A 51,203-nucleotide genomic window follows, 5' to 3' on the forward strand; every position below is an offset into this window, starting at 1 on the left:
ATTATCCAATGGATATATACAAAAATTTTTTTTAAAAAGAAATTCAATCTTAAAAAAATTAAGTATCGAAAATGATTCTGATTTTCTTCGCGAAGACGAAATAAAAAAATATTTATCCAGAAATGACTTGTGGATTATTTTTAAAATTCAAACTAATGATATCAAAATGATTCTTATAAGTCTTATTGGTTTTATTAGAAAATTAAAACAATTGCTATTAATGAATAGAAGAAAACATTTTTTGGAATTGAATTTTATTTCTAAATTAGAAATTTATATACAAAAATTCAGAATCATAGTTAGAAAAACTAAAAATTTATCTTTAGAAATTAATGATGTATTTAACATATATGAACAGTTTACTCATACAGAAAATATACGATATATACGTAAAAATAGAAGAGGATTGTATGTAACAGGTTTTATAGATATTTTTTTAGAAAATTTTGATGTAGTGATCATTACATCCTTTAATGAAGGAGTGATTCCTCCAAATTATAATAATCAAAACAGTTCTCTTATTCCATTTGATATGGAAAAAAAATTACAGATTAATAATACTAATGAAATTTTTTATTTTCATCATTTAACAAGAATTATTCAATTTTCAAAACAAGCATATTTAATATATAAAGATCAACCAGATGAAATTAATTCTGGAGAAAAAAGTCGTTTTATTCATAGAATAGAAATAAATTCTAAAATTTCAACCGAAAAAATAAAAAAACCATTTTTTCCTATAAAGTCCAAAAAACATCCTATTGTAATTGATAAAACAAAATCTATAATTCGGTGTTTGCATGAATTAATCAATAAAGGATTATCTCCTTCTTCTATTCATTTATATAATTATAATCCTCTTCTATTCTATTATAAAAAAATCCTTAAGTTAAGGGATCCAGAAAAAATATCTTACAAAAAAAAAATAGGAAAAATTATTCATAAAATATTAAAAATTTTATATGAACCCATAAAAGAAAATTTGATAACAATTGATTGTATACATGAAATGAAAAAAAATTATGAACCTATTGTAAAAAAAGTTCTTTTAGAAAAAAAAGAAATCATTGAAGGAAATAACATGTTTTTTTATTGTATAATCAAAAATTATGTAGAAAAATTCATTTCATGGGATGAAAAATTTGTTAAACGCGGACATAAAATTTTTCTAAAGGAAATAGAAAAAAAAGTATCTTCTATATTAAATATAGGATCAAAAAAAATAAAATTACATGGTATTATAGATCGTATAGATGAGTATGATGGAACAACTCGTATTCTTGATTACAAAATAGGATTTTCAAAAGTTAAAGAAATTAATGTTTCTTTAAAAAATATTGAAAATATTTTTTATGATATCAATTATGTAAATACCATGCAATTGCTGATTTATGTTTATTTATGGTTTCAATCTTCCATATTGAAAGAAAATAAAAAGAAATCTCCCATCATAGGAATTATTTCTCACAAAATGAATGGAAATATATTACAAATTCCCATAAATATTTTTCGTGTTCTAAAAACAAACATCACATATGAAAATTATAAAATAAACGTTCTTCCATTTTTGATTCAAAGAATTTCTGATATACTAGATCCTAGTATACCCATTATAGAAAAAATTTATTAATTTATAATATAATTTTTTCTATAATTCCCTATTTCTTCATCAGTAGTAGAATATGATTTTGAATCAATAATAAGATCTGGTGTACAGATTTTTTATCAATAGAATTTTTCACCGCTTCATCTAAAAATTTTTTCTTTTTTTTAATTCTAAAAAAGCTTGAGAACTCATCATTTCATGATGATAATGTATATCTATATAAAGAACATATATTTGTATCAACAAACATTATATGGAAGGAAGTTTTTCGGAAGGAGTGAAAAAAAGTAATTCCATTATTGTTTATAGAACTTAACAAACGATCTAATCGTTTGGATGATCATTATATTATGATTCTTTATTATAAAATTTCTTGTCTTTGGTAGTGTAGATAATGAGAATACTATTCTATATTTATCAAAAATTATAGAAAATAAAAAAAAACTTACGAAAAAATTTACAATGTTTTTCCAGACTTTTATAATATTTAATTGCGTGTTATGAAAGTGGATTAGATGAAAATATGGATCGAAAAATTCGATCTACATATAAATTTTTTATTCAAATGGATGATGGATGAGTCTGTTGTACAGAAACAAATTATTCATTATCAAATTAAAAATCATTTTAAAAAATTAAGAGATCAATTAGTTAAATATTATGAACACCCTTATGAAAAAAACTTTTTTGTATTTATATATTATTTTTTGGCTCTATTCAAAAATAAAAAACAAATCTATAGAATTAATTATCAAGGATAAACTTTAAAAAAAAGAATCACAAATAATTGAAATCAAAGAAAATTATTTAATTAAAAATAAGACTTTAAAAAAAAGAATCACAAAATATAAAAAAATAAAATGAATGAAGGCTTTCAATAATAAAAATAAATTTGAATTCCCATAACAATCAATGATTGAATAAAAAAAAACAAAAATACTGAAAAATAATTTCATTGTGCTACATAATATATAAAGAAGAGTGTATTTAGATTTATTTCTTGTAAACAAAGAAAAAATAAAAAAAAAACTGTTTACAGGAAACAAAAAAACATATATTTTAAATACAAAAGGAAGATATGTTTTAAAAAAAATCGTACTGGAAATAATGTGAGCTAAACTAAAACAAAAAGTCAATAAATTGTATACTACAATTTTTTTTATCATAATTAAATAATTTAAAATTACTATTATTTTTCTATGCAAAATATTATTGATGAACTCTCATGGAGAGGTTTGATTAAAAATAAAGTTCCTGGTATAGAAAATCAATTAAAAAAACCTACTACCATGTACATAGGTTTTGATCCTACATCTGACTCTTTGCACCTGGGGAGTCTCTTACCTATTATTATGTTAATTCATTTCCAAAGAAAGGGACACAAATCTTTAGCATTAATTGGTGGAGCAACTGGTTTTATAGGAGATCCTTCCGAAAGAAAGGATCAAAGAATTTTTTTAAGTCAAAAAATTTTGGAAAAAAATACGGAATCTATAAAAAATCAAATATTAAACCTTTTGAAGGTTTATTCAAAAAAAATAGAATTATTAAATAATTTTGATTGGATTCGAAACATTTCTTTTCTAGATTTTATTCGTGAAATAGGAAAATATTTTACTGTAAATCAAATGATATCTAAAGATTCTGTAAAAAAAAGAATGCAGAATAAAAACAATGGAATATCTTTTACTGAATTTTCTTATTCTCTTATACAAGGATATGATTTTTTGTATTTAAACCAAATTTTAAATTGTAAATTGCAAGTTGGAGGATCTGATCAATGGGGAAATATTACGACAGGTATAGAATTAATTCGAAAAAAAACAGGAAAAAAAGCATATGGAATTACTTTTCCTTTAATCATTCAACCCAATGGAATTAAATTTGGAAAAAGTGAAAAAGGAGAGAATATATGGTTAGATGAAACAAAAACATCTCCATACAAATTTTATCAGTTTTGGATGAATCTATCTGATTTTGAAATTGAAAAATACATCAAAATATATACTTTTTTATCTAAAGAAAAAATTGAAAATTTAATTTTCAGACATAAAAAACATCCAAATAAAAGATTGTTGCAAAGAAAACTAGCTAATGAAATCACTGAATGGGTTCATGGAAATAAAATTTCCAAAAAAATAATAGAAATCACGAATATATTATTTGAAAAAAAAAATGAACCTTTTCAATTCTTGGATGATAAAACTTTCGTCTCTATATATAATCATATTCCACATATGTTTATATCTTGTGAGGAATTTGAACAAGGAATTTTTTTATTAGATCTTCTAAAAAAAAGTGGATTTTTTTCTTCTAAAAGTGAAGCAAATCGTGCTTTAAAAGCAAATTCAATTCACTTAAATCAAATTCTTGTAAAAGAAAATTTTTTGATAAAAAAAGAAAACATAATAGGAAAAAAATATATTTTATTTCAATTTGGAAAAAAGGAATTTTTTATTATAAAAATTGAATAAATTTAATATCCAAAATTTTTTAATTTTTTGTAATCATATCGCCAATTTTTACAAATTTTTACATCCAGTTTTAATTGGATCTTTTTTTTGAAAAAAATTTCTATACTTTTTATAGAAAAAAATTTCAATTTTTTAATAGCTTTTCCTTTTTCTCCTATTAATATTCCTTTTTGAGAAGATCGTTCTACATATATATATGAGGATATATATATAAAAGTATTTTTATTTTTAAAAAGTTTTGTATAAATTTCTACGGAGTAAGGAATTTCTTTTTTATAGAAAAAAAATATTTTTTCTCTAATAATTTCATTAACAAAAAAACGTTCAGATCTATTACTTAAATAATATTCGGGATAGTAAGGTGGATGTACAGACAATAAAGATATTATCTTATTCATTAATAAATCTTGATTCATTTTTTTCAATGCAGATATTGGTAATATTTCTGAATCAGGAACTAATTTATGCCAATGATTAATGGTATTATATAATATGTTTTTTCCACATTGTGTTCCAATTTTATCTATTTTATTAATCAATATAATAATGGGAATCTTTGTATTTTTTTTTTTAATAATGTGATTAAATATTGAAATATCTTCAAATTTTCCTATTTCTGTAGTGAGCAAAATAATATCTGCATCTTCTAATGATTTTTCTACATATTGCATCATAATTTTTTGCATAGGGTAAATAGGATCCATGATACCCGGAGTATCCGAAAATATAATCTGAAAATCAGACTTATTGATAATTCCTAATATTCTATGACGAGTAGTTTGTGGTTTTTTTGTAATGATAGAAAGTTTTTTTCCGACAAGGGAATTCATTAAGGTAGATTTTCCTACATTAGGAAATCCTATAATATTAACAAAACCGGATCTATGAATCATTTATTAGAATGATTTTAAATATTAATATTTTCAACTTTTTCTGATTGTCGAAAAACAATTCCTTGTTCCTGAAAAAAATCTATTAAAATTTTATGATGTTTTTGGATTTTTCCTTTTATGATTTCTTTGGAAAGATGATTTAAAATATCATGTTGAATCACTCTTTTTAAAGGTCTGGCTCCAAAATGGGGATCATATCCTTTTTCCGATAAATATTCTATAGTTTCATTAGTAGATTCTATAGAAATATTTTTTTTATTATATAGCAATTCTCCTAATTTTTTCATTTGTAGTTTAACAATATCTCTTATTTCTTTTCTAGAAAGAGGTTTAAACAAAATGATTTCATCTATCCGATTAATAAATTCAGGTCTTACAATATTTTTTAATAAATCTATTAAAGCTTTTTTTGTCGCTTCTATTCTATTAAAAGAAATTTCTTGTCCCAAATTTTCCTGAATAATATCTGATCCTATATTGGAAGTCATAATAATAATAGTATTTGTAAAATTAACCGTTCTTCCTTTATTATCAGTTAATCTTCCATCATCCAAAATTTGCAAGAGAATGTTAAAAACATCTGAATGAGCTTTCTCTATTTCATCTAACAAAATAACACTATAAGGACGTCTACGTATAGCTTCTGTTAGTTGTCCACTTTCATCATAACCAACATACCCAGGAGGAGCTCCTATGAATCTACTCACAGAATGACGCTCTTGATATTCACTCATATCTATACGAACCATATTATTTTCATCATCAAACAAATATTCTGCTAAAGTTTTAGCTAGTTCCGTCTTTCCTACTCCTGTACTACCCATAAAAAGAAAAGATCCTATAGGTTTTTTTTCATCTTGTAATCCAGCTCTAGAACGTCGGATAGCATCCGCTATAGATTGAATTGCATCAATTTGTCCTATCACTCTTCTGTGTAATTCTTTTTCCAAAAATAATAATTTTTCTCTTTCGCTTTGCAACATTTTAGTAACTGGAATTCCAGTCCATTTAGATACTACTTGAGCTATATTTTCTCTATAAACTTCTTCTTGTATCATTTTGTTACCTTTATATTCTTGTTTTTTTAATTCATTTTCTAGCGCTTTGACTTTGTTTTCTTTTTCTTTTATTTTTCCATATCTTAATTCTGCTACTTTTCCATAATCCCCTGATCTTTCTGCTTGTTCTGCTTCAAATTTATAACTCTCTATTTTATCTTTAGCTTTTTGTATTCCTTCAACTAAATCCTTTTCATTTTGCCACTGAGTTTGCAATTGCATTTTATCTTTATTTAATTTATATAATTCTTTTTTTAAAGGAATTAATTGTTTCTCATCATTTTCTCTTTTTAAAGCTTCTATTTGTATTTCCATATGCATAATTTTTCTATGTAATACATCTAATTCTTCTGGTTTTGAATTTATCTCCATTCTTAATTTGGAAGCCGCTTCATCTATAAGATCAATGGCTTTATCTGGTAAAAAACGTTCATTAATATAACGTTTAGACAATTCTACGGCAGCTATAATAGATTCATCTTTTATTCTGACTTTATGATGACTTTCATATTTTTCTTTAATTCCACGTAATATAGATATTGCATCAGAAATAGAAGGTTCATCTACGTATACTTGTTGAAATCTTCTTTCTAAAGCTTTATCTATTCTGAAATATTTTTGATATTCATTTAAAGTCGTAGCTCCTATAGCCCTGAGTTCTCCTCTAGCTAATGCTGGTTTTAAAATATTAGCGGCATCCATAGCACCTTCCCCTCCTCCTGCACCAACTAAAGTATGAATTTCATCAATAAACAAAATAATTTCTCCATCTGAATATATTACTTCTTTTACTACGGCTTTTAGCCGTTCTTCAAAATCCCCTTTATATTTAGCTCCTGCAATAATAGAAGCCATATCTAAAGAAAATACTTGTTTATTTTTTAAATTATCTGGAATATCTCCACTAATAATACGATGAGCTAAACCTTCAGCAATAGCTGTTTTTCCTACTCCTGCTTCTCCTATCAAAATGGGATTGTTTTTTGTTCTTCTAGATAATATTTGTAAAACCCTACGGATTTCTTCATCACGTCCAATAACAGGATCTAATTTTCCTTCATAAGCCCATTCATTAAGATTTTTGGCATATTTATCCAAAGCATTATAAATATTTTCTGCTGTAGGAGAAATGACTTTTCCGTTTTTTTTTCTTATATTTTCAATAATTTCTTTTATCTTTTTCTCTGTGATTCCTTCATTTTTCAATAATTGCGAAGTAAAATCAAAATTCATAAAAATTCCATAAAAAATATGTTCTATAGAAATAAATTCATCTGTTAATGTATGAGCATAATTTTCTGCAATACTCAACATTTTTGTTACATGTGAACTGAAATGTAAAGTCAAAGGTCCACTACTAAGGATTTTTGGATAAGAAGAAATTATACGATCTAATCCAATAATTATTGATTGAGAATTTACTTTTAATTTTTTGAAAAGAAAAGGAATTATATTTTCTTCAATCTCTAACATTGATTTTAAAATGTGTGCATTTTCTATAGATGGTTGACTATTTTTTAACGCAAGATATTGCGCCTTTTGTATTACTTCCTGTGATTTGATCGTAAACTTATTATAATCCATTGTAAAAAATGAAATTTTTGTTTTTATAATATAAAACAATTTGTAATCAGATTTGTTATCAAAACGAATTATTTCAAAATATTTATTTTCGCATCATGATAAAAAAAGAAGAAATTCAATCTATTTCAGAACGAATTCATAGAATTTATGACATTCTCAAAATAGATCAGATAAAAAAACATCTAAATAAAGAACAAGAAAAAATGTCCAATCCTAATTTTTGGAAAGATCATAATAAAAAATCTAAAAATTTTATAAAGGAGATACATGAGATGAAAGCATGCATAAGAGGTTTTACAGAATTAAAAAATGCTTTTGAAGAATTAAAAATAATATTTTCTATTTCCAAAGAACAAAATTTAGAAAAAGAATTTGAAATTCAATTATATAAAACAAAAAAATTACTTTCCAATATAGAATTCAAAAATATTTTTTCAGAAAAAGAAGATTCTTTGAATGCAATATTGCAAATCTCTTCTGGAGCTGGAGGAACTGAAAGCTGTGATTGGACTTTCATGTTAATGAGAATGTATTCCATGTGGGCAGAAAAAAAAAATTTTTTGGTGAAAAAAATTCATCATGTTTCTGGAGATATTACTGGAGTTAAATCTGTGACTTTAGAAATAAATGGTGTTTATGCTTTTGGATATTTGAAAGGAGAAAATGGAGTACATAGATTAATCCGAATATCTCCGTTTGATAGTAATTCAAAACGTCATACTTCTTTTTCTTCTGTATATGTTTATCCCATGATCAATGAGGATATTGATATAGATATTAAAATATCAGATATACAATGGAAAACTTTCCGTTCTAGTGGAGCAGGAGGTCAGAATGTAAATAAAGTAGAAACAGGAGTAAGATTACGTCATAATCCTACAGGAATTACTATAGTAAATACAGAATCCAGATCTCAAATACAAAACCGACAAAAAGCTTTTCAAATATTGAAATCCAGATTATATGAAATGGAAATCATTAAAAAAAATGAAAAAAAAGAAAGAATAGAATCCCAAAAAAAAAAAATAGAATGGGGTTCTCAAATTCGAAATTATATTATGCATCCTTACAAATTAGTAAAAGATTTAAGAACCGGTTATGAAACGAAAAAAATACAATCTGTAATGGATGGAGAAATAGACATTTTTTTAAAAAAATTCTTATATAAAATGGAAAATAAAAATACAAGTTAATTATTTATATTCAATTTCAATGAAAATTCGTTATGTTGATCTTATATATCAAACTTTTGATTTTCCCACTGAGGAATTTTCTATAAAAAATTATTTTTTAGAATTTCACGGAATTCCATTAATGGATCTCATTAAAAAATATGGAACTCCATTAAAATTTACATATTTACCAAAAATATCTCAAAATATACGAAAAGCCAGAACATGGTTTGAAAAAGCTATTCATTCCAATCAATATAAGAATCAATATACCTATTGTTATTGTACAAAAAGCTCTCATTTTTCTTTTGTATTAGAAGAAGCTTTAAAAAACAATATTAGTATTGAAACTTCATATGCTTATGATATAGAAATTGTGAAAAATCTTTATCGAAAAGGAAAAACTACTAAAAATATTGAAATTATATGTAATGGATTTAAAACAAAAAATTATATTGAAAATATATCAGAACTTATTAATAACGGATTTTGTAATACCATACCAATATTAGACAATTCCGATGAATTAGAAAAACTAAGTTTAGTAATTCATTATCCTTTTAAATTAGGAATACGTATCGCTTCTGAAGAAGAACCTAAATTTGAATTTTATACTTCTAGATTAGGAATTGGATATAAAGATATTATTGTTTTTTATTTAAACAAAATAAAAAATAATCCTCAAGTAAAATTAAAAATGTTACACTTTTTTATAAATACAGGAATAAAAGATACTGCTTATTATTGGAATGAACTTTTCAAGTGTTTGCATATTTATGCTAAATTGAAAAAAATAGCACCGGAATTAGAAATTTTAAATATAGGAGGAGGTTTCCCCATCAAAACATCCATGTCTTTTAAGTACGATTATGAATACATGACCAATGAAATTGTTTATCAAATAAAAAAATTTTGTAAAAAAGAAAATATTTCGGAACCCCATATTTATACAGAATTTGGAGCTTATACAGTAGGAGAAAGTGGAGGAATTTTATATAAAATTCTTAATCAAAAACGTCAAAATGATAGAGAAAAATGGAATATGATAGATAGTTCTTTCATGACTACACTTCCTGATACTTGGGCAATAAGTCGTAGATTTATTATGATGGCAATTAATCGTTGGAATGATTGTTATGAAAGAGTTTTTTTAGGAGGATTAACATGTGATAGTGATGATTATTATAATTCAGAACAACATATGAATGCAATATATCTTCCTTGTTTTCATCAAAACATTCCGCTTTATATTGGATTTTTCAATACTGGAGCTTATCAAGATACAATTAGTGGATATGGTGGAGTACATCATTGTTTAATTCCTCAACCAATTCATATATTGATAGACCATGACAAAGAAAAAAATTTTGTATATAAAATATTTCGTCCATCACAAAGTCCAGAAGAAATTTTAAAAATATTGGGTTATTGAAATTAAATCAAAAAAAAACTTTTGCAGGTATTTCTAAAAAGTATACAACACTTGATAAATCTGAAACGGTTCTTATTCCAGTCCCATATGATTATACTCAAACATGGAAAAAGGGATCTAAAAAAGGACCTAAAGCTTTTTTATCTGCAGCAGAACACATGGAATTATATGATATTGAAACCAATTCAGAAGTATATAAAAAAGGAATTTTTCTTGTTCCTTCTGTTGTTAATTCTTCAATTTCTATAACAAAAATGATTGAAAAAGTATATAATACTACAAAAAAATATATTTCTAAAGAAAAATTCATTACCCTTATAGGAGGAGATCATTCTATATCAATAGGGAGTATTCGAGCTTTTGGAGAAAAATATACGAATTTAAGTATTCTTCATATGGACGCACATACAGATCTTCGTCCTATATACAAAGGAAGTCCTTATAATCATGCTTGTTCCATGTATGAAGCCTCTCAAAAACATCCTTTAATCCAAATAGGAATTCGTAGCATGGATATAGTAGAGAAAAAATTCCTTCAAAAAGGAAACGTATTTTATATGCACGATATTTATAAAAATGATTTATGGATGCAAAATGCTATTCATAAATTGTCTAAAAACGTATTTATTAGTATAGATATAGATGTTTTTGATCCGAGCATTGCCCCTTCTACAGGAACTCCAGAACCAGGAGGTTTATCTTGGTATACAACTTTAAAATTTTTTAAAAAAGTTTTTAGAAATAAAAATGTAATAGGATTTGATATAGTTGAGCTTTTACCTAATCAAAAAGAATCTTCTACAGATTTTTTAGCAGCCAAACTTTATTATAAATTACTATCATATAAGTATACAAAAATGTCAATTTTTTCATAAATAATATGAATCAAAAAATTATTATAGCTATAGATGGATATTCTTCATCCGGAAAAAGTACTTTAGCAAAAGCTATTTCTAAAAAACTAAAATATAAATATATAGATAGTGGAGCAATGTATAGAAGCATAGCTTTATTTGCTATTCGAAAAAAGATTTTTGATAGTAGTGATTTGTGGAATATACGAAATTTTATCCCTCTTTTGAAAGAAGTCAATTTAAAATTTAAATGGAATCACAAATATAATCGAACAGATATTTTTTTAAATGAGGAAAATATTCAATCTAAGATTAGGTCAGAACAGGTTGAATCTAAAGTCAGTTTTATTTCTCAATTTCCAGAAATTAGAGAAAAGTTAACTCTTATGCAAAGAAATTTTGGAAAAAACAAAGGAATCGTTGTAGATGGAAGAGACACAGGATATTATGTGTTTCCTAAATCAGAATTAAAAATATTTATGAAAGGATCTATAGAAATTCGTTCTTACAGGAGGTATAAAGATTTAAAAAATAGAGGAAAAAAAGTCTCTTATGAAGAAGTCAAAAAAAATCTAATTCATAGAGATATAATGGATACTTCAAGAAATATTTCTCCACTCAAAAAATCTATAGATTCTATAGAAATAGATAACACATTTTTAAGTATAGAAAAACAATTAAATCTCATTTTTCAATTAATAAAAAAAATAACCTATCATACATATGAAACTATTAAATGAAAAAATAGCTGTAGTTACAGGAGGTTCAGGAGATATAGGTCAATCTATAGTCAAAACTTTTGTACAACATGGAGCTCATGTTATTTTTACATTTTTTTCCTCAATAAAGGAAGCAAAAAAAATAGAATTTGAATTTCAAGATGTAGTTGAAGCATATAAAATAGATATTTCAGATTTCAATTCATCAGAAAATTTAGTAAAAAAAGTAATAAAAAAATATGGGAGGCTAGATATATTAGTGAACAATGCAGGAATTATAAAAGATAATTTTTTGCTTAAAATATCCAAAAAAGATTGGGATGATGTTATTAAAACTAATCTATACTCTGTATTTAATTTAACGAAACATGCTATTCATCCTATGATGAAACAAAAAAAAGGAAGCATTATTAATATGAGTTCCGTCGTAGGATTAACGGGAAACATTGGCCAATCTAATTATGTAGCATCTAAAGCAGGAATTATTGGATTCACAAAATCAATAGCCAGAGAATTAGGAAAAAAAAATATTCGTTGTAATGCCATAGCACCTGGATATATAATAACAAAAATGAATTCTCACTTTAGATCTAAAATCAAAGAAAATTGGATAAAAAACATTCCCTTAAAAAGACCAGGAACCCCTCAAGATGTTGCGAACTCTACTTTGTTTCTTGCTTCAGATCTATCAAATTATATTACCGGTACTGTGTTAAATGTAAATGGAGGATTAATTTAAATAATCATAATAATGTATTCAAATAAAAAAGTTGTACAAAGTTTAGGTGTTATTTTAAAAGCAAAATCTATCTTCAATATCATTATCTCTCCAGGATCTAGAAATGCTCCAATCATTATACATTTTACGCAACAGAAACAATTTACTACTTATAGTATTGTAGATGAACGATGTGCAGGTTTTTTTGCTTTAGGAATAGCTCAACAAATAAGAAAACCTGTAGTTATTAGTTGTACTTCTGGTTCTGCCGTTGTAAATTATTATCCTGCCATTACAGAGGCTTTTTATCAAAATATTCCACTTATTTTAGTAACTGCAGATAGACCCCAAAAAATTATATATATATTTGAAGGACAATCCATTCATCAGAAAAATATATTTCAAAAACATGTAGAAACTTCTGTTCAATTAACAGAAGATGAATCTGAATCAGGAATATGGTATAATGATCTATTGATGAATGAATCTATAAACAAATGTATTTCTACAAGTAAACCTATCCATATTAATATCCCATTTTCAGAACCACTTTATGGTACCACAAGTCATTTAAAAGTAAAACCTAAGATTATAAAAACCATACCTGTTAAAAATTATGTTGAAATATATGGTTATAAAAAAGAACAGTATATATGGAAAAAATATGAAAAAAAAATGATCCTGTTAGGATTGTATTATACAGAAAAAAATACGGAAAAAATTTTAAGAAAATTAAGCTTAGATCCTTCCATTGTCATTTTTACAGAAACAACATCTCATGTATATGGAAAAAAATTTTTTTCAAGTATTGATCTACTTATTTATAATATGAATCCTAGAGAATGGATGAATTTTAAACCTCACATTTTATTAACCATTGGTATCAATATTATATCCAAAAAAATAAAATTTCTTTTAAGAAAATATCCTCCAATATATCATTGGCATATAGGAGAAAATTATGACAATTATCCGGATACCTATTATAAATTAACGACTTATTGGCCTATTCATCCAGAATCATTTTTAAAAATTTTTCATAATTCTAATAATAGATCTATTCTTTCTTCAAATTACAGGAAAAAATGGGAAAAATTGAAAAAAGAAAAAATCAAAAAACATAAATGTTTTTTCAAAAAAGAAAAAAGTTTTTCAGATTTAAACGTTTTATTCTTCGTATTCAAATCTATACCCAATCATACCATTCTACAATTAGGAAATAGTATGATTATAAGATACTATCAACTTTTTTATGAAAAAAAACATTCTATTAAATCTTATTGTAATCGTGGGACTTCAGGAATAGATGGATGTGTTTCAACTGCTGTAGGTTCTGCTACAATAAGAAAAAAAACTGTAACATTAATTGTTGGAGACATAAGTTTTTTTTATGATAGTAATGCTTTATGGAATAATTATATTCCAAAAAACTTTCGTATTATACTTATTAATAATGGAGGAGGAAATATTTTTAGATTTATTTCGGAAGAAAAAATTCCTGAAAATATATTTCATTTTTTTGAAACAAAACATATTTTTTCTGCAAAAAAAATATGCGAAATGTATCATTGGAAATACGAAGTAGCATCCGATCCGGATACTTTAAAAAATAGTTTATCATGTTTTTGGAAAAAAACAAATCAACCTTGTTTATTGGAAATAAATACTAAAAAATCTAATAATGATAAGATTTTGAAAAAATATTTATCTTATCTATCCTGATTTTATATAGAAATAACAAGAAACATCCCATAAGGCTTTAATTCTTGCAAAAACTTCTCTAAGTTCTATTTTTCTATCAAAAGAAATCATACTTTTAGCATTAAATCCAATTACATCGAGGCCCAAACAATTTCCAATAAAAATAGCTCTTTCATTATGAAATTTTTGAGATATAATCGTAAATTTTTTTTGATGAAAAACTTTATGAACTCTTAAAACAGAATGTAATGTACTAATTCCATAAAAATCTTCATATATAAAATGAGAAGGAATCCCTTTTTTAATTAATTCTTTTTTCATCATTTTTGGTTCATTATAATTTTTTTCTCTGTTATCTCCACTTACAATGATATAACGTACTTTTTTATGACGGAAAAGAAAATAAGCGGCATCTATTCTATACTTAAAATAAGCGTTAATTCCTCCTCCATGCAAATATTTAGAAGTCCCTAAAACTACACCAAATGTATTATATGGAATACAATCAATAAAATCATAATTTTTTCTTATTGACCAAAAACTTATTCCAAGATAACAGAATACAATAAATGAAATAATAAGGAAAAATATACGTTTGATTTCTAATTAACACAACTAAAAAGGATCATCCTCTATGACCCATTCTCCTTTTTCTAAAAAAGAATCTATATGTTTAAATTTAATATTTTTAGTTTCTCCCGTAATTAAATGACGAATATTAATTCTATTGTTTCTTCCGAATTTTTTTCCATTTTTTTCTTTCATAAAAAAATTGTTGTTAAAATGATTTTTATTTTTTGGAAAACAAAAAATATCTCCTATTAAAATAGTGGATTTAAGTAAAAAAGAAATAATTCTTTTATTTATATCATAAACCCTTTCTTGAAACAAATTAAAAGCATTTTGTTTATAAACAATAAGAGGATCTTTTTGTTCAAAAACAGCATTTTGTACAGAATATCGCAAACCATCCATTTCACGTAAATGTTCTTTCCATTTTTCATCCATAAAACATAATATAGTCTTTTTTTCAAATATGAATAATAAAGATTTTCCTTTCGTATCATGAAACTCTTTCAAATCTGAAACGAAAACTATATTTTGATATCCATCTGTTAAAACAACCCGAATTTGATAAAATTCATGATTTTTATTTATTACCATATTATTATATATAATAGGTTTTATATCATGATCAATCATTTTTTCCTTCTTTTTTTCATAACAATTAATAATTATATCATGAAGTTTGTTTACACAATCACGTTCTTTATAAGATAAAAATTCATCTTCTTGTATAGGAAATTGAATACCAAAAGTTTGAATAAATTCATATTCCAAATTTTTGAAATCATTTATAGATTGATTGACCGTCATCATAATATCTAGTAATAGATAGACCATATTAGAAATATCTAAACTTAATTCATTTCCACATAATGCATTCTTTCGTTTTTTGTATATAAACTCTCTTTGTTGATTAATAACATCATCATAGTCTAATAACCGTTTTCGTATACTGAAGTTGTTTTCCTCTATTTTTTTTTGTGCTTTTTCAATAGATTTGGTTAACAAAGGATGTTGTATTATGTCTCCTTCTTTATGTCCAAATCGATCCATTAGTTTAGAAAGTCTTTCCGAATCAATAAATAAACGAATTAAATTGTCTTCTAAAGACACATAAAACTGAGAACTACCTGGATCTCCTTGACGACCTGATCTTCCTCTTAATTGATTATCAACTCTTCTAGAATCATGTCTTTCCGTACCTAAAACGGCTAATCCTCCATTTTTAATAACTTCTTTTGATAGTTTAATATCAGTTCCACGACCGGCCATATTAGTTGCTATAGTAACAGAACTAGGAAATCCTGCTTTTGCTATGATTTCCGCTTCTTTTTCATGTAATTTTGCATTTAAAACATTATGTGGAATTTTCATAAATTTTAAAGCTCTACTTAGAAATTCTGAAACTTCAACAGAAGTCGTTCCAACAAGAACAGGACGTTTTTCATTTTTAGATAAAAAAATAATTTTTTCTATAATAGCATTATACTTTTCTCTTTGAGTTTTAAAAACAAGATCTTGCAAATCTTTTCTTTGTATTTTTTTATGTGTCGGAATGACGACTACATCTAATTTATAAATATGCCAAAATTCTCCAGATTCTGTTTCTGCTGTTCCTGTCATTCCAGATATTTTCCGATACATTCTAAAATAATTTTGTAAAGTTATTGTAGCAAGAGTCTGACTGGAAGATTCTATTTGAACATTTTCTTTTGCTTCTATAGCTTGATGTAAGCCATCAGAATAACGTCTTCCTTCCATTATACGACCAGTTTGTTCATCTACTATTTTTACTTTTCCTCCTAAAACAACATAATCCACATCTTTTTCAAATAAAGTAAAAGCTTTAAGTAATTGATTAATAGTATGAATTCTTTGTGATTTTAGAGAAAAATTTTTTAATAGTGCCTCTTTCTCTTTTGTTTCTTTTTCTTTTGAAAAATTTTTTTTTTCTACTTCAGTCAGTTCCAGATTCACATCTGGTAAAACAAAAAAACCTATATCTTCCACATTTTTGGATAAAAATTCAATTCCTTTATCTGTTAATTCTACCGTATTATTTTTTTCATCAATAACAAAATAAAGATCTTTATCCACTTTATATATTTCTCTTCCATAATCTTGCAAATATTGACTTTCCGTTTTTTGTAGAATTAAACGAATATTATCTTCACTCAAAAATTTTATTAAAGATTTTTTTTTAGGTAAACCACGATACGCTTGAAATAATTTAAATCCACCTAATTTTTTTTCTCCATTTTTGATTAAATTCTTTGCTTCATGTAAAAAATTATTAACTATCACGTTTTGTTGATTGACTAGAGTTTTTACTTTTTCTTTAAATAATTCAAATTCTTCTTTATTATCTTTTTTAGGATCAACAGGACCAGATATAATCAAAGGAGTACGTGCTTCATCTATCAATACAGAATCGATTTCATCTATAATTGCATAATTCAATTCTCTCTGAACTAACTCTTCTTTAGAAGAAGCCATATTATCGCGTAAATAATCGAACCCAAATTCATTGTTTGTTCCATAAGTAATATCTGCTTGATAAGCTTTTTTACGCATATCGACATCAGAAGATGAATAGTTATCAATACAATCAACTTTTAATCCATGAAATTCCATTAAAGGAGCCATCCAATTTGTATCTCTTCTAGATAAATAATTGTTTACTGTAACAATATGCACTCCTCTTCCAGATAAAGCATTTAAATAAGCCGATAAAGTGGCTACAAAAGTTTTTCCTTCACCCGTCGCCATTTCAGCAATTTTTCCCTGGTGTAAAACCAAACCTCCCATAATCTGAACATCATAATGAACCATATCCCAAATTATGCTTTTTCCATATGCATCCCATTCATTTTTCCAAATTGCTTGACTTCCGTTCAAATGAACATAAGACTTTGTTTTTGACAATTCTTCGTCAAAAGAAGTAGATGTCACGATCAGTTGTTTTTTTTCTTTTAAACGCTTAGCTGTTTCTTTAATGATAGAGAAAGCTGTAGGCAAAATATCTATTAATACTTTTTGCTCAATTTTGTAACATTCTTCTTTAATATTTTCTATACTTGAGTATATTTTCTCTAAAATATTAATAGAACAAAATTTTTCTTGTATTTTACTTAGTAATTTTTTTTCTTTTTCATAAAACGTTTTTGTAGATTTTTGTATTAAATTTTTAAAATATTGAGTTTTATTTCTTAATTCATCATCAGATAATAAAAATATTTTTTTCTCTTCTTTTTTGATTTCAACCAAAAATTTTCTAATCCCTTTCAGGTCTCTATCATTTTTATTTACTAATAATTTATTTAATATTTTTCTGATAAAACTCATTCAATTAAAATAAAAAAATAAGATACTTAAAGTTCATATTCATCTCTATTCCAATAAAAATCTTCATCATCACGTGGATAATCCGCCCATATATCTTCTATAGTTTCAAAAACTTCTCCATCTCCATTTTCTAATTGTTGAAGATTTTCAACTACTTCTAAAGGAGCTCCAGTTCGAATAGCAAAATCAATCAATTCATCCTTTGTTGCAGGCCAAGGAGCATCTTCTAAATGAGAAGCTAATTCTAAAGTCCAATACATATATTGATATTTTTATTATTAAAAAATCAAAAAAATGATATTTTATTTTATATATTTGATTTTCAAAAATCAATGAACTTTTTCATAAAAATCACAAGATAAAATTAGTGAATTTAAATTACAAATAAATTATATGAAAAAGTTTCCAAAAATTGTATTTATAGGTTCAACCCATTTTTCTCTTTATACATTAAAAGAATTATATATTAAACAATACAACATTGTAGGAATAATCACAAGCCCTGATAATCCATTTTTTAAACAAAATAAAAAAGCATTCCCTCCTGTAAAAATATACGCATTAGAAAATAAAATTCCTTTTTTACAACCTGTAAATCTTTTACATTCTTCTTTTTTAGAAAAGATAAAAATATGGAATGCAGATATACAAATTGTTGTCTCTTTTCGAGTTCTTCCCAAAAAAGTATGGAATTTACCTAAAATGGGTTCTTTCAATTTACATGCATCTCTTTTACCCCAATATAAAGGAGCAGCTCCGATTAACTGGGCCATTATTAATGGAGAAAATAAAACGGGATTGACTACTTTTTTCATAGAAGAACAAATAGATTCTGGAAAAATTCTTTTTCAAAAAGAAATTCAAATAAGAAAAGAAGAAACTGCAGGAGAATTAGAAAAAAAATTAACAAAAATTAGTGGTTTTATGGTTATTCAAACTTTAGAAAATATTCTAAAAAAGAAAATTAAACCTATTTCTCAAAAAAATATTGATTCTTCTTTATTAAAATATGCTCCTAAAATATCCACTAAAGATTGTAGAATACAATGGGAAAATTCTAATATAGAATCAATTTACAATAAAATAAGAGGATTAAGTCCTTATCCTACAGCATGGACATTGTTATTTTTTAATAACAACAAATTTGTGAGATTTAAAATTTTTCTTGTTAAAAAAATACGAAAAACACATACTTTAGCAATTGGTAGGATACTTATTTCATCGCATGAAATGAAAATATCCGTTAAAAACGGTTTTATATCTATTATGGAAGGACAAATAGAAGGAAAAAAAAGAATGCATGTTAAAAATTTAATTAATGGATTGAAAATCAGAAAAAACCTTTTTGTTCGATAAAATTTTAGTTATTTATCTATATTTGTTTTTGTTTTAGTTATAATATTATTTTATAGTAAAATAAAATTAAATTTATCATTCATGAATAAAACAGAATTGGTTAATTCAATAGCTGAAAAAACTGGAATAACAAAAATAAAAGCTAAAAACGTTACAGATGCATTTATTGAAACAGTGATAGAATCTTTAAAAAAAGGAAATAAGGTTACTCTTGTCGGATTCGGTACTTTTTCTGTAGTAGAAAGACATCCTAGAAATGGAGTCAATCCTAGAACAGGAAAAAAAATACATATTCCAGGAAAAAAAGTAGCTAAATTTAAAATAGGAGCAGAATTAACAAAATTGTGATTTCTAATTTTGTTCTAACTAATAAAAAAAGATAAAGTTTCGTTGTTTACAAACTTTATCTTTTTCATTGTCTATCATTTAGGGATAGAATCTATGCAAGATCCATTTTTCTTTTAAGAAATAAACCAATCTATCATGGAGTCTGTTAGGTTGTCCCTGCCAAAATTCCATTTTATATGGTTTTACAATATATCCTCCCCAATCAAAAGGACGTTTTATTGTTTTTTTATCAAAAAAGTTCTTCCATTTATTATATTGTTTTAATAAATATTCTTTAGATGAAAGAATCATACTTTGTCTAGAAGCCCAACTTCCAATTTGATTTTCTCTAGGTCTATTATGAAAATATTCATCTGATTTTTTTCTTGGAATTTTATATGTTCTTCCTTTAATAAGGATTTGTCTTTCCATATTTTTCCAATAAAAAGAAATACATACTTTTGGTCTGTTTTGAATTGCTTTTCCTTTCAAACTATAATAATTTGTATAAAAAATAAATCCGTTTTCTGAATATTCTTTTAATAAAACAATTCTAGTTTCTGGGCCTCCATCTTCTCCTATGGTAGAAATAGACATAGCATTAATTTCTTCATTATCTTTTCTTTCTTGATGAAAGGATTTTTCCTGTTGAAACCAGTCATCAAACAATTGAAAAGGTTTTTTTGGAACATCAGATTCTAATAATGAATTTTTTTCATAATTTTTTCTGAACTTACTCAAGTCAACAGTCATAATAATATTATTTAAACAAAAATATACTAACTTTATTAATTGTTACCACCCCATAATAATGGCGTGATAGCTCAGTTGGTTAGAGCGTTGGATTCATAACCCAGAGGTCGGGGGTTCAAATCCCCCTCACGCTACTACTACAACTAAGGAATCAATTTTTTCAAACAATACTACAGAATATGTATTTTTCTGTTTTGAGTTACTTTCTGTTAAGAAAATTACATACTTTATATAAAATTATAAATATTAATAATTTATCGAATTCAATAACTTTTGAAATTTCGAAAAAAAATCAATTAAAAATTATATGGGGATTAGATTCAAAAAATCTAATTTATACATATATAAAAATCAATGTTCAGAAATATACCAAAGAAAAAGCAACTCTATCTATCAAATTTATGATAAATGTTTTAACTACATTTTCAAATGAAGAACTTTTTTTAAAAAAGAAAAAAAATACACTTAATATTTATTCTAAACAGGGAGTTTATAAAATTCCTACTTATTATGATTTGAATCATAATAAAAATATCCTTATACTATGTAAGTCTTCTTTTGTTCATAGAATATCTTTGTTTTCCAAACTATTTTTAAAAATTTTAAACAAAACTTTATTTTCTATTACTAGAAACGAGGAATTGCCTCCTATATTAAATGGAGTTTTTTTTCAATTTTTTACCCATGAAGCAAATTTTGTATCAACGGATACTTATAGACTGATCAAATATACTATAAATAATTTTAAAACAGATCAAAGGATCCAATTTACTATATCTAGTATAGATCTTAATATAGTTAGGGAAATATTAAAAAATGAAAAAAAAAATAATATTATTATTGAATATTATGAAAAAAAAAAATGTAATCTTTTATTTTAAGAATCATATTTTTTCATGTCAACTAATAAATGAAAACTATCCAGACTATCGTTCTGTAATACCTCATAATAATCAATGTCATGTTTCTTTGATTATTAATAAATTTTTATTGTTAAATACTATTAAAAGAGTTTCTATTTTTTCTAAGAATAGAAAGAATTTTATTGATTTTTATTTTAATCATAATAAATTAAAAATTTATGATCAAAATACGATTGATGCTCATAATTCTATTTCAGAAATAAAGTGTAAAGTTCTTTCTAAAAAAATGAAAAATATGAAAATAGGTTTTAATTCTCAATTTTTAATTGAAATTTTATCTTCTTTAAATGAAGATTTTGTTTATTTTGAATTATATCATAAAATGGGAATTTTAAGGCCTTTATATAATAAACAAAAAGAAGAATCAATTTTTATATTGATTATGTCTATAATAAAAGTATGAAAATATCATTGAATTGGATTAAAAAATATGTATTTCCTCTTAATATGGACGAAAACAAAATCTCCAATATATTAACTGATATTGGACTCACAGTAAAAGGGATTCATAATGAAAACCAAGATTTTGTTTTAGATGTGGAAATAACACCTAATCGTACAGATGCTATGAGTCATTACGGAATTGCACGTGATTTATATGCCGTATTAAAATTTCGTGGATATAAAGTTCATTTGGTAAAACCAATAATAAATGAAGAGATTCATTGTAATAATAGTAATAATAAATCTAATCTTTCAATTCTTGTAAAAATACATGATACATGTATAAGGTATTCCGGAATATTTATTTCGAAAATAAAAATCGAAACATCTCCATGTTGGTTAATTTCTAGATTAAGATCTATAGGCATAAAATCTATAAATAATATGATAGATATAATCCATTTTGTTATGTATGAATTAGGACAACCTATTCATATTTTTGATATGGATCAAATAGAGGATAAAAAAATTATAATAAAAAATGCGGACAATGATACAAAATTTCAATCTTCAGATAAGATTATAAGAAAACTTGATGAAGAAGATTTAGTTATTTATGATACTGTTAAACCATTATCTATAGCTGGAATGATCAATCATATTAAATCAAATATACATGTTAGAACCAAAAATATATTTATTGGAAGTGCTTGTTTTAATCCCATCATAATCCGGAATCTTATAAAAAAACATTCTATAAAAACAGAAACACAACATTTTTTTGAAAAAGATACAGATCCAAATCAGACTGTTTACGCTTTACAAAGAAGTGCTTTTCTTATCAAGAAGATCATAAAAAATAAGATAATATGTTCTGACATCATAGATTGTTATCCTAATCCTATATCTATTTCAAAAATCAGACTTCGTTATAAAAACATTATCAATATTATAGGAAAAAAAATATCGAAAAAAAAAATTAAAAAAATTTTATCATTGTTGGAAATGATGATTGATTCTGAAAATGATCAATATTTATTGATTCGTATTCCTTTCTATAGAACAGATGTTCAAAGAGAAATAGATGTAATTGAAGAAATATTTAGAATTTATGGAATTCATAAGATTCCAATACATAATCAAATAAAAATTCCTACATTTCCTAAAATTTTTTTTAAAACAGAATATGAAATTCAAAAAATACTTTTTGAACAATTAGTTTGTTTTGGTTTTCAAGAAATTATTTCTTATACCATTAGAAAAAATGAAGAAAAATTTTCTTCTTTACTAAATTCTTTTTTGAAAAGACAAGAAATTAAGATTCTTAATCCTGTGAACTACAATTATCAATTCATGAGATCCAGTTTGATATTCAGTATGATAGAATGTATTGAATATAATATTAAGAACAATAGAATCAAATCCAATATAAAATTTTTTGAATTAGGAAACATATATTATAAAATAAATAATAAATTTTTAGAAAAAACCTATCTCGGAATAGCGATATATCAAAAAAAAAAAACAGAATCTAAAAATTATCCTTTTTTTTATTTGAAAGGAATTATTGAACAAATTTTTCAAAAAAGTGGAATATTGAATTATACTCAAATACTTTCCAAACATCCATTATTAGAAAATGGAATTTCCATATTATACAATCATAAAAATTTAGTTGAACTAGGAAAGTTTAAAAATCATATTTTCAAAAAAAATGAAATCTTTTATGCAGAAATTGATTGGAAATATTTAGTATCTATTATTCAGGAAAAAAAAATAATTTATATTCCATTTTCAAGATATCCTACTTCAAGGAGAGATTTATCTTTATTAGTAGACAAGACTATTTCATTCGAAAAAATCAATCAATTAATCAAGAAAAAAGAAAATCATATTATTAAAAAAATTCAAATATATGATTTATATGAGGGAAAAAATTTTCCTATATCAAAAAAATCTTACACAGTAAGTTTCTTTTTTGAAAGTCAAAAAGAGACACTGACTGATAAAATTATTAATAATTCAATGAAAGAAATTGAATTATTTTTGAAAAAAAAATTAAAAGCGGAAATAAGAGAAAAATAAAATTATATAATAATAGACAATTTTTTTAAAATTTTTTCGAATCCAGTTTCTTGTTTTATAATTTTTGATATTTCTTTTATGTGAATTCTTTTTTGTTCCATGCTATCTCTGTTTCTCATAGTTACTGTATCTGTCTTGATCGTATCGTAATCTACAGTAAAACAAAATGGAGTTCCTATAGCATCTTGTCTTCTATATAATTTTCCAATGGATTCTTTTTCATCGTAAACCAATCTATGACGAATTTTTATATCATGAAATATTCTTTTCGCGATTTCTTGTAATCCATCTTTTCTAACCAATGGAAAGATGGCCGCTTTAATTGGGGATAAAAAGTAGGGGAGTTTTAATACTATACGTACTTTTCCATTTTTTAATTTTTCCTTTTTTAAGGAAGAAGAAAATATAGCTAAAAAAAGACGATCTAATCCTAAAGATGTTTCTATAACATAAGGGATATAATTTTTTTTCCATTCAACTATTCGAATTTTTTTTTTTGAAAACAATTCATGATTCTTTAAATCAAAATCTCTACGAGAATGAATTCCTTCTATTTCTTGAAATCCAAAAGGAAAATGAAATTCTATATCTGATCCCGCACTTTCATAATGAGACAAATGATCATGATCACATAACTGATAATAATATGTTTTATCATCTCCTAAATTTAATTCTAAATGCCATTTTAATCGGTTTTTTTTCCAATACTCATACCATTTTATTTCTTCTTCTGGAAGAACAAAAAATTGCATTTCCATTTGTTCAAATTCCCGCATTCTAAATAAAAATTTTCTTGCAACAATTTCATTTCTAAATGATTTTCCTATTTGAGCAATTCCAAATGGGATTTTCATCCTACTAGATTTTACAATATTATGAAAATTTAAAAATACACCTTGAGCTGTTTCAGGACGAAGAAATAAATCTTTTTCATTTCTAATTTTAAACATCATATTGAAATGTCGAATTTCTGTCCAATTTTTTGTTTTAAAAACGGGATCACAAATGCACAATTCATCAATTAAAACTTTTATATCTATTAAATCCTTTTTTTCCAAAGATTTAGATAAACGAGATAATATTTTTTCTTTTTTTTTAGGATCATTTAAAAAATTTTTTTTTACATATTCTTGAATTAAAATTTCAGGACGATATCTTTTTTTAGAATCTTTATGATCAATTAATAATTCGTTAAATTTATCAACATGACCGGATGCATGCCAAACATCAGAATGCATAAGAATAGAAGAATCCACTCCTACTATATTTTCATGAAGTCGAGTCATAGATTTCCACCACAATTCTTTGATATTATTTTTTAACTCCACTCCGTGTGGTCCATAATCATAAATCGCATTTAATCCTCCATAAATTTCGCTAGAAGGAAAAATAAAACCATAAACTTTTGCGTGAGAAATTAAAAAATCAAAAAAATAACTACATTTTTTCATATTATTTATTCTACACATACATATAAATACTTTTCCAAATCTAATGCAGCCATACATCCAGTTCCAGCAGAAGTAATCGCTTGACGATAATCAGGATCTTGCACATCTCCTGCAGCAAATACTCCAGGTTTACTGGTTATGGTTTTTCCTTTTTGTACAATAATATATCCTTTTTCATCCAAATCTAATTCATTTTTAAAAATCTCTGTATTAGGAACATGACCAATCGCAATAAATAAACCACTAATTAAAACAGTTCTACTAGTTTTATTTTTATGATTAAAAATTTTAATACCTTCCAAAAAATTATCTCCAATAATTTCTGTTACATTAGAACAAAATAATATGTTAATATTATTATTTTTCAAAATACGATTTTGCAAAATTTTGGATGCTTTCAAGTTTTCTTTTCTAACTATCAAATATACTTTTTTACAAATTTTTGCTAAAAAAATTGCTTCTTCTAAAGCTGTATCTCCACCTCCTATCACTGCTACATTTTTTTCTTTATGAAAAAAACCATCGCAAGTAGCACAAAAAGAAATTCCTAATCCTACAAATTGTTTTTCTTTATCAATTCCTAAAAATTTAGGACGAGAACCTGTAGCTACAATGATACCTCTACTTTCTATACATTTTTTTGTAGAGAAAAAAATACGATGAATTCCTCCTTTTTTACTGGATAAAATAACATGATTCACAGATTGATTAATTATTTTTGTATTAAAACGTTCTGCTTGTTTTTTACAATTTTTCATCAGATCGTTTCCATTAACTCCTTCTGGGAATCCCATATAATTATCCACACTAGTTGTTGTGGTCAATTGTCCTCCTGGTTGAAATCCCGTAAAAAGAATAGGATTCATATCAGCTCTAGACGCATATATAGCAGCAGAATAACCAGCAGGTCCAGATCCAATAATTACACAATTATGTATTTTTTTTTTAAATAACATAAAATAATTTTATACAAATATTTTTAATTTTTGTCATTTAATCATTGAATAAATTATGCATGATTTAAATTTTTTTATAGAAGAACATTTATATCTGAAAAAAATGAAAAATAGAATTCATATATTTTGCGTAATCAGAAAAAAATTTTATCTTTTTACTCAAGAAGAAGTGATACGTCAATATATAATTTTTTTATTAAAAAAAATAAAAAATTATAAAAACTCCAACATATGGGTAGAATATCCTTTCAAAATAAATAAATTAAATAAAAGGATAGATATTCTTGTTCAATTTCAAAGAAAACCACACATTCTTATAGAATGTAAAAACCCAAAAATTCCTATTACGCAAAAAACTTTTGATCAAATTTCCATATATAATAAAACGATCAAAGCTCCATTTTTAATGATCAGTAATGGAATAAAAAACTTTATTTTTCAAGTTGATACATACAAAAAAAAGTTTTCATTTTTAAAACAGATTCCATAAATACACTAACATCATTCATCAATTTTTTTGATTTAACAAAGAATGCATATAATCAATAAGATCTAACAATTTTGTGGAATAACCAACTTCATTATCGTACCAAGAAACAATTTTGAAAAAATTGGAATTTAACATCATACTCGAATTTGCATCAAAAATAGAAATTCTTTTATCTCCTATAAAATCAGATGAAACAACAGTATCTTCTGTATATCCTAATATGTTTTTTAATGTGGTTTGAGAAGCATGTTTCATGCAAAATTTAATTTTATCAAAATTTGTACTAGTTTTTAAACTAACCGTAAAATCCAAAACAGAAACATTTGCTACAGGTACTCTAAAAGCCATTCCTGTTAATTTTCCGTTCAAACTGGGAATAATTCTACCTACGGCATTAGCCGCACCTGTTGATGATGGTATTATATTAACCAATGAAGATCTCCCTCCTCTCCAATCTCTAGCGGAAATAGAATCAACAACTTTTTGAGTTGCAGTAGAAGCATGTATAGTTGTCATAAATCCTTCAGATATTCCAAAATTATCATTTAAAACTTTAACAATTGGAGAAAGACAATTTGTAGTACAAGAAGCATTAGATACAATATTTTGATCTTTTCTCATATTTTCATGATTGACTCCCATAACAAACATAGGAATATCATCTTTAGGTGGAGCGGATAAAATCACTTTTTTAGCACCTGATTCTAAATGAGCATTAGCTAAATCTTTTGTTAAAAAAAGTCCAGTAGATTCCACAACATATTCTACATTCAAATTTCCCCAATTGAGTTTTTTAGGATCTTTTTCATTAGTAACCTTAACCCGTTTTTCATTCAAAATGAGAGAATCTGTATCTTCAATACGAATCTTTCCTTTAAAAGAACCATGAATAGAATCATATTTTAACATATAAGCTAAATATTCTATAGATACTAAATCATTTATAGATACTACTTGAACGTTATTTCTATTTAAAGCAGATAATAAAACGAACTTTCCTATTCTTCCAATTCCATTAATTCCTATTTTGATAGACATATTTAAATAATTTTTTTTGTTATAAATTAATTTTTAACTTTCAAAAAAGTCATAAAAGCAGATGATGGAATTTTAATTTTTCCTATCTGACGCATTTTTTTCTTTCCTTTTTTTTGTTTTTCCAAAAGTTTTCTTTTTCTAGAAATATCCCCTCCATAACATTTATCTGTGACATTTTTTCTGAAAGCTTTAATGGTTTCTCTTGCTATAATTTTTCCAGATACAGAAACTTGAATAGGAATACTAAATTGATGTTTTGGAATTAATACAGATAATTCTTGACATATTTTTTTGGATAAAAACAAAGCTTTCGTTTTATGAACTAAAAGAGATAAAGGTTCTATTTTTTCGTGATTAATCCATACAGTAATTTTTTTTAAATCCGAATTTCTATAACCAATAAAATTATAATCAAAAGAAGCATATCCATTAGAAATACTTTTTAACTTATCATAAAAATCAAATACAATTTCCGATAAAGGCATTTCAAACATAATTTTGATTCTTTTTGAAGTCATATAATTATGATTTGAAATCATAATTCCTCGTTTTTCAATACATAATGACATTACATTTCCTATATAGATATCTTTAGTAAAAATAGAAACTAAAACATATGGTTCTTCTATCCTTTTGAATTTTTCCGTTTCTGGAAAATCTGAAGGATTATTAATAATTAAAATCTTTTGATTTTTTTTCATATAAACTCTGTAAGAAACATTAGGAATAGTAAGTATAACAGAAATATCATATTCACGTTCTAAACGATCTTTCACAATTTCCATATGAAGAAACCCTAAAAATCCACAATGAAACCCAAATCCTAATGCAGGAGAAGACTCAGGACTAAAAGAAAGTGCAGCATCATTTAATTGCAATTTTTCTATAGAAGAACGTAAATCTTCATATTTATCAGAATCAACGGGATAAATACTAGCGAAAACCATAGGTTTAAATTCTTTAAATTTTTGTATCGCTTTTGTAGCTGGTTTTTGAGCATCTGTTATAGTGTCTCCTACTTTTACTTCACTTGCATTTTTTATACCAGATACAACATACCCAACATCTCCTGTATTAATTTGATTTTTTGAAATATGTTTTAATTTCAAAGTTCCTATCTCATAAGCAGAATAAATTTTTCCTGTAGACATAAATTGTAATTTTTGTCCTTTTCGGATACAACCATTTTTTATTCTAAATAATATTTCAATTCCTCTAAATGGATTGTATAAAGAATCAAAAACAATAGCTTGTAAAGGAGCTTTTGAATCTCCTTTTGGATAAGGAATACGTGTTACTATTTGATTTAAAACATGATTAATTCCTAATCCATTTTTTGCACTAATAGGAATAATATCTTTTTTTTTACATCCCACTAATTCCATAATTTCTTTCATTACGTCTTCAGAAATGGAATCAGACAAATCAATTTTGTTTAAAACTGGAATAATGATTAGGTGATTTTTTAATGCCAAAGAAAGATGGGATATTGTTTGTGCTTGCACACTTTTCGTACAATCAACAACAAGTATAGCTCCTTCACAAGCTGCAATCGAACGCGATACTTCATATGAAAAATCAACATGTCCAGGTGTATCTATTAGATTTAAAATGTATATTTTATTATCATATTTATATTCCATCTGAACAGCGTGACTCTTGATCGTTATTCCACGTTCTCTTTCTAAATCCATATCATCCAATAACTGATTCCGGTTTTTTTTTGACACTGTTTTTGTAAATTCTAACAAACGATCAGCTAACGTACTTTTTCCGTGATCTATATGTGCGATAATACAAAAATTTCGAATATCATGAATCATGATTGATTGAGTTTAAAAATCTTCAAATAACCTTGAAGGGAATCGAACCCATACCATAGGAATCGGAATCCTATATTCTATCCTATTAAACTACAAGGCTAAGACCATATATAATAATGATTTAATATAAAGAAATAATATTTTAAAGGATGACAGTCAGTTGAATAGATTCATAGTTTTTTTGAGTCCGTTTATTACAAATGAAAATATTATCTTTATACCTATATCTAATTTTGAAAATAAATCATCTATTTCTTCATTTTTCCAATTTTCTAATACATAAGAATCTATTTTTTGATCAAAATAATTTTTTTTAATTCCAAAACGAAGACGTGCATAATGAGTTGTTCCTATTGTTATTTCTATATTTTTTAATCCATTATGTCCTCCACTTCCACCTTTTCCTCTTAAACGAAAACTACCAAAGTTTAAATAAATATCATCAGATATTATCAAAATATTTTGTAATATAATTTTTTCTTTTATCATCCAATATTTAACAGCTTCTCCACTACGATTCATATAAGTAGATGGTTTTAAAAAAAAAAGTAATTTATCATTATAGCTGAATTCAGAAATAAAACCTAGTTTTTTTTTAGAAAAAGAAAAACGATATTTTTTTGAAATTTGGTCCAAAATCATAAATCCTAAATTATGTCTAGTTTTTCTGTATAAATATCCTGGATTTCCTAATCCGATTATCAAAAATTTTTCAGGGGGTAAATGATTCATATTGAATGAAGAATTTCATATACAGTTTTTCCTATATTAGCCGGAGATTTCGCAATATGTATTCCACTTTCTTCCATTATTTTTATTTTTTCCTGTGCTGTTTCTATTTTTTTTTCTATAATTGCTCCAGCATGTCCCATTGTTTTTCCTTTTGGAGCTGTTTGTCCAGCTATAAAACCTATCACTGGTTTTTTATTTTTTAATTTTTTTATCCATTTAGCCGCTTCAATTTCTAATTGTCCACCTATTTCTCCAATCATAACAATACATTCTGTTTCTGAATCAGATAAAAATAGTTTCATAATTTCCTTTATATTCATTCCAATAATAGAATCCCCTCCTATACCAACAGCAGTGGAAATTCCATAACCCAATTTCACAATTTGGTCTGCCGCTTCATAAGTTAAAGTTCCTGATCTAGAAATTATCCCTATATTTCCTTTTTTTTTAAAAACTGAATTAGGCATTATCCCGACTTTAGCCTCTTTTGGAGTAATAATTCCAGGACAATTTGGTCCTATTAAACGAGATTTTTTTCCTTGTAAAAAATGCTTTATTCGAATCATATCTGATACAGGTATTCCTTCTGTGATACAAACAATAATTTGTATATTCATGTAAATAGATTCTAAAATAGCATCAGAAGCAAAAGAAGAAGGTACAAAAATTATGCTCACATTTCCTCCTGTCTGATTCACTGCTTCTTCAATTGTATTAAAAATAGGAACCCCTAAATATATTTTTCCCCCTTTTCCTGGTGTTATTCCTCCTGCTATAGGAGTTCCATAATTTATCATTTGTTCAGTATGAAATAACCCTTCTTTTCCAGTTAATCCTTGTACAAGGACTTTAATGTTTTTATCTATTAAAATACTCATAACTCTTAAATTTATTTTAATATAATTTGAATTTTATTTTCTCACTCTTTCTATATAAGATCTATTTTTTGTATTTATTTTCAAAAATTCTCCTGTTTTGATAAAAAAAGGTACTAATAATCTTGTTCCTGTTTCTAAAAAAACAATTTTATTGTTGTTATTAATAGTATCGCCTTTTTTGACAGGTTCTGTATGAATTACTTTTAAAATAACTGTGGTAGGCATTTTTAAAAATAAAAAAATTCTTTCTTTTTCACTTTTTACATGAAAAAAAATAGGTATTTTCATACCTTCTTTTAAAAATTCTACATTGATGTTATTTATTAATCTTTTCTCTATTTGTATTTGATCATAAGTGCTATCATTCATAAAATGAAATATATCTCTTTTTTTATATAAATACCTATATGAATGAAATTCTATCTTAACCTTTTTTAATTTATGTTTTGATGAAAATTTATTTTCTAAAACATGACCTGTTACTAAATTTTTCAATTTAGTCCTCATAAAGGCATATCCCTTTCCAGGTTTTACATGAAGAAAATCAATAATTTTGAATATTTCTTTATTCCATTGTATATATAAACCTTTTCTGATTTTCATTTGATTTTGAATTAAAATTTTCAGAATTTTTCGTAGTTTTTTACTATTTTGGCTACAACTTCTGCTTCTACTACAAGCTTGTTATTCACATAACCTTTTCCTTTCATGTGAACAATTCCTCTTTTCATAGATTTCAACAAATCAACTTGAAAAATAATGATATCTCCAGGAACTATTTTTTGTTTAAATTTTACTTTGTCTATTTTTAAAAAATAAGTAGAATATAATTCAGGATGACTTAGTTTATTTAACACAAGAATTCCTCCGACTTGTGCCAGAGCTTCTATTTGTAATACTCCTGGCATAATTGGCTCTCTTGGAAAATGTCCTATGAAAAAAAATTCATTCATGGTTACATTTTTAACTCCTACAATACTATTTTCTGTTAAATCTATAATTTTATCTACTAAGAGAAATGGAGGTTTATGAGGCAAAATTTTCATAATGCTTTTTATGTCCAAAATAGGTTTCTTTTTTAAATCAAATTCAGGAATCTCATTTTTTTTAAATGTTTGAATTTTATTCATTAACTCCTTTAAAAATTGCATAATAATATAATTATCTGGATTATAAAAAATGAATTTAGATTCCATTCAAGTTAGAACTCCATATAAAAGAAAATGTTTCTAAATTTCATTAACAAAATCTTTTAAAGAAGACATGGAATCTTCTTTGATTTTACAAAATTTTTTGTATTCTTTGTGAAAGAAAAAAATTTTGTAAAATCAATTTCTTTGTAAAACGGATCTATATGTTTTAAAATCGCATTTTGTGCATAAAAAGAATATTTTCTTTTTTCGCTCTGTTCTATGATTGCCTACTCTTTGGAATTGCTTCTACAAAAAACTTAGAATAATCATAATCTATAAATAGAATAAAAATTCCCATGTTCTAATTTTACGATCACATTATTATGATATCCATATCTGTTAGATAGAGCCGCTAAAATATGTTTTTCTTTATTAGAATATAAAAAGGAATAATGTGTTTTTATACAAGATTTTTTTTTATAATATTATTTATTCTACTAATAACCATAAATCCTATATGGATTGGAGTTGGTTTGAAAGTTATAGTGCCTCTCTTTTTAGTAGTATATAAACCAAATTCTTGTAAAAGAAATCTTTTTTCAATAGTTTTTTTCTTTTTGAGCATATCTAATTAATAAATATTAGAACGAAATTTCTTTTAAAAAAAATTATAAATCATAAAAAAATATCATAATAAAATAAAAACTTTATGTAATTTCTATTTCAGATGTATGATTTGTTATATTATATCATGAGTTTTTCAAAACGTATAATTTTATTTTTCACAGGTTTTACTATTGGAATTCTGATATTACTTTTTTTTTCCTATCAAAAAAGATTTCTGAATCTAAAAAAGAAAAAAATAGGAAAAAAAAAGATGAAAAATATTTTTATAATATTCAAAAAAACAAATATATTGTAAAATATGAAAAGAACTTATCAACCTTCGAATAGAAAAAAAGTTAATGTTCATGGATTCATGAAACGAATGAATACAAAAACAGGTAGGATCATTATATCTAGAAGAAGAAAAAAAGGAAGAAAAAGACTCGCTATCTCCAATTTCAAGAAATAAAATTAATTATAAAATTTGAAAATTTTCTATATCTCCAATTTTAGGAAAACTTTCTCCTTTTTTTCCATAAAATTTCTTTCCTTTTACAATACATTCTTCATAGGCAAAAAAATAGGATAAGTCTCCTATATCTACTATCTTAGTAAAAATAGAAATATTTTTTTTCATTAAATCCCATTTTTCAAAATTCATTAATCCTATGTCTACAAAAAATTTATTTTGATTTTTACGTATTTGAACCTTTCTATATATTTTATCTAATAAAATATTTTTGTTTTCTGGAATATCGAAATAAGATTTATAATTTTTTTCAATATCTACTCCTATAGAAGAAGAAATAAAATAAATTCCCGAAAGGATAGATAATACAGTATATTTTCTAATAATTTTTTTTTGAATGTCTTTGGGATAATTTCCTGATTCAATTAGAATACAAGGATAACCTAATTTTTGTAACCGATCTCCAGTTGCTGTAGGATACAATTCATCAGAAAATCTTCCTATTGATCCAATATCAGGTAAAATTTTATAAATTTCATTTGCAATAAAATTTATAATTTCCATAGATTTTTTTCTACTTATAGAATAAGTATTTTTTTCCATGGATATAGATGGAGATAAAAAAGACAAAATAGCAGGATTAAAATTTTTATGTCCAACATTATAAATGCTTCTTTGATCATGTAAATTAAATAAAATGTTAGGATTATTTTTTTCTATTTCCTGAAATAGAATTTGCATTTCTGGAGATTGTAAACGAATAGCATCTCTATTTAAGTCTATATTTATAGCGTTCCTTCTTTGAAAAATTTCAGCTCCATCAGGATTTAGCATAGGAATAAATAAAAGAGTTAAACTTTTTTTTAAAAATTGAACTAAATCACAATTGTTTCTTATCAAAAAAAAATGAAAAAGTTCAAACATAGATTTAGTACCAGTTGTTTCATTTCCATGCATTTGAGACCATATCAATATTTTCATTTTTCCTATCCCCCATTTGATTTTGAAAATGGTTCTTTTTTCTATAGAAAATCCTATAGGAATAATAGAGCATATATCTTTATACTTATTCATAATTTGTAATAAGTCAGAATATTTGAAAATTTTTGAATCCCCAATCCTACTGTCTTTAAAAAAAGATTCATAACTCTGAAATAGAGATAAAATATCGAAAAACGACATAAAAACTTTAATTTTATTTAAAAAAATTCTACTATTTATATATGATGAATAAAAAAATTGTTGTTATCTTTCAAAAAGATAAAATTAAAAAAATTTCATAATCTAAAATGAAAAATGCTGAAAGAAACAACAGAATGAATCATAATAAAAAAATAAAACGAATTTTTAATATTTATTATGAAAAATTATTTTAAAATAAATTATATAGAATCTATTTTATTAATAGTGGGATTTATTGTTTTAAATTTTTTAAATTTAGTTCTTAGAAAATTATTTATTTCTATTAATTTACCTGAAAGCATGATATTTTCAATATCATATACTCTTCCTTTTATTTTGTTATTTTTTTTTATATCTCATCAAGCTCAGAAAAAAAATTTAATCATAGACTTATCCACAAAATTCTCTTCATGGTACATTTATTTTGTTATTTTTTGCATGATGTTTTGTATGATCATTATCAATGAATATATTTCTTCATTAGTTCCAAGAGAAGGGCCAATACTAGGAAACATGTACAAAGAAATTGAAGAGTTTCTAAAAGAAGAAGTTAAAAATCCAATTCCTTTTTTTTCTACTACAATATTGCTAGCACCTATATGTGAAGAAGTTCTTTTTAGAGGAATTATTTTAAATGGAATGTTAAAAAATAAGATACATCCTATTAAAGCTATTTTATTTTCTTCATTTTTATTCGGATTAACTCATATGAATCCATGGCAATTAGTAGGAGGGATGATTATTGGAAGTTTTATAGGTTTCATTTATTTTATAACTTCTTCTATTATAGACTGTATATTATTACATGTTTTTAATAATGCTTTTGCCATATTCACCATGTTTTTCTTTATAAAAAATGAGGATCCTTTTTTATCAAAAAAAGAGGTAAATACGAATATAGGAATCATATTAATAATAGCTTTTATTATAATAATTAGTGGAAGTATTTTTCTTTTAAAAAAAAAGAAAGAAAAAATACCAAAATAAAATTCAATTTTAAAACAAATACTGACTATATACAACAATATACATAAATCATACAAATTTCTTAAAACAACTTTTCATAATGAAAAAACCTTCATTAACTATTTTGGGATGTCATTCTTCCATACCTACAAACAAATTTTATCCTACAGCTCAAATATTAGAAATGAAAGGTTTTTCCTTTCTCATTGATTGTGGTGAAGGAACACAAGTTCAATTAAAAAAAGCAAAAATAAAATTTAATAAAATCATACATATATTCATATCTCATTTGCATGGAGATCATTTTTTTGGATTGATTGGATTGTTATCTACTTTTCATCTATTAGGTAGAGAAAAATCAATAAGTATTTATGCTCCAAAAGGATTAAAAGAAATCATAAATGTTCATTTTAAATGGTCTTATACTAAACTTAAATATTGTATCGATCATATAGAATTATCATCTAAAAAACTGGAAAAAATCATGGAAAATGAAAAAATAGAAGTTTTTTCCATTCCATTGAAACATAGAATTTATACAAATGGATTTCTTTTTAGAGAAAAACCTAGTAATAAAAGAAAATTAAACATAGAAGAAATTCAAAAAATACCTGATATTAAAATAGCAGATTATCCTAATTTAAAATTAGGAAAAAATTTTAAAACTCATGATGGAAAAATTATTCCTAATTGGAAATTAACATTTGATCCACCCAAAATATTATCTTACGCTTTTTGTTCAGATACTTCCTTTTATTTGCCTATAATTGAACATATAAAATATGTAGATTTATTATATCACGAATCTACCTTCCTAAAAAAAGAAGAAAACAGAGCTATGAATACAGGCCATTCTACAGCCAATCAGGCTGCATATATAGCTAAAAAAGCTCAAGTAAAAAAATTATTGTTAGGACACTATTCCAACAGATTTCCTAATTTTAAAGAATTTGAAAAAGAAGCAAAAAAAATATTCTTGAATGTAGAAGCATCTGAACCTCTCAAAACATATTATTTAGAATAAAAAATCATATTACTAATTTTTTTTAAAGAATAAAAAGAGATAATAGACCCTATTATTAAAATAATACATATAACCATATATGAATCTTTTAGTGTAATTTTCACAGGAAAAGGTATTTTTTTTGCTATTTTAAATATTTTGTATTTTTCTTGTATAAAAGATAAAATATAAGAAAAAAAAAACCCACTTAAACAACCAAAAGTAGTAATCATTAATCCCATATAGAAAAATATCATCTTAATTCTGTACAAAGAAAAACCCATACTCCATAATGAAAAAAGTTCTTTAATTTTATCTAATTGTAAAATATAAATAGCACTAAATAAATTAAATCCAGTAATCAGAGTCATTAATATGAATAAAAAATATATAAATATTTTCTCCGTATTCATAACTTTATAGAAAATATCCTCTCTTTCTACACGTGTTATTATATTGAATTTTGAACCCAATTTCTTTACCAACAGATGTTTCAAATTATACATATTCACATTTTTATGAATTTTGATTTCTAATGTATGAAAAACTTTTTTTTTCATGGTCTTTTGAAGATCATACAAATCACAAAACAAATATTTTCTATCCATTTTAGGACTAAAATGAAAAAATCCTCTTACAGAAACTTTTTTTTTCATAAAAAATGAACTCAAAGTATTTTTTTTATTTTTATGGGAATCAATAATAAACATTTGTAAAGGCATATTCATATTTATTACATGAGATAACATTGGAAAATATGGACCTACATAAGACCATCCTACATATATATTTAAAGAATCCAATCTATTGTTTTTTAAATTAATTTTTTTAAATTTTTTCATTACTTTTCCATATTCTATATCCACTCCTTTTAAAAGAAGGAAATATTCATGGTTATTGTAGTGAAAAAAAACTTTTTTTTCCATAGTCTTAGAAACAGCTCTAATTTCTCGTATAGATTTTATTATTTTTATTACATTATCATCAATAAAAAAATCTTTTTCATTGGAGTAGGAAATCGTAATATCAGGATAATGATTTTGATAAAATTTTTTATTTAAATTTTCTAATCCAGAAAAAACAAATAAAATAGTAGATAAAGAAAATGTAGAGACTCCAATAGATAAAATGGATAAAAAAACAATAATATTAACAAGATTCGTTTTTTTTTTATAAAAAAAATAACGAATAGATATATAAAAAGAAGGATTCAATAACCATTAAATTTTATTATTATACAGATGCACGAAAATCCAATTTGGGAATTTTTTTCACACGATACCTAAGTCTATGAGAAAGCATTTTTCTATAAAATCGAGATTTAGAACGGATAGATTTTAATATATTTTTATCCAAAAAAGGATAAATGCTAATATATACTTTTATTAAATTCATATCAGGAGTAATATATATTTTAATCAAAGTCACTAAAAATTTATTTTTTTTGTTACTATAAAAAATTTCCTTATTAAGAATTTCTGCTATTTCTACAAAAAATATTGAATATAATTTCTTGTTTCTAATCAAGCTTATTTCTTTCATAATTTAGTCAGTTGAATTAAAAACAGTTTTTATTTTTCTACAAATAGTAGTAGTACATGAAAAAAATTACAAAAAATTTGTAATAGGAAAAATAATGTTGTATACTTGCAAAGTTTACAATTTTTTTCGGTCCCATAGCTCAGTCGGTTAGAGCACCTGACTCATAATCAGGAAGTCGCTGGTTCAAATCCAGCTGGGACCATTTTATTTTTGTAACCGGGGAGGGATTCGAACCCACAACTTACAGTTTAGGAAACTGTTGTTCTATCCTAATTGAACTACCCAGTCTTAGTATCTATAATAGAAACAATTGATTTATTTTTTTTTCCTTTTTTAAAAGAAACATAACCATTTTTTAGAGCATATAAAGTATAATCTCTTCCTATCCCTACATTTTTTCCAGGATGATGTTTTGTTCCTATTTGACGAACTATGATATTACCAGAATTCACGTATTGGTTTCCATATATTTTAATTCCCAATCTTCTTCCTATTGAATCTCTTCCATTTCTAGAACTTCCAGAACCTTTTTTATGAGCCATATTATTGTTTTTTTTCTAAAAAAGAAATTATTTTTATTTTTGAAAATAAAGGTCTAAATCCATTTTTAACTTTATATCCTTTTCTTCTTTTTTTCTTTAAAATAAGAATTTTTTTCCCTTTTACATGTTGTAAAATTTCTATTTTAACGCTAACTTCTTCTAAGAAGGGTTTTCCTAAAAAAAATGTTCCTTCTTTAGAAAACAAAAAAATTTGATTTAATAAAATTATTTTTCCTACATTTTCAGAAATATGAGGAACATAAATATACTGATTTTCAATTAGTTTAAATTGTTTATCTTTTATATTAGCAATAGCATATGTCATAAATCAAATAATTTTAATACCTTACTTTAATAATATTTTTTTTGTTTTTAAAATACTTTCAAATAAATAATCTATTTCTTTAAAAGTATTATATACAGAAAAACTGATACGAATCATACCTGAAACTTTAAAAAAATTCATAAGAGGTTGTGCACATAAATGTCCTGTTCTAACCGCAATCCCCAAACGATCTAAAATGCTACCGACATCAAAACAATGTAACTTATATAAATTAAAGGAAATAATACCAGATTTTTTAGAAAAATCCCTATCATCTCCATACAATTGGATTCCATCTATTGAACTTAAACGTTTTACAGCATATATCAACAGTTTTTTTTTGTAAGCTTGAATATTGGATATTCCTATTTCTTTTACAAAATCTATAGCGTTTCCCCACACAATAATTCCTTCTATGTTCGGAGTTCCTGACTCAAATTTAAACGGTATATCTGAGTAAGTTGTTTTATCAAAACTCACATTTTTAATCATTCCCCCTCCAAATTGATGAGGATATAATTTTTCTAATATTTTTTTTTTCCCATATAATATACCAATACCAGTAGGTCCATACATTTTATGAGCAGAAAACACATAAAAATCAACATTTAAATTTTGTACATCTAAATCTAAATTAGAAGGAACTTGAGCTCCATCAATCAAAACTAAAGCTCCATATTCATGAGCTTTTTTAATAATATCTTGAACAGGATTAATTATACCTAAAACATTAGATATATGACTAATAGATACTATTTTTGTTTTTTCTGAAATTAAAAATTCAAAATCTGTTAATTTTAACAAACCATTTTCATAAATGGATATTATTTTTAAAATGGCACCTTTTTTTTTACAAAGAACCTGCCATGGAACAATATTTGAATGATGTTCAATACAAGAAATAATAATTTCATCTCCTTGTTTTATAAAATCGTCTATACTAGAAGCAACCAAATTAATAGATTCTGTAGTTCCTTTTGTAAATATAATTTCCGATGAATGTTTGGCGTGAATAAATTTTTGAATTTTTTTTCTAACATTCTCAACATATAGAGTTGCTTTATGACTAAGATAATGCACCCCTCTATGAACATTAGAATTCATAGTAGAGTAATAATTTTGGGTAGCTTGAATTACCTTTAAGGGTTTTTGGGTTGTTGCCGCATTATCCATATAAATTAAAGGATTAGAATATATTCTTTCTTTTAAAATAGGAAATTGATTTCTTATTTTTTGTATTTCGTTTTCTGAAAACATATATTATTTTATAAATGTTTATTTAATTTTTTCTTCATTTTTTTATATATCAATTTTTTCAATTCAAAAATATGAATAGAGATCAACATATCCTCTAAAAAAGAGAATAATAATAACATTTTAGCTTTTTTTTCAGGGATTCCTCTTGATTGAAGATAAAATAACTCAGATTCTTGTATGTTCCCTACGGTACAACCATGCGAACACTTTACAGATTCAGAATAAATTTCTAATTGAGGTTTGGCATATATACACGCTTCATTAGAAAGAAGAATATTATGATTTTTTTGGAAGGCATTTATTTCTTTTATTAATTCATTAATAATTATTTTTCCATTAAAAATTCCTTTAGATTTTTCACATAAAATATTTTTATATAATTGAAAACTATAAGCATTTGAACATAAATGATCTATCAAAGTATGATGATCTACAAATTGTTTTCCTGATAAAAGAGAAATTCCATATAAATAGGAATATGTTTTTTCTCCGCTGGAATAAAACTTTAAATTATTTCTTATAAAATTTCCTTGAAGAGAAAAAGTATAAATGGTACATTTGCTATTTTTCTTTTGTTTAAAAGATGTATTATCTATTACAGTAGTTTTTACTAAATCATCTTGTACTTTATAGTAGTCAATTATACTATGATTCATAGCATAAATTTCGCTCACAGAATTTATAAAAGCTAAATGCTTTTTTAAACATTTGTAATGTTCTATAATTCTCACATAGGAATGTTCTCCCACTACAATCAAATTTCTGTTATTCAACATAATATTGGATTTCATTCCTGTAGAAATATGCAATATCTCTATGGGAGATTCTAAAATAACATTATTAGGAATATAAACATATGCTCCATCTTTTAACAAAAGAGTATTTAAAGTATAAAATGCATCATATTGATATGATAGTTTTCCATAATAGTTTTTAATTTCATTTTCTTGGATAGAGAATATATTTGACAAAATAATATTTCTTACATGTTGTGTATAAGAAAGATGAGGATTATATTTTCCATCTATAAAAATCAAGATTAAAGATTTTTCTTTTTTTAGAAAAGTTAATTTTTTTATTTTGTGATGTTCTATATTTTCTATTTTTACATTTTCAGAAACAATATTATAATCCTGATTAATAATTGAGTCAATATCTGTATTTCTCCATTCCTCATTTGTAGTAGAAGGAAATCCTTTTTTATGGAAAACATCAAAATGTTTTCGTTTTAAAAAAGACATATAAGAGTCTTTTTTTTCGTCAGAAAAAAATTTATTAATTAATAAAGCTATTTTTTCTTTTAACTGCATTTAATTAATTATAAATAAAGTTAAACAAAACAATTAATTTTTTTTATATTTTATTTTTCACTATCCAATCATATCCTTCTCTTTCTAATTTTTCAGCTAATTTTTGATCTCCTGACTGAATAATTTTTCCATTATATAAAATATGTATAATATAGTCTGAATAAATGTAGTCTAATAATCTTTTGTAATGAGTAATAATTAAAATAGAATTGTTTTTATTTCTAAAATCGTTAATGCCTTGAGCAACTACACGCAATGCATCTATGTCTAAACCTGAATCAACTTCATCTAATACAGATAATAAAGGATCTAACATCATCATTTGAAATATTTCATTACGTTTTTTTTCTCCTCCAGAAAAACCTTCATTTAAAGAACGATAAAAAAAACGTTTTTCAATATTTAATAAAGAAGATTTTTCTTTTATTTTTGATAAAAGATCTTTAGAAGACATTTTTTTTATATTTCGTGCTTCACGAATAGAATCAACCGCTGTTTTAATAAAATTAAAAATGGATACTCCTGGTATTTCTATTGGATGTTGAAAAGATAGAAAAATCCCCAAATGGGCCCGTTCTTCTGGTGAAAAATTTTTTAAATTTTTATTCAAAAAATAAATGTCTCCTTCATTGATTTTATACTCTTTTTTACCTGCTATTATAGAAGCAAGAGTACTTTTTCCAGAACCATTAGGGCCCATAATAACATGACTTTCTCCTGTATTGATTTTTAAATTAATTCCTCTAAGAACTTTTTTATTTTCTATAGAAACATGTAAATTTTCTATATTTAACATAAATTTTTATTGTTATCCAACAGATCCTTCCAAAGAAATTTCCAAAAGTTTTTTAGCTTCTACTGCAAATTCCATGGGAAGTTTTTTCAAAACCTCATTACTAAAACCATGAACAATTAAAGAAATCGCTTTTTCTATATCGATCCCTCTTTGATTACAGTAAAAAATTTGGTTCTCTCCAATTTTTGAAGTTGTAGCTTCATGTTCTACTTTAGAATTCGAATTATATACATGAATATATGGAAACGTATGAGCTCCACATTGGTTTCCAATTAACAGAGAATCACATTGAGAAAAATTACGAGAATGAATCGCTTGAGAAGTGATTTTCACTAATCCTCTATAATTATTTTGAGCTTTTCCTGCGGATATTCCTTTTGATATAATAACACTTTTAGTATGTTTTCCTATGTGAATCATTTTAGTTCCCGTATCTGCTTGTTGAAAATCTTTAGTTAAAGCTAAGGAATAAAATTGACCCATGGAAAAATCTCCTTTTAGAATACAAGATGGATATTTCCAGGTAATAGAAGACCCTGTCTCCACTTGTATCCAAGATATTTTTGCTCCTTTTTCACATAAACCACGTTTTGTAACAAAATTAAAAACTCCTCCTTCCCCTTTTTTATTTCCAGGAAACCAATTTTGAACGGTAGAATATTTAATTTCAGCATTTTCCAAGGCTATAATTTCTACTACAGCTGCATGTAATTGATTTTCTTTTCTTTGTGGAGCCGTACATCCTTCTAAATAACTCACATAGGAATCTTTATCTGCAATAATTAAGGTTCTTTCAAATTGACCAGTTTTATTTTCGTTAATACGAAAATATGTAGATAACTCCATAGGACAACGGATTCCTTTTGGGATATAACAAAAAGAACCATCTGAAAATACAGCTGAATTTAAAGCGGCATAAAAATTATCTTTTTTTGAAACAACTGAACCTAAATATTGTTTTATAATATTTGGATATTTTTTCAAAGCATCGTTGATAGAACAAAATATAATGCCTTTATCTTTTAATTTTTTCTGAAATGTAGTCATTAAAGAAACAGAGTCTAATACTATATCTGTAGCCACGTTTGAAAGACTTTTTTGCTCTTCTATAGGAATCCCTAATTTATTAAACGTATCTATTAATTCTGGATCTATTTTTTCATGATTTAAGTCTACTTTTTTTTTTGGAGCAGAATAATAACTTATTTGTTGAAAATCTGGAATTTTGTATTTTATATTTGCCCATATTGGTGGATTCATTTTTTTCCATATATGATAAGATTCTAACCTCCAATCCAACATCCATGTGGGTTCCTTTTTTTTTTCTGTTATTTTACGAATGACTTCTTCATTTAATCCCACTGGGATTTTATCTGATTCTATTGGAGTATAAAATCCATATTTGTATTCGGATTCATAAAAATTTTCCAGTATTTTATTATTTTTTTTCATGATGATGAAAAACTTTTTCCGCAACCACAAGTATGTTTTGCTTTAGGATTATTAAAATAAAAACCTTTTCCGTTTAGTCCATCTGAATATTCTAATGTTATTCCTTCTAAATAAGAAATACTGTTTTGATTTACCAATATTTTCATTTCTTTGTGTTGAAAAAGCCTATCTCCTTTTTGTTTTTTTTGATCAAAAGTAAGTTCATAAGACAGACCTGAACATCCACCAGTTTTAACTCCAAATCTAATAAATGAAACATGATGAGAAAGTCCTTCTTTTTTCATAATAGAAATCAATTTATTTTTCGCTTCTTCTGATATAAAAACCATAATATTTATACAATTTTAATTAATTACACAGGATAAATATAATTGTTTTGCATAATTAAATATTAATTCATAATCCAAGTAATTTTTGTTACTCCTTCTTTTATTCCCCATTTTTTTGACATACCAGCATTAATTTCTAAAATATATTTTATAGGTGAATCTAAATTCATATTTTCTATATTTTTCATAGGATTTACGTATTTGTTCACAAAAACAACAGTATCAAATTGATTAATATATACAATATCTAAAGATATTCGCATATCCTTCATGTCTATTTTCTTATACTCTTCTTTATTTTTCAAAATAAATAACATTCCTCTACTTTCTTTTAGAAAAGACCTATATTTCAATCCATTTTTTTTTTCTATATCTAGATCTGCTAACTCTATATCTATTTTTTTTATGACATTATTATTATTTTTTAAATATAGTACTCCATCTTTAATAAATTCTATTTCTAGTAGACTTCCGATATCCAAAAACATATCAGAATTATTGTCATAAATTCTTTCAGAAGAATTTATAAAAAAACACATAAACATAATGATTAAAGGAAAAAGAATATTGATTTTTTTCATTATGAAAAAAAATATTTTTTAATTCTTGAACAATTGAGAAGAAACAATCCCAATATAATAAAAGGAATACTGAGCCATTGTCCGGTATTCATAGATAAAAAACTAATAAATTCTCCTCCTTGAGGTTCTTTCAAAAATTCGATTAAAAAACGTATAGACCAAAGCGAAATAAAAAAAAAACCGGATAAAAATCCATCATAATTTTTTCTTTTTATTGTATATAAAGACCAAAGTAATAAGAAAACTGAAAGATAACCAATAGATTCATAAATTTGTGCAGGATGTCTAGGTACTATACTCCCATATTCCGTATCCATTTTTATAAATTTTACTGCCCAAGGCAATGTTTCACTGCATGGTTTTCCTACTATTTCAGAATTAAAAAAATTTCCTATTCTAATAAAAACAGCAGATATTGATATGGGAATACACAATCTATCACATAACCAAATAAAAGATTTTTTTTTCAGAATTATTTTACAATAAAATAGATTAGATAAAATAATACCTATGGTAGCCCCATGACTAGATAAACCTCTATAACCAACGAATTCATACCCTTTTATAAATCCTAACAAAAAGGTTTGATTGTTTTCTTTTATAGGGAAAAAGGCTTCAATCCAATGATCTGAAAAATACGAAAAATCATAAAATAAAACCTGACCTAATCTTGCCCCTATAAGAGTTCCAAAAAAAGTACAAATAAATAAAGGATCTAAATATTTTTTATGTATATTATCATTTTGATAGATATATTTCATGATATACCATCCTAATGAAAAAGAAATCACAAACATTAGACTATAAATATGAATAAAAAAACCTTTCCACAAAGGAATTTTTTGAACAGGGTCCCAATTAATAATAATATATTCTAATGGTTTCATGTTTTATTGTTCATTAAATGGATTTTTTTGAATAGGATACCAATCAGATGGTCCCCAAGGATTACATTTAATGATTCTGATTATACTTATGAAAAGAGCTTTAAACAGATTCCATTTTTTTAATGACAAAATCATATAGTTTGAACAAGTTGGAATAAATCTACAATTATTTCCTATCCATGGAGATATCCCTATTTGATATAATGTTACAATTTTTATGAATAAAATTTTTATAATTTTCATTTCATTTATTTTGTTGGTTTTTAATAAAATTTAAAGAAGAACCCGCTTTAAACCATTGAATTTGCTTTTCATTATAAGAATGATGAGCGATGATTGTTTCTTTATATCCATTTTTATGAATTAATTCTATTTCTATATTTTTATTAGGACATATTTTTTTGATGTAAAAATGAAATATGTCTTCTTCTTGTATTTTGTAATAATCATCAGGATTTAAAAAAGTTAAAGCCAAAATTCCTTGTTTTTTCAAATTAGTTTCGTGTATTCTAGAAAAAGATTTCACAAGAACGACACAAACTCCTAAAAAACGAGGTTCCATAGCTGCATGTTCTCTTGAAGATCCTTCTCCATAATTTTCCTCTCCTACAATCAAGGTAAGTATATTTTTTGAGTGATAAAATTTAGAAATTTCATAAACGGGTCCATAACTACCCGTTATAATATTTTTGATTTTATTTTTTTCTTGATTAAAAGCATTTACAGCTCCCATTAATAAATTTTTAGAAATCATCTCAAGATGACCTCTGTATTTTAACCAGGGCCCCGCCATTGAAATATGATCTGTAGTACATTTTCCTTCAATTTTGATTAAAAGTCTAACATTGAGAAAATCATTTCCATTCCATGGAAAAAATGGGGATAAAACTTGTAACCTTTTAGAATTTTTTTTTATAATTACAGATAGTTTTTTTTTATTTTCTTTTTTTGAAAAACTTTCATATCCTAATTTTTCTATATTAAAATTCATTGTAGGAGTTTCCATTGATTTAGGTTCTTCAAATTTTACATACTCATTCATTTCATTTTTTAACATATCTTTTCTAGGATCAAAAGTCAAATTTCCAGAAAAAGCTAAGGCAGTTACAATTTCTGGAGAAGCGATAAAAGCATGTGTTTTTGGGTTTCCATCATTACGAGATGAAAAATTCCTATTAAAAGTATGAATAATTGTATTTTTCACATTTTTTTTATTTCCTTTTCTTACCCATTGTCCAATACAAGGCCCACAAGCATTAGAAAAAATTTTAGCTCCAATTTCTTTAAAAAGAGATAAAAAACCTTTCTCTTTCATGAGAGAATAAATTTTATTGGATCCTGGTGATACCATATATTCTGAATGGATTTTCAATTTTTTCTTTTTGGCTTGTTGAATTATGGATATTGCCTTTGAAAAATCTTCATAAGAAGAATTTGTGCATGAACCAATTAATCCTACCTCAATTTTGGTTTTCCAATTATTTTTAGCAGCCTCCTCTTTCATTTTAGAAATAGGAGTCGCTTTGTCTGGAGTAAAAGGTCCATTGATATGGGGCTCTAAAATATTTAAATCTATTTTTATTACTTTATCATAGTAATGACATGGTTTTTGATAAACTTCTGGATCTGCTTTTAAAAAATCCTTGATTTTTTCTATCATTACAGATACCTGATTCCTTCCATTTGTATTCAAAAAATCTTTCATCTTATCATCATAAGGAAATAAAGATGACGTAGCACCTATTTCTGCTCCCATATTACAGATTGTTGCTTTTCCAACACAAGAAATACTATCAATTCCTTCTCCAAAATATTCAATAATATGATTTTTAGCTCCTGAAACTCCAATCATTCCAGACAATTTTAAAATTACATCTTTAGGAGAAGTCCAACCATTAATCTTTCCGATTAAATGGACTCCAAGTATTTTAGGAAATTGTAATTCTAAAAGCGATCCAGACATCACTTCAGCTGCATCAGCCCCTCCAACTCCTATCGCCAGCATCCCTAATCCTCCTGCATTAGGAGTATGAGAATCGGTTCCTATAATCAACCCTCCAGGAAATGCATAATTTTCTAGAATAATCTGATGAATAATTCCTGATCCAGGTTTCCAAAAATCTATTCTATATTTATGAGAGGCAGATTTCAAAAAATTATAAATCTCTTCATTTTTTTCTATAGCATTTCTTAAATCTAAATCTGAACCATATTGAGCCGATATGAGATGATCACAATGAATCGATGTCGGAATACACGTCTTGCATTTTTTAGTTTGCATAAATTGAAGCAAAGTCATTTGAGCTGTCGCATCTTGCATGATAATACGATCAGGTAATAAATCCATGTAATATTTATTTCTTAAATTCTTCTTCTTAAAAGAAGATTCTAACTCTTTTATTTCATCAACTAAATGAGAGTATAGAATTTTTTCCGAATAAGTCATAGGTTGATTTCTCACATTCCTAATTTTTTCAATTTTATACGAAAAATTTGTATAAAAATTTCGAATTCTATCAAGATCGAAGATCATAAATTTTTCTTTTGAAAAGAATATACATAAATTATGTTTCGTTTAAAAAAACATTAATTTTTTCGTAAAAGTCTATGGGGTTGTCTATGTGGATCCAATGATCAGATTTTTTTACAGTCCAAATTTTAGATCGGGGAAACAACTTTTGTATATCATTATGATCTTTATCAAGAATATAATTTGAATACTCTCCTCGCAAAAATAATGTAGAACCATGATATGAACCATTTTTTATTTTTTTAATTAAAGAATCATAATTTTTTTCAATGTTCAATAAAGAAAAATGGAAACATAGTTTTCCATTCTTTTGTTTTTGTGTACATTTAGAAAAAAAGGATCTAATCTTTAGATCAAAAATCCATTTTTTTAAAAAATGATCAAGATCTTTTCTAGTGTGAATAATATTGAAATCCACTTTTTTTAAAAAGTGGATTAATTTTTTTTGATTGAAATCTATGTAATCCTTAGGACTGATATCCAAAATTATAATTTTTTTTGGAATCGTAGGATACTTTATAGAAAACTTCATCACGGCTCTTCCTCCTATAGAATGTCCCAATAATATAGGATGATTCAATTCATAATAATAGACATATTTTAATATATCTTTTGATATAATATCGTAATTCATTTTTTCGGAAACGAAACTTTTTCCATGATTTCTCATATCCAATAGATGAATTTGATAATTGTTTTCAAATTTTTTAGCAAAAGAAATCCAATTTTCTCCATTTCCAAACAATCCATGAAAAACTAAAATAGGATAACCTGATCCGTATATTCTAGAATGCAGTATCATTTTCTTTTTATATTTTTTCTACTTTACGAAGTATTTTCAAATAACTTTGTATTGTATTTTTTAGTCCCATATATATAGATTCGATAATTAAAGCATGTCCAATTGATACCTCTGATAGATTTGGTATTTTTTCAATTAAAAAAGAAATATTATTTAAATTTAAATCATGTCCAGCATTAATTGACATATGATGACTCACCACAATTTTCGATGTATTAACATATGGATCAATGCAATTCCATTTTTTATTTGCATATCCTATGGAAAAAGGTCCAGTATATAATTCTATCCTATCTGCTCCCGTTTTAGATGCATATGAAACCAATTCTGGTTTTGGATCTAAAAAAATAGAAGTTCGAATTCCATAATCTTTTAATGTTTTAATTTTATCAGTCAAAAAATCTTGATATAAAAACGTATTCCATCCAAAACTTGATGTTATTGCCTCTTCAGAATCAGGAACTAAAGTTACTTGTGTTGGTTTCACATCTAATACTAGTTTCATAAATTTTTCAGTAGGATTTCCTTCAACGTTCAATTCTGTTGAAATGACAGAACGGATGTCATACACATCTTTATATGTAATATGTCTTTCATCAGGACGTGGATGTATAGTAATCCCATGACATCCAAATTTCTGAACATCTATTGCGACTTGAACAACATTGGGTATATTCCCTCCTCTTGCATTTCTTAACAGAGCTATCTTATTTAAATTAACACTTAACCTTACCATTTTTTTACAACTTCTTTTTTAGTAACTTGTGTTACTTCTAAATCGAATTCTTTAGCCGCTGTTAATAAATGATCGAAAACGCTAGCTTGTATCTGTTCGTATTTAATAGAGACAGAAGTATTTGTAAAACAATATAATTCTACGGGTAATCCATAAGGAGTAGGTTCTAAATGTCTAATCATCAAAGTTTCTGATTGTGATATTTTTGGATGTTGTGATAAATATTCCAATGCATATTGACGAAAAAGACCAATATTTGTTAATTTTCTTCCATTAAGATTATTGATATTTATATCAATATTTCTTTTTTTATTAAAAAGATTTATTTCTTCTTGTTTTTTTTGTATATAACTTTTTATTAAATAAACATGTTGAAATTTTTTTAATTTACATGAATTACAAAAATGAAAAGATTGAATATTGAATAAAATAGATCTTTTAATTCTACGTATATTTTTTTGACGCATAAATTCAAAATTCGTAACAGCTGTGGAAATTAAATCATAAGTGGGGACACTAGTAATAGTTTTATCAAAATTTTCTATTTTTGCGGAAGTTAAATTAATTTCAATCACCGTTCCTTCTATATTGTATTTAGGAATTCGAATCCAATCTCCCACTTTTATCATTTTTGTAGAAGCCATTTGTACTCCTGAAACAAATCCCAGTATGGTATCTCTAAATACCAATATCACAAAAGCCGTTATAGCTCCTAAACTCGTCAAAACAGTAATTAGATCATTCTTTGTAAGAATAGCAATAATAACCAAAATACAAAATATTATGGATATAATTTTCAATAATTGTGAAAAAGAGCGTACTGCTATGGTTTGATGATTATTTTCACTTGTAGCTATTCTCATAATAGAATTCACTACTCGAATTAAAAATTGTAAAACAATTAGAACGAATAATATATCAAATATTTTTTCTAAATAAATGATAATCGTATGATATTCATTAAAAAATGGTTTAATTAATATTAAACCAATAGATAATGGAAAAAAATGAGATAAACTATCAAAAACTTTATTTTCATATAAAATGTTATCCCAAGAAAAATGAGTAGAATTTACTATTTTTCTAACTATAAAACGAACACCTCTATTAAAAATAAATTCTAAAATTATTAGAATAATAGTGAAAAATAAAATTTTACCGATTATAATAAGAGTTATAGTTCCCCATCTTTTTAAATCTAAATTATGTACAATATCATAGATTCCTTTGAATTTTAAAATCATTATTTCTATTTTTTCGATAAACATTTGATAACACATAAGCCAAAATTCCTTACTAACTATATAAAAAATTGAATAATTAACTGTATTTTGATTTATTTTCAATAAATTATTTATGTTTTGTAGATTAAATAATATAATAGATATTGAGAAGAAAGATAAAATTTTGACTCAATTTTTTAAAATTTTAAATTT

The 51,203-nt window shown here is 25.0% G+C and carries 48 protein-coding genes and 4 tRNA genes (1 of these 52 cut by a window edge); 19 read left to right on the forward strand and 33 right to left on the reverse strand.

The window, feature by feature from the left end:
• Both H0H57_RS02815 and tyrS read left to right on the forward strand, forming a co-directional pair.
• Positions 1-1,630 carry the 3' portion of a PD-(D/E)XK nuclease family protein gene (locus H0H57_RS02815; protein WP_185863770.1) on the forward strand. Its footprint begins 1,028 nt before the window's first position, so 1,630 of the gene's 2,658 nt are visible here — the last part of the coding sequence; the start codon falls outside the window, past its left edge; its stop codon occupies positions 1,628-1,630.
• A 1,175-nt stretch (positions 1,631-2,805) separates the two neighbouring features.
• Entirely contained in the window at positions 2,806-4,080 is a 1,275-nt protein-coding gene (gene tyrS / locus H0H57_RS02820) for a tyrosine--tRNA ligase (protein WP_185863771.1), read from the forward strand.
• Positions 4,081-4,082: 2 nt separating this feature from the next.
• On the opposite strand, the gene era is transcribed toward tyrS, so the two are convergent.
• Together era and clpB are read right to left on the reverse strand one after the other, a co-directional pair.
• Entirely contained in the window at positions 4,083-4,973 is an 891-nt protein-coding gene (gene era / locus H0H57_RS02825) for a GTPase Era (RefSeq protein WP_185863772.1), read from the reverse strand.
• Positions 4,974-4,987: 14 nt separating this feature from the next.
• Complete coding sequence (gene clpB, locus H0H57_RS02830) at positions 4,988-7,615, reverse strand: ATP-dependent chaperone ClpB (RefSeq protein WP_185863773.1); 2,628 nt, start codon at positions 7,613-7,615, stop codon at positions 4,988-4,990.
• Between the two features lie 95 nt (positions 7,616-7,710).
• Between clpB and prfB the strand changes: the two genes are divergently transcribed.
• From prfB to menD, 6 genes are read left to right on the forward strand one after another with little or no spacing between them, the layout of a single operon-like run.
• Positions 7,711-8,808, forward strand: coding sequence for a peptide chain release factor 2 (gene prfB / locus H0H57_RS02835; RefSeq protein WP_185863774.1), 1,098 nt, complete (start codon positions 7,711-7,713; stop codon positions 8,806-8,808).
• Between the two features lie 19 nt (positions 8,809-8,827).
• Positions 8,828-10,219 carry a type III PLP-dependent enzyme domain-containing protein gene (locus tag H0H57_RS02840; protein WP_185863775.1) on the forward strand — a complete coding sequence of 464 codons (1,392 nt, stop codon included), beginning with the start codon at positions 8,828-8,830 and terminating at the stop codon, positions 10,217-10,219.
• On the forward strand, positions 10,216-11,094 hold the full coding sequence (speB, locus tag H0H57_RS02845) for an agmatinase (protein WP_238784312.1): 879 nt from the start codon (positions 10,216-10,218) through the stop codon (positions 11,092-11,094). Before H0H57_RS02840 ends, speB begins: the two co-directional genes overlap by 4 nt.
• Positions 11,095-11,099: 5 nt before the next feature.
• Positions 11,100-11,813, forward strand: a complete 714-nt coding sequence (gene cmk, locus H0H57_RS02850) for a (d)CMP kinase (RefSeq protein ID WP_185863776.1) — start codon at positions 11,100-11,102, stop codon at positions 11,811-11,813.
• Positions 11,797-12,531 carry a 3-oxoacyl-[acyl-carrier-protein] reductase gene (fabG, locus tag H0H57_RS02855; protein ID WP_185863777.1) on the forward strand — a complete coding sequence of 245 codons (735 nt, stop codon included), beginning with the start codon at positions 11,797-11,799 and terminating at the stop codon, positions 12,529-12,531. Before cmk ends, fabG begins: the two co-directional genes overlap by 17 nt.
• Before the next feature lie 12 nt (positions 12,532-12,543).
• Positions 12,544-14,232, forward strand: coding sequence for a 2-succinyl-5-enolpyruvyl-6-hydroxy-3-cyclohexene-1-carboxylic-acid synthase (menD, locus tag H0H57_RS02860; protein WP_185863778.1), 1,689 nt, complete (start codon positions 12,544-12,546; stop codon positions 14,230-14,232).
• Here the strand turns inward: menD and H0H57_RS02865 are convergent.
• From H0H57_RS02865 to H0H57_RS02875, 3 genes are all read right to left on the reverse strand, one after another.
• Positions 14,224-14,667 carry a SanA/YdcF family protein gene (locus H0H57_RS02865; RefSeq protein ID WP_238784313.1) on the reverse strand — a complete coding sequence of 148 codons (444 nt, stop codon included), beginning with the start codon at positions 14,665-14,667 and terminating at the stop codon, positions 14,224-14,226. The two genes, menD and H0H57_RS02865, sit on opposite strands and share 9 nt — an antisense overlap.
• A gap of 159 nt (positions 14,668-14,826) precedes the next feature.
• A complete protein-coding gene (gene secA / locus H0H57_RS02870) occupies positions 14,827-18,123 on the reverse strand; it encodes a preprotein translocase subunit SecA (protein ID WP_185863779.1) in 3,297 nt (1,098 codons plus the stop codon).
• Positions 18,124-18,149: 26 nt separating this feature from the next.
• A complete protein-coding gene (locus tag H0H57_RS02875) occupies positions 18,150-18,383 on the reverse strand; it encodes a DUF2795 domain-containing protein (protein WP_185863780.1) in 234 nt (77 codons plus the stop codon).
• A gap of 133 nt (positions 18,384-18,516) precedes the next feature.
• Between H0H57_RS02875 and fmt the strand changes: the two genes are divergently transcribed.
• Both fmt and H0H57_RS02885 read left to right on the forward strand, forming a co-directional pair.
• Entirely contained in the window at positions 18,517-19,479 is a 963-nt protein-coding gene (gene fmt / locus H0H57_RS02880) for a methionyl-tRNA formyltransferase (protein WP_185863781.1), read from the forward strand.
• Between the two features lie 81 nt (positions 19,480-19,560).
• Positions 19,561-19,827 (forward strand): HU family DNA-binding protein, encoded by a 267-nt coding sequence (locus H0H57_RS02885; protein WP_015430168.1) that lies wholly within the window; start codon positions 19,561-19,563, stop codon positions 19,825-19,827.
• Positions 19,828-19,905: 78 nt separating this feature from the next.
• On the opposite strand, the gene pdxH is transcribed toward H0H57_RS02885, so the two are convergent.
• Complete coding sequence (pdxH, locus tag H0H57_RS02890) at positions 19,906-20,559, reverse strand: pyridoxamine 5'-phosphate oxidase (RefSeq protein WP_185863782.1); 654 nt, start codon at positions 20,557-20,559, stop codon at positions 19,906-19,908.
• Between the two features lie 60 nt (positions 20,560-20,619).
• Here pdxH and H0H57_RS02895 point away from each other — a divergent pair.
• From H0H57_RS02895 to pheT, 4 genes are all read left to right on the forward strand, one after another.
• Positions 20,620-20,693 (forward strand) — tRNA-Met (locus H0H57_RS02895).
• Positions 20,694-20,738: 45 nt separating this feature from the next.
• A complete protein-coding gene (locus tag H0H57_RS03135; protein WP_238784314.1) occupies positions 20,739-21,440 on the forward strand; it encodes a DNA polymerase III subunit beta family protein in 702 nt (233 codons plus the stop codon).
• Complete coding sequence (locus H0H57_RS03140; protein ID WP_238784315.1) at positions 21,409-21,885, forward strand: DNA polymerase III subunit beta; 477 nt, start codon at positions 21,409-21,411, stop codon at positions 21,883-21,885. Before H0H57_RS03135 ends, H0H57_RS03140 begins: the two co-directional genes overlap by 32 nt.
• Positions 21,882-23,951 carry a phenylalanine--tRNA ligase subunit beta gene (pheT, locus tag H0H57_RS02905; RefSeq protein ID WP_185863783.1) on the forward strand — a complete coding sequence of 690 codons (2,070 nt, stop codon included), beginning with the start codon at positions 21,882-21,884 and terminating at the stop codon, positions 23,949-23,951. Before H0H57_RS03140 ends, pheT begins: the two co-directional genes overlap by 4 nt.
• Positions 23,952-23,953: 2 nt before the next feature.
• Here the strand turns inward: pheT and H0H57_RS02910 are convergent, their stop codons facing one another.
• Positions 23,954-25,402, reverse strand: coding sequence for a glycine--tRNA ligase (locus H0H57_RS02910; protein ID WP_185864106.1), 1,449 nt, complete (start codon positions 25,400-25,402; stop codon positions 23,954-23,956).
• Between the two features lie 5 nt (positions 25,403-25,407).
• Positions 25,408-26,358, reverse strand: a complete 951-nt coding sequence (gene trxB, locus H0H57_RS02915) for a thioredoxin-disulfide reductase (protein ID WP_185863784.1) — start codon at positions 26,356-26,358, stop codon at positions 25,408-25,410.
• Between the two features lie 55 nt (positions 26,359-26,413).
• Here trxB and H0H57_RS02920 point away from each other — a divergent pair, with 55 nt between their 5' ends.
• Positions 26,414-26,848, forward strand: a complete 435-nt coding sequence (locus H0H57_RS02920; RefSeq protein WP_185863785.1) for a type I restriction enzyme HsdR N-terminal domain-containing protein — start codon at positions 26,414-26,416, stop codon at positions 26,846-26,848.
• 18 nt (positions 26,849-26,866) lie between these two features.
• On the opposite strand, the gene gap is transcribed toward H0H57_RS02920, so the two are convergent.
• The 7 genes from gap to fabZ form a co-directional block, all read right to left on the reverse strand.
• Complete coding sequence (gene gap / locus H0H57_RS02925) at positions 26,867-27,886, reverse strand: type I glyceraldehyde-3-phosphate dehydrogenase (RefSeq protein WP_185863786.1); 1,020 nt, start codon at positions 27,884-27,886, stop codon at positions 26,867-26,869.
• A gap of 26 nt (positions 27,887-27,912) precedes the next feature.
• Positions 27,913-29,706: a translation elongation factor 4 gene (gene lepA / locus H0H57_RS02930; RefSeq protein WP_185864107.1), complete on the reverse strand. Its 1,794-nt coding sequence runs from the start codon at positions 29,704-29,706 to the stop codon at positions 27,913-27,915.
• Between the two features lie 30 nt (positions 29,707-29,736).
• A tRNA-Arg gene (locus tag H0H57_RS02935) sits at positions 29,737-29,809 on the reverse strand.
• Between the two features lie 56 nt (positions 29,810-29,865).
• The gene (pth, locus tag H0H57_RS02940) at positions 29,866-30,441 is read right to left on the reverse strand and encodes an aminoacyl-tRNA hydrolase (RefSeq protein WP_185863787.1); all 576 of its coding nucleotides are present in this window, start codon (positions 30,439-30,441) and stop codon (positions 29,866-29,868) included.
• Positions 30,438-31,319 carry a succinate--CoA ligase subunit alpha gene (gene sucD / locus H0H57_RS02945; RefSeq protein ID WP_185863788.1) on the reverse strand — a complete coding sequence of 294 codons (882 nt, stop codon included), beginning with the start codon at positions 31,317-31,319 and terminating at the stop codon, positions 30,438-30,440. The genes pth and sucD overlap by 4 nt, the downstream gene beginning before the upstream one ends.
• A 33-nt stretch (positions 31,320-31,352) precedes the next feature.
• Entirely contained in the window at positions 31,353-31,922 is a 570-nt protein-coding gene (locus H0H57_RS02950) for an elongation factor P (protein WP_185863789.1), read from the reverse strand.
• Between the two features lie 20 nt (positions 31,923-31,942).
• Positions 31,943-32,470, reverse strand: a complete 528-nt coding sequence (gene fabZ / locus H0H57_RS02955) for a 3-hydroxyacyl-ACP dehydratase FabZ (RefSeq protein WP_238784316.1) — start codon at positions 32,468-32,470, stop codon at positions 31,943-31,945.
• A gap of 907 nt (positions 32,471-33,377) precedes the next feature.
• On the opposite strand from fabZ, the gene rpmH reads away from it, so the two are divergent.
• The gene (rpmH, locus tag H0H57_RS02960; RefSeq protein ID WP_185863790.1) at positions 33,378-33,527 is read left to right on the forward strand and encodes a 50S ribosomal protein L34; all 150 of its coding nucleotides are present in this window, start codon (positions 33,378-33,380) and stop codon (positions 33,525-33,527) included.
• 6 nt (positions 33,528-33,533) lie between these two features.
• Here the strand turns inward: rpmH and H0H57_RS02965 are convergent, their stop codons facing one another.
• A complete protein-coding gene (locus H0H57_RS02965; protein WP_238784317.1) occupies positions 33,534-34,601 on the reverse strand; it encodes a M14 family zinc carboxypeptidase in 1,068 nt (355 codons plus the stop codon).
• Positions 34,602-34,886: 285 nt separating this feature from the next.
• Between H0H57_RS02965 and H0H57_RS02970 the strand changes: the two genes are divergently transcribed.
• Positions 34,887-35,696 (forward strand): CPBP family glutamic-type intramembrane protease, encoded by an 810-nt coding sequence (locus H0H57_RS02970; RefSeq protein ID WP_185863792.1) that lies wholly within the window; start codon positions 34,887-34,889, stop codon positions 35,694-35,696.
• 79 nt (positions 35,697-35,775) lie between these two features.
• Positions 35,776-36,699: a ribonuclease Z gene (locus H0H57_RS02975; RefSeq protein ID WP_185863793.1), complete on the forward strand. Its 924-nt coding sequence runs from the start codon at positions 35,776-35,778 to the stop codon at positions 36,697-36,699.
• Here H0H57_RS02975 and H0H57_RS02980 read toward each other — a convergent pair.
• Both H0H57_RS02980 and H0H57_RS02985 read right to left on the reverse strand, forming a co-directional pair.
• Complete coding sequence (locus H0H57_RS02980) at positions 36,687-37,892, reverse strand: ABC transporter permease (RefSeq protein ID WP_185863794.1); 1,206 nt, start codon at positions 37,890-37,892, stop codon at positions 36,687-36,689. The two genes, H0H57_RS02975 and H0H57_RS02980, sit on opposite strands and share 13 nt — an antisense overlap.
• A 19-nt stretch (positions 37,893-37,911) precedes the next feature.
• A complete protein-coding gene (locus H0H57_RS02985) occupies positions 37,912-38,220 on the reverse strand; it encodes a ribosome-binding factor A (protein ID WP_185863795.1) in 309 nt (102 codons plus the stop codon).
• Positions 38,221-38,348: 128 nt separating this feature from the next.
• Between H0H57_RS02985 and H0H57_RS02990 the strand changes: the two genes are divergently transcribed.
• A tRNA-Ile gene (locus H0H57_RS02990) sits at positions 38,349-38,422 on the forward strand.
• An 11-nt stretch (positions 38,423-38,433) separates the two neighbouring features.
• On the opposite strand, the gene H0H57_RS02995 is transcribed toward H0H57_RS02990, so the two are convergent.
• The 15 genes from H0H57_RS02995 to H0H57_RS03065 all read right to left on the reverse strand — a co-directional run bounded on the left by H0H57_RS02995 (position 38,434) and on the right by H0H57_RS03065 (position 51,035).
• Positions 38,434-38,508 (reverse strand) — tRNA-Arg (locus H0H57_RS02995).
• The gene (rpmA, locus tag H0H57_RS03000) at positions 38,499-38,762 is read right to left on the reverse strand and encodes a 50S ribosomal protein L27 (protein ID WP_185863796.1); all 264 of its coding nucleotides are present in this window, start codon (positions 38,760-38,762) and stop codon (positions 38,499-38,501) included. The genes H0H57_RS02995 and rpmA overlap by 10 nt, the downstream gene beginning before the upstream one ends.
• Before the next feature lies 1 nt (position 38,763).
• Entirely contained in the window at positions 38,764-39,087 is a 324-nt protein-coding gene (gene rplU, locus H0H57_RS03005; protein ID WP_185863797.1) for a 50S ribosomal protein L21, read from the reverse strand.
• A gap of 21 nt (positions 39,088-39,108) precedes the next feature.
• On the reverse strand, positions 39,109-40,344 hold the full coding sequence (locus H0H57_RS03010) for an aminotransferase class V-fold PLP-dependent enzyme (RefSeq protein ID WP_185863798.1): 1,236 nt from the start codon (positions 40,342-40,344) through the stop codon (positions 39,109-39,111).
• Positions 40,345-40,352: 8 nt separating this feature from the next.
• A complete protein-coding gene (sufD, locus tag H0H57_RS03015) occupies positions 40,353-41,654 on the reverse strand; it encodes a Fe-S cluster assembly protein SufD (RefSeq protein WP_185863799.1) in 1,302 nt (433 codons plus the stop codon).
• Between the two features lie 43 nt (positions 41,655-41,697).
• Entirely contained in the window at positions 41,698-42,450 is a 753-nt protein-coding gene (gene sufC / locus H0H57_RS03020) for a Fe-S cluster assembly ATPase SufC (RefSeq protein ID WP_185863800.1), read from the reverse strand.
• Positions 42,451-42,462: 12 nt separating this feature from the next.
• Positions 42,463-43,902 carry a Fe-S cluster assembly protein SufB gene (sufB, locus tag H0H57_RS03025; protein ID WP_185863801.1) on the reverse strand — a complete coding sequence of 480 codons (1,440 nt, stop codon included), beginning with the start codon at positions 43,900-43,902 and terminating at the stop codon, positions 42,463-42,465.
• Positions 43,899-44,231, reverse strand: a complete 333-nt coding sequence (locus tag H0H57_RS03030) for a HesB/IscA family protein (RefSeq protein ID WP_185863802.1) — start codon at positions 44,229-44,231, stop codon at positions 43,899-43,901. Before H0H57_RS03030 ends, sufB begins: the two co-directional genes overlap by 4 nt.
• A gap of 62 nt (positions 44,232-44,293) precedes the next feature.
• Positions 44,294-44,812 carry a DUF192 domain-containing protein gene (locus tag H0H57_RS03035; protein WP_185863803.1) on the reverse strand — a complete coding sequence of 173 codons (519 nt, stop codon included), beginning with the start codon at positions 44,810-44,812 and terminating at the stop codon, positions 44,294-44,296.
• Positions 44,812-45,699 (reverse strand): prolipoprotein diacylglyceryl transferase, encoded by an 888-nt coding sequence (lgt, locus tag H0H57_RS03040; RefSeq protein ID WP_185863804.1) that lies wholly within the window; start codon positions 45,697-45,699, stop codon positions 44,812-44,814. Before lgt ends, H0H57_RS03035 begins: the two co-directional genes overlap by 1 nt.
• 3 nt (positions 45,700-45,702) lie before the next feature.
• Positions 45,703-45,942 carry a membrane protein insertion efficiency factor YidD gene (gene yidD, locus H0H57_RS03045; protein WP_185863805.1) on the reverse strand — a complete coding sequence of 80 codons (240 nt, stop codon included), beginning with the start codon at positions 45,940-45,942 and terminating at the stop codon, positions 45,703-45,705.
• Position 45,943: 1 nt separating this feature from the next.
• The gene (locus H0H57_RS03050; protein ID WP_185863806.1) at positions 45,944-48,232 is read right to left on the reverse strand and encodes an aconitate hydratase; all 2,289 of its coding nucleotides are present in this window, start codon (positions 48,230-48,232) and stop codon (positions 45,944-45,946) included.
• Positions 48,233-48,263: 31 nt separating this feature from the next.
• Complete coding sequence (locus H0H57_RS03055; protein ID WP_185863807.1) at positions 48,264-49,031, reverse strand: alpha/beta fold hydrolase; 768 nt, start codon at positions 49,029-49,031, stop codon at positions 48,264-48,266.
• A gap of 7 nt (positions 49,032-49,038) precedes the next feature.
• Complete coding sequence (locus H0H57_RS03060; RefSeq protein ID WP_185863808.1) at positions 49,039-49,767, reverse strand: pyridoxine 5'-phosphate synthase; 729 nt, start codon at positions 49,765-49,767, stop codon at positions 49,039-49,041.
• A complete protein-coding gene (locus H0H57_RS03065; protein ID WP_185863809.1) occupies positions 49,761-51,035 on the reverse strand; it encodes a mechanosensitive ion channel family protein in 1,275 nt (424 codons plus the stop codon). Before H0H57_RS03065 ends, H0H57_RS03060 begins: the two co-directional genes overlap by 7 nt.
• Positions 51,036-51,203 lie beyond the last annotated feature (168 nt).

It is taken from the genome of Blattabacterium cuenoti, from assembly GCF_014251755.1.
In the GTDB taxonomy this organism is placed as follows: Bacteria; Bacteroidota; Bacteroidia; order Flavobacteriales; family Blattabacteriaceae; genus Blattabacterium; species Blattabacterium cuenoti_AN.

Coding starts and splice junctions, on each gene's coding strand:
- tyrS (WP_185863771.1), top strand. CDS start 2,806: ATGCAAAATATTATTGATGAACTCTCATGGAGAGGTTTGATTAAAAAT.
- era (WP_185863772.1), bottom strand. CDS start 4,973: ATGATTCATAGATCCGGTTTTGTTAATATTATAGGATTTCCTAATGTA.
- clpB (WP_185863773.1), bottom strand. CDS start 7,615: ATGGATTATAATAAGTTTACGATCAAATCACAGGAAGTAATACAAAAG.
- prfB (WP_185863774.1), top strand. CDS start 7,711: ATGATAAAAAAAGAAGAAATTCAATCTATTTCAGAACGAATTCATAGA.
- H0H57_RS02840 (WP_185863775.1), top strand. CDS start 8,828: ATGAAAATTCGTTATGTTGATCTTATATATCAAACTTTTGATTTTCCC.
- cmk (WP_185863776.1), top strand. CDS start 11,100: ATGAATCAAAAAATTATTATAGCTATAGATGGATATTCTTCATCCGGA.
- fabG (WP_185863777.1), top strand. CDS start 11,797: ATGAAACTATTAAATGAAAAAATAGCTGTAGTTACAGGAGGTTCAGGA.
- menD (WP_185863778.1), top strand. CDS start 12,544: ATGTATTCAAATAAAAAAGTTGTACAAAGTTTAGGTGTTATTTTAAAA.
- secA (WP_185863779.1), bottom strand. CDS start 18,123: ATGAGTTTTATCAGAAAAATATTAAATAAATTATTAGTAAATAAAAAT.
- H0H57_RS02875 (WP_185863780.1), bottom strand. CDS start 18,383: ATGTATTGGACTTTAGAATTAGCTTCTCATTTAGAAGATGCTCCTTGG.
- fmt (WP_185863781.1), top strand. CDS start 18,517: ATGAAAAAGTTTCCAAAAATTGTATTTATAGGTTCAACCCATTTTTCT.
- H0H57_RS02885 (WP_015430168.1), top strand. CDS start 19,561: ATGAATAAAACAGAATTGGTTAATTCAATAGCTGAAAAAACTGGAATA.
- pdxH (WP_185863782.1), bottom strand. CDS start 20,559: ATGACTGTTGACTTGAGTAAGTTCAGAAAAAATTATGAAAAAAATTCA.
- H0H57_RS03135 (WP_238784314.1), top strand. CDS start 20,739: ATGTATTTTTCTGTTTTGAGTTACTTTCTGTTAAGAAAATTACATACT.
- H0H57_RS03140 (WP_238784315.1), top strand. CDS start 21,409: ATGAAAAAAAAAAATGTAATCTTTTATTTTAAGAATCATATTTTTTCA.
- pheT (WP_185863783.1), top strand. CDS start 21,882: ATGAAAATATCATTGAATTGGATTAAAAAATATGTATTTCCTCTTAAT.
- H0H57_RS02910 (WP_185864106.1), bottom strand. CDS start 25,402: ATGAAAAAATGTAGTTATTTTTTTGATTTTTTAATTTCTCACGCAAAA.
- trxB (WP_185863784.1), bottom strand. CDS start 26,358: ATGTTATTTAAAAAAAAAATACATAATTGTGTAATTATTGGATCTGGA.
- H0H57_RS02920 (WP_185863785.1), top strand. CDS start 26,414: ATGCATGATTTAAATTTTTTTATAGAAGAACATTTATATCTGAAAAAA.
- gap (WP_185863786.1), bottom strand. CDS start 27,886: ATGTCTATCAAAATAGGAATTAATGGAATTGGAAGAATAGGAAAGTTC.
- pth (WP_185863787.1), bottom strand. CDS start 30,441: ATGAATCATTTACCCCCTGAAAAATTTTTGATAATCGGATTAGGAAAT.
- sucD (WP_185863788.1), bottom strand. CDS start 31,319: ATGAGTATTTTAATAGATAAAAACATTAAAGTCCTTGTACAAGGATTA.
- H0H57_RS02950 (WP_185863789.1), bottom strand. CDS start 31,922: ATGAAAATCAGAAAAGGTTTATATATACAATGGAATAAAGAAATATTC.
- fabZ (WP_238784316.1), bottom strand. CDS start 32,470: ATGCAATTTTTAAAGGAGTTAATGAATAAAATTCAAACATTTAAAAAA.
- rpmH (WP_185863790.1), top strand. CDS start 33,378: ATGAAAAGAACTTATCAACCTTCGAATAGAAAAAAAGTTAATGTTCAT.
- H0H57_RS02965 (WP_238784317.1), bottom strand. CDS start 34,601: ATGAATAAGTATAAAGATATATGCTCTATTATTCCTATAGGATTTTCT.
- H0H57_RS02970 (WP_185863792.1), top strand. CDS start 34,887: ATGAAAAATTATTTTAAAATAAATTATATAGAATCTATTTTATTAATA.
- H0H57_RS02975 (WP_185863793.1), top strand. CDS start 35,776: ATGAAAAAACCTTCATTAACTATTTTGGGATGTCATTCTTCCATACCT.
- H0H57_RS02985 (WP_185863795.1), bottom strand. CDS start 38,220: ATGAAAGAAATAAGCTTGATTAGAAACAAGAAATTATATTCAATATTT.
- rpmA (WP_185863796.1), bottom strand. CDS start 38,762: ATGGCTCATAAAAAAGGTTCTGGAAGTTCTAGAAATGGAAGAGATTCA.
- rplU (WP_185863797.1), bottom strand. CDS start 39,087: ATGACATATGCTATTGCTAATATAAAAGATAAACAATTTAAACTAATT.
- H0H57_RS03010 (WP_185863798.1), bottom strand. CDS start 40,344: ATGTTTTCAGAAAACGAAATACAAAAAATAAGAAATCAATTTCCTATT.
- sufD (WP_185863799.1), bottom strand. CDS start 41,654: ATGCAGTTAAAAGAAAAAATAGCTTTATTAATTAATAAATTTTTTTCT.
- sufC (WP_185863800.1), bottom strand. CDS start 42,450: ATGTTAAATATAGAAAATTTACATGTTTCTATAGAAAATAAAAAAGTT.
- sufB (WP_185863801.1), bottom strand. CDS start 43,902: ATGAAAAAAAATAATAAAATACTGGAAAATTTTTATGAATCCGAATAC.
- H0H57_RS03030 (WP_185863802.1), bottom strand. CDS start 44,231: ATGGTTTTTATATCAGAAGAAGCGAAAAATAAATTGATTTCTATTATG.
- H0H57_RS03035 (WP_185863803.1), bottom strand. CDS start 44,812: ATGAAAAAAATCAATATTCTTTTTCCTTTAATCATTATGTTTATGTGT.
- lgt (WP_185863804.1), bottom strand. CDS start 45,699: ATGAAACCATTAGAATATATTATTATTAATTGGGACCCTGTTCAAAAA.
- yidD (WP_185863805.1), bottom strand. CDS start 45,942: ATGAAAATTATAAAAATTTTATTCATAAAAATTGTAACATTATATCAA.
- H0H57_RS03050 (WP_185863806.1), bottom strand. CDS start 48,232: ATGATCTTCGATCTTGATAGAATTCGAAATTTTTATACAAATTTTTCG.
- H0H57_RS03055 (WP_185863807.1), bottom strand. CDS start 49,031: ATGATACTGCATTCTAGAATATACGGATCAGGTTATCCTATTTTAGTT.
- H0H57_RS03060 (WP_185863808.1), bottom strand. CDS start 49,767: ATGGTAAGGTTAAGTGTTAATTTAAATAAGATAGCTCTGTTAAGAAAT.
- H0H57_RS03065 (WP_185863809.1), bottom strand. CDS start 51,035: ATGTTTATCGAAAAAATAGAAATAATGATTTTAAAATTCAAAGGAATC.